Raw genomic sequence first — 57,671 nt, forward strand, 5'->3', positions numbered from 1 at the left:
ATGCTTCTGGAGCAGACACAGGGAACCGGCGTGGACGTATACACACACGGCGAAATGCTTCCGGCGCATTACTACCCGGCGTTCAAGAAATATGAGAATTTTGCCGGCAACTACGGAAACGCATGGTGGAAGCAGAAGGAAGAGTTCGAGAGCTTCAATGGTCCGGTTCTTCTGACCACGAACTGCCTGGTTCCGCCGAAGGATTCTTACAAGGATCGTCTGTTCACAACCGGCAATGCCGGCTATCCGGGCTGTGTTCACATCGACTCGGATGAGAACGGACACAAGGATTTTTCCGCAATCATCGAGATGGCTAAGAAACTGCCTTCACCGACGGAGATCGAAACCGGAGAAATCGTAGGAGGCTTCGCGCATAATCAGGTATTTGCGCTTGCGGACAAGGTAGTGGACGCGGTAAAGAGCGGAGCGATCCAGAAGTTTATCGTGATGGCTGGCTGCGACGGCCGCGCGAAGACCAGAAGTTACTACACGGATTTCGCGAAGGCGCTGCCGAAGGATACGGTGATTCTGACAGCGGGCTGCGCGAAGTACAGATACAACAAGCTTGATCTCGGAGAGATCAACGGGATCCCGAGGGTACTGGATGCTGGACAGTGCAACGATTCGTACTCCCTGGTTCAGATTGCGCTCAAGCTGAAAGAGGTGTTCGGATACGACAATCTGAATCAGCTTCCGATTGTCTACAACATCGCATGGTATGAGCAGAAGGCGGTAATCGTACTGCTTGCTCTTCTTTACCTGGATGTAAAGCACATTCATCTGGGACCGACGCTCCCCGCGTTCCTTTCTCCGAATGTCGCAAACGTGCTGGTGAAGTATTTCGGCATTTCCGGAATCGGCACCGTTCAGCAGGATATTGACTCCATGCTTGGAGGCTCTGATCAGCTGATCCGTGCGGATATGATTGTCGGCGATATTGTGCAGGCATATCCTTCTCTGGTGCCGGTAATGCTCAGCTGCGGTCTTCACTGCATCGGCTGCGGTGTCTCTGAAATGGAGACACTTGAAGAGGCATGCATGACCCACGGACTGGATGTGTATGATATGCTGGATATTCTGAATGACGAGCTTGCGCACGAAAAGAATAACAAGTGATTTTCTGACGCAGATATGAGAGACCGCCACACCGGCTGTATTGCAGTTGGTGTGGCGGTCTTTTATTTACGCGAACAGTGAGCCGCAGCCGAATGCGAAGTATTCGTGTTCGGCGAGCGTCGCGATAGCGAGATAAAACTCGCGCAGCGTGTTTTATCTCGATGGGGACGGTGCTTTATATTTCAGTGTTGTCAGAGCGTTGATCTTCAGAGACAACAGAAGAATTGATCGCGGCGGAAGCGGCTGCCGCTTCCCGTCCGCCCCGGCCGGTTTCGTTCGTGATGCAGGGGTCCTTCGGAACAGCGGGCTTAGGCTTCGGGTTCCGGTTGATGGGTGTCGTATCACCGATTCCCAGTGCCTCCCCGGCTACGCCGAGGGAGGAAATGACATTCGCAATGTCAGAAGGCATGTAGATCTTGGTGGCTCTGCCGTCGGAGACGTCTTTGAGGGCTTCGATTCCCTTCAGCTTCAGGACACTCTCACTGATGCCTGCCCTGTTCAGATCACTGATACCTGCAGCCTCCGCCTCATAGACGAGCTTGATGGATTTGGCGCGTCCCTCGGCCAGAGCGATCTGAGCGTCACGTTCCGCTTCAGCGGCCAGAATCTTCGCCTTCTTGTCGCCCTCTGCCCGGCTTACAACGGCTTCCTGATGCGCCTGTGCCTCCAGAACCGTCTGACGGCGCTCGCGTTCTGCCCTCATCTGCTTCGTCATGACCTCTTCGATCTCCTTCGGGGGCTGGATATTCTTGATTTCCACGCGGGTGACCTTGATGCCCCAGGGATCGGTCGCCTCGTCGAGAATCGCCTGCATTCTTCCGTTGATTGTCTCGCGGGAGGTGAGCGTCTGATCCAGTTCCATGTCGCCAATGATGTTTCGCAGCGTCGTTGCGGAGAGGTTCTGCAGACCGGAGATCGGATTTTCAATTCCGTAGGTGTAGAGCTTCGGATCAAATACATAACAGAAGACAACCGAGTCGATCATCATGGTGACGTTGTCCTTGGTAATGACTGGCTGCGGCGGAAAGTCCAGTACCTGTTCCTTCAGGGATACTTTTTTGGCGATTTTTTCAACGATAGGCATTTTCAGATGAAGACCCGCATTCCAGATTGTCTTGAACTTTCCGAGGTGTTCAATGACGTATGCCTCTGCCTGCGGAACAATCCGAATGTTCGCCGCGATAAGCCAGATAACGAGAATCGCCAGAATAATCCAGATAACTGCCATATGAAATACTCCTTTCATGGATGACTGCAGGGCTGCTTATATGCAGCGCGGCAGCCGGGTTTATACAATATTGTGGTGCAGGTAAAGCCCGCGCAGGCGGCTGTCGAAGTCTCTGCCCGCGTTCTTACGAAATGGCGGCTTCAGCTGTATCATCAGTATATCATGACATATCCGCCAACGCATTAATTATTTTCGGAAAGTAAGAAAAATATCTAAAAATAGTGAGAATTGTATTCTGCGAACGTAAGGTGTACGACAGCAAATCCTCATCCCCCGCAACCGGATTGTTTTTAGGTGTCTGAAGTTATAAAATAGATAGTAACTCGTTACAAAAACTGAAGAAATGTGAGGACAATATGCGATTTGAGAAGAAAAATACGGAGGTGATTGATGACCCGGTCCGTCACGCGGAATCCGTGTATCAGAAGAAATTTCACGTTGTGCAAAAGGCAGTACCGTGGGAATCGGTTTCTGGTGTATGCGTGACCTCGCAGTTCAGTTCCCTGGGAAAAGGGTATCAGAGACACTGCGGCCCTGTGGCGATTACAAATCTGATTCTGACACTGGATAAATGGTCTCTATGTGGAAAAAATCGGGAAAATACTGAAAGAGTGAAGGGGAGATATACGGATTCCGGGCAGAACTGGCAGAATTGCGGGCAGTCTCTTCTGCCGGAGGATGTGTTCCTTCGGGTGAGCGGAATCGGTGAAAAAACGCTGATCTATCATAACATGGATCTTTTTCATCATTTCGGAGGAACCAGTGATGCTCTGACGGGGCTTTATATCCGGGTCTGCCTGAGAAAGTATCACCTGGTATGCTCTGTCCTGCCGTGTGTCCCATATCGGAAAGGCCTTTTCATGGAGTGGGCGAAGGAGGGGCGGATTCTGTATCTCCAGCTGCGGAATCATCCCTGCTACGGGGATCATCATGTGATCTGCTACGGGGCAGTAGAGGTGGAAAGCGAGGACCGGGAGGAGCACGAGCTCTACCTTGCGATCGCGGACGGATGGGCGCCGCATCTGCGGTACCTTGCCGTGTCCGGACTCGGAATCTGCTTCGTGCATCAGATTATTCCGGAGAAGATCAGACAAAAAATATCCGCGGGCAGAACAGGAGGGTCAATTTGAGTGAGAAGATGAGAGTCGAGCAGAAGAGCTGGACAAAGACAAGTATTGTGCGGGTGTTTTTCTTTGTGATCCTGATTGTGATGCAGTTCGCGTGGATTTTTACAATGATCACCAGTCTGGAGGCCAGGCTGCCCTGGCTTTCCACGACGATTACCTTCGGAGCCATGATTCTGACGCTCACAATTTTTGCGCGGCACATGAACGCGTCGTACCGGATGTTCTGGATGATGGTTGTCATGGCTTTCCCGATGGCGGGGATTGTCTTTTACGCGATCATGGGAAGAAAAAATTCCACCCGGCGCATGCGGCGTGAGTTTGAGGAAATCGATCATGAGCTGTTCCGAAAGCTGAAGCAGAGCCGAAAAACGCTGGAGGCACTGGAAAAAGAGGATCAGAGAGCTGCCGGAGCCTCCAATTATCTGTGGAAGACCTGTGGTTTTCCGGTGTACCAGAACACGCGGGTGAAGTTTTTCCCGGATGCGGCGGAAGCCTTTGAGTCACAGCTTCATGATCTGGAGAATGCGCAGCATCATATTTTCATGGAATATTTCGCGATTGAAGAGCAGGGCGCTTTTGAAAGAGTGTTTCGGATTCTGAAGAAAAAAGCTGCGGAGGGCGTGGAGATCCGTATGATCTACGATGATATCGGAAGCATTGCTTTTCTGAACCGGAAATTTAACCGGAAAATGGAAGAGGCGGGCATCCACTGCATTCGGTTCAACCCTGTGCTCCCGCTGCTCAATATCTTCATCAACAACAGGGATCACAGGAAAATCATGGTGATCGACGGGGAAATTGCCTATACCGGCGGCTACAATATGGCGAATGAATATTTCCATATAACAAAGCCGTATGGCTTCTGGAAGGATACCGGAATTCGTCTGGAAGGCGCTGCTGTGCGCAGTTTTTCTCTGATCTTTCTGGAAATGTGGGATCTGCTCAGTCACACCGACCCGGATTGTGATGTGAAGAAATATCTGCCGGAGATCCCCGGAGGAATCGGGAGCGACGGCTATGTGCAGCCCTATGCGGACAGCCCTCTCGACGATGAGCCGACCGGCGAAGAGGTCTATATGAATATGCTCAGGTCGGCCAAGAACTACGCGTATTTCGTGACACCGTATCTGATTATTACGGACGAAATGCGTCGGGAGATGGTGGGCGCCGCGAAGAGAGGGGTTGACGTGAGAATCATCACCCCGGGGATCCCGGACAAGAAACTGGTCTACCAGGAGACAAGGTCCTACTATTCGGGACTGGTCCGCGGAGGTGTTCGGATTTACGAGTATACGCCGGGCTTCTGTCACGCAAAGATGAGTATCGTCGATGACCGGTCGGCCACGGTCGGGACGATCAACCTGGACTACCGGAGCCTGTATCTTCATTTCGAGGATGGGGTTCTGTTCCACCGCACCAGCATTGTCGGGGAGATCAAGGCGGATTTTGAGAAAATGCTGCTGGAATCCGAAGAGGTGACGGATCGATACCGGAAGGGTGCGCAGACGATTTTGCAGCGGTCTGTGCGCGCGCTTCTCCGGTTCGTCGCGCCGCTTCTCTGAGACGGTAAACAGCGTCACATACTTTATAGGCTGCGGATTGCGTCTTATTCTGCATCAGAGTCTCTTGCGCGCGCTTCGGATGTGACGATTATATGCGAATGGAAAACGCAGTGGAGAGACGTCCTCAGTCTCTTCCGCGCTTGCGGCGGTCCAGTCTGCGTTTTGGAAGTGCTGATAAAGCAACTGGAATCCTTCCCGGTTTTGCAGAATGCCGCTTGCAATTGAAAATACAGTGTTATATAATGAAGCGACTGAAAAGTGTAGCATTTTACTAGGGTTTATTTTACAGGAACCGTGAAAAAGCGAGGAGATGGAGGATTCACACGGTATGCGATGCTATGTGCCGCGTGCCGCGCGAGTGCGTATCACAGAGAAATTCGCGGCCTGTACAGTTTGCGATCAAAGCAGATCGCAGGAATGTTTTACGGACAGTGATATCAGGAGGATGTTATGGCAGATATTTTATTACAGGTGAAGGACCTGTCAGTCAGTGTAGAGGACAAGGATATCCTGAAGGGATTAAACCTTGAGGTGAGAAAGGGAGAGACCCACGTTCTGATGGGACCGAACGGAGCGGGCAAATCCACACTCGGAAATGCGCTGATGGGCAATCCGAATTACATCGTCAAGAGCGGCGATATTATTTTTAACGGCAAGAGCATTCTGGATGAGCCGGTGAATCAGAGAGCAAAGGACGGCTTGTTCATGTCCTTTCAGAACCCTCTGGAGGTTCCCGGAATTTCTCTTTCGAACTTTATCCGCAACGCGTTGGAGAACCGGACAGGCGAGAGAATCCGTCTCTGGGATTTCCGCAAGAAGATTGCGGCGGCAATGGATGTTCTGCAGATGGACCACTCCTACGCGGAGCGTGATCTGAACGTTGGCTTCTCCGGCGGCGAGAAGAAAAAGGCAGAGATTCTTCAGCTGCTCATGCTGAATCCTTCTCTTGCGATCCTTGATGAAACCGATTCCGGTCTGGATGTCGACGCGGTGCGCACCGTATCCAAGGGAGTTGAGGAGTATCAGAAGAACAGAGACGGATCGCTGATCATCATCACACACAGCACTCGTATCCTGGAGTCGCTTCATGTGGATGCCACACATGTCCTCGTAGACGGCACGATCGTTGAGAACGGCGACGCGTCACTCGTAGATGAGATCAATGAGAACGGATTTGAGCGGTTCATTAAGGAAGAAAACGGAGAGGCATAAGGAGATCATATGGCAAAGGAAAAGACATACGTCGAGGATATAGACCGGAGTATGTACGACTTCCGAAATGAGGAAAAAGATGAGTTCCGAATTGAGGAAGGCCTGACTCCGGATATTATCCTTGAGATTTCAAAAGAAAAAAATGATCCGGAATGGATGAGGGATTTCCGTCTGAAATCTCTGGATATCTACAACAAAAAGCAGGTTCCTGACTGGGGACCGTCCATTGAAGGCCTGGATATGGATAACATTGTCACTTATGTGCGTCCGAACTCCAAGCGTATGGCAAAAGACTGGAATGATGTTCCGGATGAGATCAAGGACACATTTGAACGTCTCGGAATTCCGCAGGCGGAGAGAAAATCTCTTGCGGGCGTGGGCGCGCAGTATGATTCCGAGCTTGTATATCACAACGTAAAGGACGAGGTTGCGGCACAGGGTGTCATCTACACGGATATTGAAAGTGCGCTCCGCGGAGAATACGCGGATATGATCCGGAGCCATTTCATGAAGCTGGTACCTCCGACCGATCATAAATTCGCGGCTCTTCACGGCGCCGTGTGGTCGGGCGGATCCTTCGTGTACGTTCCGAAGGGGGTTCATGTGGACATTCCGCTGCAGTCCTACTTCCGTCTGAACGCCAAGGGCGCGGGACAGTTCGAGCACACACTGATCATCGTGGATGATGATGCGTACCTTCATTTCATCGAGGGCTGCTCGGCTCCGAAGTATAATGTGGCGAACCTCCACGCGGGCTGCGTCGAGCTTTACGTAGGAAAAAATTCGACACTTCGCTACTCCACGATCGAGAACTGGTCAAAGAACATGTACAACCTGAACACAAAGCGTGCGCGGGTTGAAGAGGGCGGAAAGGTAGAATGGATTTCCGGTTCCTTCGGCTCACACGTATCCTATCTGTATCCGATGAGCATTCTGGCCGGAAGAGGCGCACGGGCGGAATTCACAGGCGTGACCTTTGCGGGAAAGGGACAGAATCTTGACACCGGATGCAAGATGGTGCACAGCGCACCGGATACTTCCTCCTATGTCAGCACCAGATCCATCTCGAAGGACGGAGGTATCAGCACCTTCCGCAGCTCCGTTGTGGTCAACAGTCAGGCGAAGAACAGTAAGTCATCAGTGTCCTGCCAGTCTCTGATGCTTGATGCCGAGTCCAGATCAGATACGATTCCGGCAATGGATATCCGGACACAGCAGGCAGATATCGGACATGAGGCAAAGATCGGCCGTATCAGCGATGACGCGGTGTTCTATCTGATGAGCAGAGGACTGTCCGAGGAGGATGCCCGCGCGCTGATCGTCAGCGGATTCGCGGACAATGTAGGCAAAGAGCTTCCTCTTGAGTATGCGGTTGAGATGAATAATCTGATCCGTCTCGAGATGAAGGGCAGTATAGGTTAAGGAGGCAGATATGGGAGAAAACGGAAATATAAAAATCAACCGGCTGCCGGCTATTACCTGGTACTGGCTGAATATGAACGAGGCAAGTGTCGGAACAAAATTCTCCGGCGCGGCTGTGGCTGACGCGGAGGTTCCGGAGGGTATACAGACCCGTGAGTCAGAGAAAAATCTGTTTCCGGAGCAGCCGACCGGAGCGGGAAAGGCTTTTACAGAGGCAGTAGAAGCATCCGCGCAGGGCGTACAGGTGTATACCGCACCGGCAGGTACTAAGGCCGGGAAGGCCCTTCGCCTGAGGTATACATATCAGGATGGCGACAGACGGGTGAACGCGGTGAACCTTGTGGCCGAGAAGAACAGTGAGCTTACGGTTGTGATGGATTATACTGCCGCTCCGGACGCTTCCGGTGCCGCGGCGGTTCAGACAAAATTTTCTGTCGGCGAGAATGCAGTTCTCCGCCTGGTGCAGATCGTCCGGGTCGGTCAGAATTTCAGCTTTATCAATGATCTCGGAGGAAAAACAGGAGACAACGCAAGGGTTGAGGTTATTCACCTCGTGCTTTCCGGAAAAGAAGTCTATCAGGGCTACCAGATCGATCTGGCCGGTTACCATAGCAGCCTGAAGACAGATATCGCCTATCAGGTCGCTGGGAACGGTCATCTCGACATGAATTACTTCGCAAATCACATCGCCAGAAAGACCGAGTGCGAGATTAATGTCAACGGTGTTCTGCGCGACAAGGCATCGAAGATCCTGCGTGCCACGATCGATCTCAAGCGGGGCGCTGTAGGCGCGGTCGGAAATGAGAAAGAGGATGTTCTTCTGATGGATGAGGGCGTCAGAAACCAGACGATACCGCTGATCCTGTGTACAGAGGAGGACGTGGTTGGAAATCACGGAGCCACGATCGGAAGACTGGATGAGAGCCTCATGTTCTATCTCGAGTCGAGAGGACTGGACAGGGAAGAGATCTATGAAATGATGGCCAAGGCCAGAATTGACGCCACGGTGCGGATGATCCCGGATGAGAAGACAAAAGAGGACATCAATGAGTTTCTGGGAGGAGGCCTGGAGGATGACGAAGACTGAACGCAGGGAGGAGGATGAGCGGATCCGCAGGGATTTTCCGCTTCTGAATCCCGGTGAGGCATATCTTGATAATGCGGCGACAACCCAGAAACCACAGGCTGTTCTGGATGCGGTTACAGAGTATTATCGGAAATCAAACGCAAATCCGCTCAGAGGACTGTATGCACTGAGCGTAGAGGCAACCAGGGAATACGAGGATGCGCGGGAGGCGGTCCGCTCGTTCATCAACGCGAAGAGTACGGAAGAAATTATTTTTACCAGAAACGCGACGGAGAGTTTGAATTTGATCGGCTATGCGTGGACGGAGGATCATCTGAGCGCTGGAGACGAGATACTGATCACCGTTATGGAACATCACAGTGATATGCTTCCGTGGCAGCAGGCCGCCAGAAGAACCGGTGCGGTTCTGAGATATCTGGAACCTTTAGAGGACGGCACCATCACGGAGGAGATGTTCCGCAAGGCTCTGACGCCAAGGACCAAACTCGTGTGCATGACGCAGATTTCCAATGTGCTCGGCTGCAGAAACGATGTGAAGACATTTGCGTCTATCGCTCACGAGCAGGGAGCGGTGTTTGTATGTGACGGCGCCCAGAGCGTGCCCCACATTCCGGTGGACGTGCAGGACCTGGATGTCGATTTCCTGGCCTTCTCCGGTCACAAGATGCTTGCGCCGATGGGAATCGGCGTGCTGTACGGCAGGAAGGAGATTCTGGAGAAGATGCAGCCCTTCCTGTTCGGAGGAGAGATGATCGAGTACGTCACCCGCGAGGGCGCGACCTACGCGGAGCTGCCGCACAAGTTCGAGGCAGGAACCGTAAACGCCGGAGGCGCTGTCGGCCTTCACGCGGCGATCGATTACTACAACAGGATCGGGTTTGACCGCATCATGGAGCGAGAGGAATACCTGACCCGATACACCATGGAACGGATGAGAGAAAATCCGTATATTACAATTCTCGGGTCGGAGGATCCGAAGAACCATCACGGCATCATCACCTTCAAGGTCGAGGGAGTTCATCCTCATGACATTGCGGCAATTCTGGACAGTCTTCATGTGGATGTCCGGGCAGGCCACCACTGCGCGCAGCCGCTTCTGAAGTTCCTTGGCATCCCGTCCACCACGAGAGCCAGCTTCTGCTTCTACAATACGGAGGAAGAGGCAGACAGACTGATCGATGCTTTGAATTCGGTGAGGAAGGAAATGGGCTATGCAGAATAATACATTTTATAATGAGATTCTGACCGATCATAATCTTCACCCGGCGCACAAGCATGAGCTTGAGGACGCGGATTATGAGCTGGAGGGGGTGAACCCGAGCTGTGGGGATGATATCGTCCTGAAGCTGAAGATTAAAGACGGAAAAATTACAGACGGGGCGTATGTCGGAGATGGCTGTGCCATCTCACAGGCTTCCGCGGATATGATGCTGGATCTGATCATCGGAAAAACCATCGATGAGGCAAGACATCTCTCTGACATTTTCCTTCGAATGATCAAGGGAAAAATCACAGATGAGGAAAGAGACGAGCTCGAGGAGGCTGGCGTTCTTCAGGATATTTCACACATGCCTGCCCGTGTAAAGTGTGCCGTCCTCGGATGGCATACGATGGATGAGATCTTCGATGATCCGGAGAAGGCGAAGAAGAACTTTACGGCGATTAAGGGACCGTCTGATTCCTCCAACATCTGTCATATGTAACCGGTACAGAAAATGGATAAAAATGTCATTGTCTCATTAAAGGGTTTTCAATATGTCCGGTCAGACGATGAGAACAAACCGGTGGAGATTATGATGCCCGGAGTGTACTACCACAAGAACGGTCAGCATTATGTCGTGTTTGACGAGGTTGAGGAAGGGTTATCCGGAAAGACGCACAGTGTCCTGAAATTTACAGAGGACAGGCTTCTTGTCCGCAGAAGCGGGACGATAGAGGTGGAGATGCTCTTTGAGAAGGAGAAGAGAACATGTGCGTCCTATCATACACCTTTCGGGATGATGAATCTGCAGATCGCCGCAACATCGTTCCGGTTGGAGGAAAATGAAAACCGCATCGATTACCGGGTGGGCTACGCGCTTACCGTGGAAGACGATGTAACCGCTGACTGCGAGGTTGAGATTCGCATTGAGTCAAGAAACGGCGGGGAGTTTCATCTGACGGGCGATTAAGGAAAACGGGAAAAATACTTCGCGGCAGGATCGGGCTCTGAGTTTACACGGTTTGTATGATAAAAGTTTGGATATCATTATATGACAAAAGTTTGGATATCAACGAGATAAAACACGCTGCGCGAGTTTTATCTCGCTATCGCGACGCTCGCCGCACACGAATACTTCGCATTCGGCTGCGGCTCACTGTTCGCGTAAATAAAGGGAAAGAGGCCGGAATCTCAGGATTCCGACCTCTTTTCCTATTGGCCGCTGAATGCGGATCAAATTGAGGAGACACAAAAGGATTACTCCTCGCCGCGTCCCTTGCGGAGCAGCTGTTCCATTTTGCTTTCTTTCTTTTTCTTGCCGGCATTATCAAGCTTGCCGCGAATTGCGCGGACATCTGTTATGTACAGGCCGGAAATCGTAGCCTTGACCTCCTTCTTCAAGGGAATGACGTCAAATACGTTCTTGTCGCAGATGAAAGAAGAAACCATAGCCCCTCTTCCGGTATTGACTCTGGCTTTTACGACAGGAAATTTACGGCCGCGAAGCATTTTCGGGGTCTGCTGCAGGACAATATCCGGAAAACCGGCGTCCTTCAGTTTTACTTTCTTCTTGTCAATAACCAGCATTGTGACATTTTGCTTTTGCGCATCGATCTGCTCCTGCTGTTCCGCCTGCTTCTTCTCGGCGCGTTTGCCCAGAAAATACAGGATGGCAATCACAGCGGCGGCGATCGCAATCACGATGATCAGCACTACCCACCAGCTCATGTCCTCATACCTCCTACCTTTATGTTGAAAATATCTATCCTATTCTAGCATTCCTGCGGGCAAAAGGCAATCGGAACCATTCACGGTGCGTCCGAAATCTTTGTCGGATCTGTATGACATATCCGCCGGATTGATATTCGGAAAGAAGTGTGGAGACGGCGGATCTTGCGCGCTTTCAGCTGTGCGTGTAAACAGCCAGTTGTATTCCGGAAGGCAAGGCGAAGACAGCAGACAAAGAGCACTGTCATCAGCGCGTGAGGAGGTGTTCCGGGGCGCGGATATTGCGAAGAGAGCGTATTTGCGTTATGATTATTGACACGGTCGGCCAGTCCGGCAAGGTATGATCAGGTTGATTTACGAGATGTATTCGCAGGAAGAGAGATGCCTGCAGGGGGTATCCGTTGACTGATAACAAGAACAGGCGGAGAAATTCAAGCGGAGACAGCAGAAAAGCTGACGGAAAGCATTCCGGTATGCAGGAACTGAGAACAGGTGATGAGCAGAAACCGGAACAGGATGAGGAGCGGCTTGCAAGAGAGAGAGCACGAACGAGAAGAAGGCGGCAGGAGATGGCGCGCAGGCGCCGAAAACGCCGCAGAATCATCCGAATGGTTCGGATTTTTCTGTGTATCGTGGCAGCTGTACTGGGCTTTGCCGGCGTGATGGCTGTTGTCGGAAAATACAGGCGGGACAAGGCTAAGACAGAATCGGATGCTGCCGCGGCGAAAGCGACGGCCCAGACAATGGATACCTATCCGGGATCCGAGGTGCTGAATCTTACGTTTCCGGTTCTGACGCTGGATGAGGCTGCGGCTTCCGGGACATCGCAGTCCGGATCGGCGGATCAGGACGAAGCATCAGATCAGAACCGTGCAGCGGATCAGGATGACAGCTCGGATCCGGGCGGGACGTCAGAAGACAATGACACATCGGATCTGAACGGCACAGCAGATCAGGTGGACGGAACAGAGAATGTGGATTCTGCGGATAATAGCACCGCAGAGAGTTCGTTGTCCGGAACCGACGGAGGTTCTGTTCTGACGGTGACGGAGTTCCAGAAGATCCTTCAGGATTTATATCGCCGAAACTATGTCCTGGTAGATCCTGAAAGCATTGCCGACAGCGGAGACGGCACGATGAAGGAAGGAAAGGTATCGGTTCCCATCGGGAAAAAACCACTGACCATCACGGAAACAGGTGCCGGTTATACGCCAGGTTATGACGGACATGCAGACAGCCTGACGCAGAAGGAGGATGGAAGTCTGACAAATACCTATACCGATTCGGAAGGGAAGGTTCAGACGGGAGATGTCGATGTCATCACCTGCCTTGACGCTTTTATCAGGGAACATCCTGATTTTGCCAGTCAGGATGCCCGCGGTGTCATCGCTGTGACCGGGCAGAACGGGATGTTCGGATATGCTCTTGAGGTGAGCGGAAATCAGGCAGGAAAGCTGAGCGCGGACGCGGTCCGTGAGGTGCAGGAAAACGAAGCGCGTTATTCCGGATCCGATACGGGAGATACCGGAACAGGCAGCACGGGAAGTGCAGACGCTGGAACAGAAGGTACAGGAACAGAAAGTATGGAATCAGGCGCTTTCTCAGGAACGGACGGCTCCGGGACAAATCTGATTCAGCCGGGAAACGTCGGAGATGATTCGGAGGAATCATCGGGGACAGAAAGCGTCTCTGCGGACAGTACAGAGAATGCGGACGATCCGGGAAGTGCAGGAGATGTGACTTCTGAAATCACAGAAACGCAGGTAGAGCAGAATAAAGAAACGCTTACCTCTCTGATCAAAGCACTCAGGAATGAAGGATGGCGGATGGCAAGCGGTACATATGCGGACATCAGCTACGCCGGTGATTATGAACTGATAAAGGCGGATGCGGACAACTGGGAGGAGAAGATCGGAAGTCTTCTCGGGAATACGGATATTCTGGTTCTTCCTCATGGGGGAGATATCGGAAGCTGGAGCGGTTATTCAGACGGTGATTCGCGGTACGAATACCTGAAGAGCCTGGGTTTCCGGTATTTTATGACAGAAAATGATCAGGAGCTGACATGGATTCAGACGGGGGAGGATTATGTACGAATCGGGATGCATACGATTTATACTGCCGATGTCTACCAGACTGTTATGAGTCTGCAATAGGGGCAGTGCCCGTTGCATGAGCGGTTTTCCGGCAGCAGGACAAGAGTCTGCCGTGAATATGAAACAGATAAACGTGCCCTGGATGCAGGGAATCACAGGTCGGATACTTCGCCAGTGGAAGACAACATCGGCTACAGACAAAGGATAATACTCTGCGGGCGCAGTTTTACAGGATGTATCATTATGAAAAGAAAAATATTAATAACGGCGATGTGCCTCATGGTAACGTTGTCTACCGCGGGATGCGGAGCATCTGGCGGAAAAAACACTGTACAGGAAACGTCACAGGAAACATCACAGGAAACATCATCGGACACGTCGGTGATCTCGTCTGGGTCTGACGGAGCAGAGGCGGCTTTATCCGTGTCTTCCTCCTCGGAAAGCCTTACGGATCAGATTCTCGCCGCTCCGGTCAGGGACGGGGATTTCAAGATCGCAGACGCGATTACGCTGGGCAATTATAAGAAGCTGGACCTCACGAAGGAGATTCAGACCGTGACAGATCATGATATCACTTCCTATATTGAATCACAGATGACACCGGAGGAGGTGACAGACAAGAACGCGGCAGCGGCATTGGGAGATACTGTAGATATTGCCTATGAGGGGAAAATTGACGGGAAGGCTTTCGATGGCGGATCCAGTGACAGCTATGACCTTACCCTCGGATCCGGAAGCTTTATTGAGGGATTTGAAGACGGCGTGGTAGGAATGAAGAAAGGAGAAACGAAGGATCTGAAGCTTCGTTTTCCAGATAATTATTATTCCTCCGATCTTGCCGGAAAGGATGTCGTTTTTACTGTCACAGTAAATGCAATCAAAAGAACACCGGAGCTGACCGATGACTGGGTAAAGAACTATACCAATAATTCGATCTCTGATGTTGCGGATTACAGGGAGTCTGTCAGGAAATCTCTGACACAGCAGGAAGAGGAAAAAGCAGAGTCCGAGCTTCAGGGAGAGGCGTGGAATCAGGTGCAGCAGGCCAGTGTCTATCATTTCCTGCCAAAGGAATATGTAAAGAACGGGGAAGAATCCTTCGAAGCCAATATCAAGTCAGAAGCGGAGAAATACGGTCTCTCGCTGGATGAATATATAGAGCAGTCCGGGATCGACCAGGATACTTACAGCAAACAGAAAGAACAGAATGGAAGGTATGCGGCCGCGAGTAAACTGCTGCTGGGTGCTCTGGTGAAGGCGGAGAAGCTTTCGGAGAACAGTCCGGCCTACCAGAAGGAACTGCAGAAGGCGGCGGATCTCTACGGCGTTTCTTCTGATGATCTGATCAGCAAAAACGGGAAGGATAACGTTTATAACTATGTTATGACAAATGTTGTGCTGGACCGGATTATCGGCTATGCTCGTGTAAAGGAAAAGAAGGTATCATCAGCTGAAAATACAGATCAGGATTTGACAGGTGATTACAATGGATAAGGATAGAAACATGAAGCCGGAGGAATTCCGGAAGAAGCTGCAGAGGATTCTTCAGAATGCCAACGATCTCGGGGGACATATAGAAAAAAATGATGTAAGTAAGTTTTTTGAGGAGGACGGTCTTTCTGCGGAACAGATGAACCTGGTGTATGATTTCCTGTTGTCAAAGAAAATCATTGTGGAAGGTATTGACAGGAAATTGCCATTGGAAGCGACAGGGGGATCAAATGAAGCGGCGGAGCCGGAGGCTTCCGATGATGAAAATGACGGCTATCTCTGGACGGACGAGGATCAGGCATGGCTGGAGGATTATGCCGAAGAGCTGAGCGGGATTCGCGCGGAAGAGGACGGGGAATGGGAGCGCCTGGCGGAGGAATGCAAGAACGGAAGCACGGCGGCAAAGCGAAGGATCTCGGAGCTCCTTCTTCCGGAGGTTGTCGAGACGGCAAAGCAGATGTATGAGCCCGGTGTGCACCTCTCAGATATGATACAGGAAGGCAGCCTGAGTCTGGTTCTGTATCTGGACGGGCTGGATCCCTCTGAGCTGACGGATCGTGAGAATGTGAGGCGAAAGCTTATGACAGAGGTCCGCGAGGGAATTCTGGCGATGCTGGAGGAGCAGCGGGACATCCATACACGGGATGAACGGATGGTGGAAAGAGTCGAGGATTTGAAGAGGAGTATCACGGCTCTGAAGGAACAGCTCGGCAGAAAGGTCTATGTCGATGAGCTGGCGGAGTATATGAATATTTCAGAAGATGAAGTGGAGGACATCCTCCGCCTGGCGGGAGAAAATATTCCGGAAGACGGGGGCGAACAGGGAGGTCCGGTCTCCGGTGCGGTTTCCGGAGAAGACGCGGGCGGAGCACTGTTTTCCGCGGAAACAGACAAAACCATGAAAAACGGCGCTTCTTACCGGACTTCCGGGGTTCCTGACCGGAAGGGAAGAAAGACTTTTTATAATCCGGCCGGTCGCATCCGGCGGAGATGAGAATTAAAAATCCAGGGTGAGATTTTTACAAGAGTATGGTTTGCCAATTGAAAAAATACAGCCGTAAGAGTATATAATGAGAGAAGTCACTGCCGGAGCAGACATATGTCGGGGAGACATGCCTGCTCCGGCATATTTTTTTAAAACTTCTAATTTCCTATTGACAAACAGGACATTAATCCCTATAATCCTATATATCAGCTAGGAAATACGAGATATAGGAGGTAACAAAAATATGAATCACCAGTTGAACAACCTTCCGGCTGTGAACGGAGACATGCGATGTTGTTGCCTCCGGTCGACAGAATAATACAGCAGAAGAGAACAGAGAAGTGAACGGCAGACAAAGCCGGTGAGACAACGGTTAAGCGATGCAGGGTTTCCGGTAATGACGGATGAGCAGAACTTATCACAGAAGGAACACAAACGGAACAATCATGAGATCCTCGGCAGAGGAAGAAAAGGAGATTTGAAATGGCTAATATTTACAAGAACGCAACAGAACTGATCGGCAAGACACCGCTGGTAGAGCTTACAAGCTTTGAGAAGGAGTACAACCTCGACGCGAGACTGCTGGTAAAGCTTGAGTACTTCAACCCGGCGGGAAGCGTCAAGGACAGAATCGCAAAATATATGATTGAGGATGCCGAGAAGTCCGGAAAGCTTCAGCCGGGCGGGACCATCGTAGAGCCGACCTCCGGAAACACCGGAATCGGTCTTGCGTCCGTAGCTGCTTCAAAGGGCTATAAGGTTATTCTGACAATGCCGGAGACCATGAGCGTTGAGCGACGCAATATCCTGAAAGCATACGGCGCACAGCTTGTTCTTACAGACGGAAGCAAGGGCATGACCGGTGCAATCGCAAAGGCAAAAGAGATTGTGGAAGCAACACCGGGAGCGGTTCTTACCGGACAGTTCGACAACCCGGCAAACCCGAAGGCTCATTATGAGACGACCGGCCCGGAGATCTGGAACGATACCGACGGAGAGGTGGATTACTTCCTGGCAGGCATCGGAACAGGCGGAACCCTTACCGGAACAGGCAAATATCTGAAGGAGCAGAAGCCCGACGTTAAAGTGATCGCCATCGAGCCGACAACATCTCCGGTTCTTACGGAGGGCCATGGCGGACCGCATAAGATTCAGGGTATCGGCGCGGGATTTGTTCCGAGTATTCTGGATCAGAAGGTTTATGACGAAGTTATCACCGTTGATAACGAGGTTCCTTTCCAGACCGCAAAGGAACTGGCACATAAGGAGGGAATTCTGGTTGGAATTTCTTCCGGTGCGGCACTCTGGGCAGCTCTTCAGGTGGCAAAACGTCCGGAAGCCAAGGGCAAGACAATCGTAGCGCTTCTCCCGGACAGCGGTGACAGATATTATTCAACCGCACTGTTTGAGAACTAATTAAGAAATATTACGCAGACGAGAAAAGCACGACAGCCGGCTGCAGGAGTGCAGAGATAGAATGTGTGACAGCCGGCTGCAGGAGTGCAGAGATGAAATGTGCGACAGCCGGCGTCACGAGTGCAGAGATGGAATGTGTGACAGCCGGCGGTGCAGAATTTGAGACACGGAGATTTTACCGATCAATCTGAATGACAGGAGAAAAAATATGAGCGAATTAGCAGATAGAAAGCTTCACTTCGAGACACTTGCCCTTCATGTAGGACAGGAGCAGGCAGATCCTTACACGGATTCCAGAGCAGTTCCGATTTATCAGACATCGTCCTTTGTATTCCGCAACAGTGATCATGCAGAGGCAAGATTTGCGCTGAAGGACGCCGGCAATATCTACGGAAGACTGACAAACCCGACAGAGGATATTTTTGAGAGGCGTATTGCAGCTCTTGAGGGCGGAGTTGCGGCACTTGCCGTTGCATCCGGCGCAGCTGCCGTGACATACGCATTCCAGGCAGTCGCAAAGGCGGGCGATCACATTGTCTCCGCGAAGAACATTTACGGCGGCACCTACAACTTCCTTGCACACACCTTTGTTGATTACGGTGTTACCACTACATTTGTAGATCCCTTTGATCTGAAGGCTGCGGAAGCGGCAATCAAAGAGAACACCAAGGCGCTCTACATCGAGACGCTTGGAAATCCGAACGGTGAAGTAGTGGATATTGAGGCATGGGCAAATATTGCTCATAAGCATGGTCTTCCGCTGATCATTGATAATACTTTTGCAACACCTTATCTGATTCGTCCGATCGAGTATGGCGCTGATATCGTTGTTCATTCCGCGACAAAGTTCATCGGAGGACATGGAACCACCATCGGCGGCGTTATCATCGACGCGGGAAAATTTGACTATAATTCTCCGAAGTGGCCGTGGCTGTCCACTCCGAACCAGTCCTATCATGGTCTCACCTTTGCCAAGGATACGGCTCCGGCGACAATTGCGACTTATATCCGCGCAATTATCCTTCGTGATGAGGGAGCTACGCTTTCACCGTTCCACGCATGGATTTTCCTGCAGGGCCTTGAGACACTGAGCCTTCGTGTGGAGCGTCAGGTTGAGAATACAAAGAAGGTTATTGAGTATCTGCAGACAAAACCGGAAGTTGAATCCATCAGCCATCCGGCTGCATCCAAGGATCCCGCACAGCAGGCACTTTACAAGAAGTATCTTCCGAACGGCGGCGGCTCGATTTTCACCTTCGATTTGAAGGGCGATGAGAGACATGCCAAGGATTTCATCGATCATCTGAAGCTGTTTAGTCTTCTCGCGAACGTAGCAGATGTAAAATCTCTAGTTATTCATCCGGCATCCACCACTCATTCTGAAGATAACGACGAAGAGCTTGCAGATCAGGGCATCAAGAAGAATACGATCCGCCTGTCCATCGGTACAGAGCATATCGATGATATCATTGCAGATCTTGAAGAGGCATTTCAGGCTGTAAAGCAGTAAGGAAAAAGCAAACGCAGAAGAAAGAATGTCAGCCGGAGCTGTTGCGGCTGACATTTTTACTACTCGAATAGGAAGTGAGGCGCGGCTGCTTACACGAAGAGCAGACGGGCGGTGCGGGCGGCGATGGCAGAAGATGTGAACGGCTGCTGCTGTGTGGACGACGAGCAGACAGTTGAGTCGGGGCTGTGCACCGCTGAATCAGACGATGGACTGTCAGGTGTGCCTGGTATGATGGAGGGAATAAAATGAAAATATCTACAAAGGGAAGATACGCTCTGCGCATGATGCTGGATATTGCACAGCATGATACGGGAGAACCGGTGAGAATCAAGGATATTTCCGCCAGACAGGATATCTCGCTGAAATATCTGGAACAGATCGTATCTGTATTGGTGCGCGCGAACTATCTGCGCAGCATCCGCGGCCCGCAGGGCGGCTACCGGCTGACAAAGAGACCGGAGGAATATGTGGTCGGTGATATTCTCCGCCTGACGGAGGGAAGTCTCTCACCGGTGGAGTGTCTGTCGACAGATCGTAATGACTGTCCGCGCGCAGACAGCTGTGTGACACTGCGGATCTGGAAAGAACTGGATGAAGCGATCAGGAGTGTCGTGGACAAGTATACCCTTGAGGACCTCCTGAACTGGAGCGAACAGACGGTGAATAATTTCGTGATCTGAGAAGAGCAGCTGTGTTGTCTGCGCGTGTTACGGAATAAGATTACGGAAAAAATCGCATTCATGAGACTGACATGACGTGTCAGGTGGCCGAAGGCGCATCCGGAGTGCTGTGCTCTGCCGAAGCTGCCGCGCGGGCGGGAATGTCTCCGACTCCGCTGAGAACCGCGGACGGACGATAACCGTACATCCGGAGCGTGTCCGGGGTGGAAATGCCGGAAAGAACCAGAACGGTGGACATACCGCTCTCCAGGCCGGAGATGATATCGGTATCCATGCGGTCGCCGATCATGACGGCATCGGCGGAATGGCAGTTCAGCATGCGCAGACCGGTGCGCATCATCAGGGGATTCGGCTTGCCGCAGAAATACGCCTTGACACCCGTAGCAATTTCAATCGGTGAAATAAGTGCGCCGCAGGCAGGAGCAATTCCATTCTCAATGGGACCGCTGACGTCGGCGCATGCCCCGATCAGCTTGGCGCCGCCGAGAACCAGGTTGCAGGCCTTGGTCAGAGAATCAAGGGAATAATTGCGTCCTTCACCGACGACCACATAATCGGGATCCACATCATTCATCACGATGCCGGCGTCGTACAGAGCGTTCAGAAGACCGGCTTCGCCGATCACATAGGCGGAGCAGCCGGGCGCCTGATCCTGAAGAAAAGCTGCAGTCGCCTGCGCGCTGGTATAGAAGTGCTCCTCGCCGACTTCAAGACCCATGCGGGCCATTTTTTGCTGCAGACCCTTCGGTGTCAGATTGGAGTTGTTGGTCAGAAAGAGAAATTTCTTGTCATTGTCCTTCAGCCAGTTGAGAAATTCCGGTACGCCCGGCAGGATCTCGTTTCCGTGATAGATCACGCCGTCCATATCGGAGATAAAACCATGTATATTGTTGAAATCAATCATTTTTCATATTCCTCCCGTTCGAAATATTACGTAGATGGGCTTTGCTGCAGCGCAGAACAGGTGAACCGTAAATGTAACCCGGGATCATCGCCGTTCCGTCGGCCATTGAAACAGCGCAGAACAGGCGAAGCCGCAGCTGGAGTTCTCCGTATCTCTCTATCTTAATCCTGCGGCAGGGATCTGTCCATGAGGAGTACGTCCGTTTTTACATACAGTTTATTGAAGTGGAAAAGGTTGAAGCGGAGGTTGAAGCGGAAAATTTCAAAAAGTGATTGACAGCCGGAAAACTGTGTTATATAATCTTACACGTTGACACGGAACAGCAGATTAGTTCTGATTCGTCCAAACTGTAGTGATGCAGGTGTAGTTCAATGGTAGAACACCAGCCTTCCAAGCTGGATACGTGGGTTCGATTCCCATCACCTGCTTGAACAGAGGAATATCATTCATTTCTGTTCTTAATTGAATATGCGCGAGTGGCTCAGGGGTGGAGTACAACCTTGCCAAGGTTGGGGTCGCGGGTTCGAATCCCGTCTCGCGCTGATCGAACAATACCGGAAACCAGATGAAATGGGGCTTCCGGTATTTTTTTACGCGAACAGTTAGCCGCAGCCGAATGCGAAGTATTCGTGTGCGGCGAGCGTCGCGATAGCGAGATAAAACTCGCGCAGCGTGTTTTATCTCGTTGTCTCCGTATTTTCGAGATTTGTGTGCCATTTGCTTTCACTTTTTTTGTATTTGTATTAAGATAGAGACGTAACGTTTGGCGTTCGGATTTGTGTTACACGGAGAAAGGAGATCTATATGGCAGTATTAGACGGATGTGAAGGAGCTAAGAAGACACCTGTATTACAGGAGGTCAAGTGCCCGGTATGCGGCGAGACCGTAGAGGTTTTCACGAAGGAGAGTATTCTCGCGGCGGACTCCAAGTGTGAGAAATGCGGGTATGTGTTTAAGGCCGGAGAGCATATCTGATGACCGGTCCGATCTCTGAAATTATGTCGGGGCTCACGGAAGTCCTGGCAGTTGGCAGCCTGATCCTGGGGATTCTTCAATGTTTCTTCGGCTTCAGGCTGCTTCGGTTCTGGATCTCAGTGACGGGATTTCTGCTCGGCTTGTATCTGGGCAGAACCATCTCCTCAGATTTTATCTCCGAACCACAGTATGCGCCATGGCTGATCGGCGCTGTCTGCGGATTCCTGTTATGCTTTTTTGCGTACAGGATCTATCTGTCCGGAGTATTCATTTTCTGTGGCATTCTGGCAGCATCTGTGATCGGTATGATTCCGTTTCCCGAGGGACACGCCTGGAAAGTGGTGCTGTATATTCTGATGGCTGCCGGATTTGTGCTTGCGGGTGTGCTGGCAGTGAAATTCTCACGGCCGGCCGTGATCTTTATTACTGCCGGGGCGGGAGCAGCCGTATCTGTACATGCGCTTGCGCTGATGAAAACGAACATTTCAGGAAACCCGGATCTCCAGAAGCTGGTCATTGCGGTCCTGTTTGCGGCCGGTGCGGCGGTGCAGTTTCTGACAAGCAGAAGGAACGCCTGAAGTCTGAGCACGCCGGTACTCTCTGCCCTTTGCCGTGCCGGAAGCGGTGGCAAGGGTTGGAATGAAGGGATATTTTCTGCTTGCACATGAAAATTTATCGTGTATACTTTATTTTTGCAGAATAATTCTGGATTTCTGCAAAAATATGATGCGAGGCAATATTATATGGATCAGATTGACTATAAGATCTTAAAGGCGCTGCAGGAGAATGCAAGGGAGACCGCGTCCAACATCTCCAAGCAGATTCATCTGTCTGTTTCTGCCGTGATCGAACGTATCCACAAGCTGGAGGAGAGCCATGTGATCGATAAATATACGATCATTGTCGATGAGAAACAGGTCGGAAATCTGATGACGGCTCTCATGGAAGTCGCTCTTGAAAAACCAATGTATTATGACGGCTTTGCGGAAGCAATCCAGGAGATGGACAGCGTTGTCTCCTGCTACTATGTGACAGGAAGTATGGATCTGCTTCTCAAGATCGCGTGCAACTCACCGGAGGAGCTTGACCAGATCCACCGAAAGATCATGGAGCTTCCGGGAATCAAGGACACAAGGACGCATGTGGTCCTGAAAAATGTGAAAAATGTATACTCGGCGATCCGCAAGCCGAAAAGCCCTGAGAAAAAGTAGAAAAGAAGCAAGAGAAAAAACGGCATGCAATAAGGAACAACAAAAAGAAGTAAATAAAGCAGGGAAAAAAAGTAAAAGAGAAGTAAAAAAGAAGCAAGCGAAATAACAAGAGAAATGCAGGGTAATTGCGGAAAGAGATTAAAGTAACCGAAAGAAGGAACAGTCATGGATAAGTATCTGAGAACGTATGCGGAGGTTTCTCTCCCGGCTATTCATCACAATGTTGAGGAAGCCAGGAAACGGATTCTGCCGGGGACGAAGATCCTGGCGGTGGTTAAGGCCGATGCTTACGGACACGGTGCCGTGCGGGTCGCAGAGTCGCTTGAGGATATTGCGGACTTTTTTGCTGTCGCGACACTTGAGGAAGGTGTGGAGCTGCGGGAGCATAATATTGTACGTCCGGTACTGATTCTGGGATATACTTCACCGGAACAGTACAGTGAGATGATTGCGTGGGATATACGCCCGAGCATATACAATTATGAAGACGCCCGGAAGCTGAATGAGGCTGCGGTCCGCGAGGGAAAAAAGGCACGGATTCATATCGCGCTGGACACGGGAATGACACGGATCGGATTTCTGGTCACAGAGGAGGCCGCTGATGAGATACTGAGGATATCCGAGCTCCCGAACGTGGAGATCGAAGGTCTATTTACGCATCTGTCCTGTGCGGATATGACAGATAAAACATACTGTGAGGAACAGTTCGGGAAGTATGACGCAATGCTCTCAATGCTTGCAGAGAGAGGGGTCAGCATTCCGATCCGGCACGTCTGCAACAGCGCCGCGATTATGGAGTACGAGCCGGACGATCCGCACCGTTTTGAGATGGTGCGTTCAGGAATTATCACGTATGGAATCTATCCGTCGGAGGAAGTAAGAAAGGAGAGACTCGATCTGATTCCTGCGCTTGCGTGGAGGGCGCATGTCATTCATGTGAAGGATGTCGGACCTGGTATGGGAGTCAGTTATGGAGCAACTTATGTTACCAGCCGTCCGGTAACCAGAATTGCGACTGTCTCAGTGGGATACGCCGACGGATACCCGAGAGCACTTTCCTCTAAGGGCAGAGTCCTGATTCACGGAAAGTCCGCACCGATTCTCGGGCGCGTGTGTATGGATCAGATGATGGTCGATGTGACAGATATTCCGAATGTCAGGGTGGAGGACATTGTCACACTGGTCGGACATGACGGAGATGGTTATATCCCGATAGAGGAGATCGCGGATCCCGCGGCCAGCTTCAATTATGAGATGCTCTGTCATATATCACCAAGAGTTTATCGCGTTTATACTGAAAAATTGTGCATTTAAGCACAAATATTTAGGGAGCGGGTTGGAAAACACAAGCAGAACTTTGTGCAGAAAACTCGCAAGAAAAAGATGCAAAATTCTGTGAATTCAGATAAAGTATAGATGGAACATGAAAAAGGATGTTCTGAGTGAAACGGCTTCAATATTTCATCAACTATTTAGAGGAGGAGATTGCTGGATGTTTGGTCAGGAATATGATGCTTTATCGAATGGCGCAGTCGCGAAAAGAAATCTGCTTCAGAAGAACCCGCTGGGTTATCTGCTGCTGAGCGCACTCGCGGGAATGTTCATCGGATTTGGAAATCTGCTCACCAATGTGGAGGGAGGACTTCTGAACGGAGCTCCTTATACGAAGATTGTCATGGGCGCATCCTTCGGAGTAGCCCTGAGTCTGGTAGTTATGGCTGGCTCTGAGCTCTTTACCGGAAATAATCTGGTGATGATGAGCGGTGTGCTGAAGAAGAAAATAGGAATCGGCGATGCCTGCAAGGTGTGGGTTGTCTGCTGGATCGGCAATCTTCTGGGCGCGATTGTACTGGCTCTTTTGTTCCATTTTTCCGGAATGAATACGGAAGCGGTTTCTACATTTCTTGCCACAGGTGCGGCGGCGAAGATGAGCGCTCCGTTTGTGCAGCTGCTGATGCGTGGTATCCTCTGCAATATTCTTGTCTGCCTCGCAACCTGGTGCGGCGTGAAATTAAAGAATGAAGCAGCAAAGCTGATTATGGTCTGGTGGTGCCTGTTCGCGTTTGTTACCTGCGGATTCGAGCACAGCATCGCGAATATGACACAGCTCACGGTAGCGCTTTTGGATCCGGCGGGACAGGCGGTCACCATCGGAGGATATTTCTATAATCTGATCACGGTCACCATCGGCAATATGATCGGCGGAATCATTTTCGTCGCGATTCCGTACTTCATTGCACAGATCAGGGACCAGGCTGCGTAAGAGAACTCGGAGCATGGCGGTTCACTGCATATGGTTAATCCCCGGCGGGGCATAAGCCTGCCGGGATTTTTTACAGATCCCCGGATGGGCATAAGCCTGCCGGGGATTTTTCAGGTTTTTCTTGACACCGATTTCCTGCCTATGATACCATAGCCGTGCGCAAGTGATTTTATCGTGGTAAAGTTAGAACGTGTTGATACGACACGGTTATGATAGCCGCGGATCAGGAAAGGGAGAATTACATATGAAAAAGAAAATCATCAGCGGTGTACTGGCTGCTTCTATGGTACTGGCTATGGCAGGATGCGGAAGCACGGCTTCGGATACAGGGGCATCCGCGGCATCTTCTTCGCAGGCAGTGACAGCTGCTTCATCCACCGCATCCGGATCATCGTCCGGGAGTGATGTGGATTATATCAAGAAAAAAGGAAGCCTTATTGTCGGAATTACCGATTTCGCGCCGATGGATTATAAGGAAGACGGATCAGATGAGTGGATTGGCTTTGACGCGGACCTTGCCCGTGAAGTCGGAAAGGATCTTGGCGTGGAGGTGAAGTTCGTCGAGATTGACTGGGACAACAAGATCCTGGAGCTTGACAACAAGAGCATCGATGTGGTCTGGAATGGCATGACGCTTACCGATGAGGTTACAAAGTCAATGGCCTGCACGAACGCATACCTGAACAATGCACAGGTTGTGGTTGTTCCGGAGGATAAGGCAGATAAGTACCAGACGGTTGATTCCCTGAAGGATCTTTCCTTTGCGGTTGAGGCCGGTTCTGCGGGTGAGGAAGCGGCAAAGGAGAACAAACTGAATTATACTTCCATGTCATCGCAGGCAGATACTCTGATGGAGGTATCCGCGGGAACCTCTGATGCCAGCATTATTGATCTGCTGATGGCGGGTGCGATGATCGGAAAGGGAACCAGCTATGAGAAGCTGACCCATACGGTTGAACTTACAACCGAGGAGTATGGTGTCGGGTGCCGCAAGGGCTCTGATCTTGCTGACTATATTAACCAAGAATTTGTGAAGCTCTACCAGGACGGCACAATGAAGACAATCGCCGAGAAATACGGCGTACAGGATGCTCTTGTGGAGCAGAAATGATCCGGAACAGATCCGGTTCCATATAAGTGATGACTGCCCCGCTGACAGCGGGGCATAAAGGTTTATCGGACTGTCACATGAACAGGGGCGTCTGCCGCCGGTATTGACCGGCGGAGCGGCGCCGGTTTGTGTGACAGTTTTGAGTGTATAAAAGAATTCGAGGGCATATTTATGTTTGCTGAAGTTACATTATCCCTGCTCGAGGGCTTCCTCATGACGCTGAAGCTGTTCGCGCTGACACTGGTTTTTTCGCTTCCGCTCGGACTGTTCATTAGTTTCGGATCCATGAGCAAGGTAAAAGTGATCAACATACCAATTAATTTTCTGATCTGGATCGTCCGCGGAACTCCGCTTCTGCTGCAGCTTCTGATTATATATTATGGCCCCGGAATTATTATGCAGAAAAACATCTGGGGAGCCGGAGACGGGGGAAGATTTATCGCGGCGCTCGTTGCCTTTGTCATCAACTATGCCTGCTATTTTTCCGTGATTTACCGGGGCGGGATTCAGGCAATTCCGGTCGGTCAGTATGAGGCCGGTGAAGTGCTCGGAATGACCAGGGGACAGATTTTCCGAAAGATTGTACTTCTGCAGGTTGTGAAGCGGATTGTTCCGCCGATATCCAATGAGATCATCACACTGGTCAAGGATACTTCTCTGGCGAGGGTTATCGCAGTCTATGAAGTAATCTGGGCAGGACAGGCATACATTAAAAGCGCGGGAATCATCTGGCCGCTGTTTTATACCGGAGCGTTCTATCTGATCTTCAGCGCGCTGCTGACATGGCTGTTCCATTATATTGAGAAAAGACTCAGCTATTTCCGCTGACAGGCCAGCAATACAGTAGTTTCCGCAGGCAGAGTGCGAATATAGTTGCTTTCTGTTTGCCGGCCGGGAATGGAGCGGTGACCGGCGATGTGTGCAGGAGTCTGATGAGCATGCAGGCGTATAAGGACAAATATCAGTAAAGGAGTAGGAGAAGATGGCTCTACTGGAGGTTAGCAATATACAGAAAAGCTTCGGGGACACCGAGGTTCTCCGGGACATCAGTTTTTCGATGGAGAAGGGGCAGGCGCTGTCAATCATCGGTTCTTCCGGAAGCGGTAAAACCACATTGCTGCGCTGCCTGAATTTCCTTGAAAAACCGGACAGAGGCAGGATACAGATCCGTGATGAGATTCTGTTTGACGGAGAGAACAGAAAAAAGGCATCGGAAGAGGAAATCCGGAAGAAAAGGCTTCATTTCGGCCTGGTGTTTCAGTCCTTCAATCTGTTTCCGCAGTACACAGCACTGGAGAATATCATGCTTGCGCCCAAGCTGGATGCGCAGGCGCATCACAGGACTGACAACGGAGAGATTGAGGCGAGGGCGAGGGAACTTCTGGAACAGATGGGACTGTCCAACCGAAGCGACAACTATCCGCATCAGCTTTCCGGAGGACAGCAGCAGAGGGTGGCGATTGCGAGAGCACTTGCTCTTCAACCGGATATTCTCTGCTTCGATGAGCCGACGTCGGCGCTTGATCCGGAGCTCACCGGAGAGGTGCTCCGGGTAATCCGCGAGCTGGCAGATAACCATACGACGATGATCATTGTGACACATGAGATGAAATTCGCCCATGATGTGGCGGATCAGGTGATTTTCATGGACAACGGCATTATCCTGGAAAAGGGAACACCGGAAGATGTGTTTGAGCATCCCGCGCACGAGAGAACAAAGCAGTTCCTTGCCGGATACAGCAGTCCGCAGTAACAGCACCAGAACGGATCCGGAGGATGCCGCACGGTACGGGATCTGTGCATGCATCTGTGCAGGCACGCATATTTCAGGGTCTGGCAGGTTGCTTTTAAATTATGAATGCTTTATAATTATAGCGCAATTGTGCCCGGAATTTCCGGCGCCGGTTGCGCTGTTGCTTTTAAAGAGAAATGTCGTAAAGGGAACTGTCCCTGACGGCAGTGATGAAAGCACCAGAAATAAAGGAATCACTTACAGTCACGCGGAAGTGACAGGAAGGAAGCAGAATCTTATGAGCACAACAGACCGTTACAGCAGCCCGCTTTCCGAGCGTTATGCAAGCAAAGAGATGCAGTACATTTTTTCCCAGGATTTCAAGTTCTCGACCTGGAGAAGACTGTGGATTGCTCTGGCAGAGACAGAGAAAGAGCTCGGACTTCCGATTACCCAGGAGCAGATCGATGAGATGAAGGAGCATGTCACGGACATCAATTATGATGTGGCGAGAGCGCGCGAGAAGGAAGTGCGTCACGATGTAATGTCTCATGTATATGCCTACGGTGTTCAGTGCCCGAAAGCGAAGGGAATCATTCACCTTGGCGCAACCTCCTGTTACGTCGGTGACAATACAGATATCATCATTATGAGTGAGGCGCTGAAGCTGATCCGCAGAAAGCTTGTCAACGTAATCAATGAGCTTGCGAAGTTTGCGGACAAGGAGAAAAATCAGCCGTGCCTCGCATTTACACATTTTCAGCCGGCACAGCCGACCACGCTCGGCAAGCGCGCCACTCTGTGGCTCAATGAGTTTGTGATGGATCTGGAGGATCTGGAATACGTACAGGGAACGCTGAAGCTTCTGGGTTCCAAGGGAACTACAGGTACGCAGGCAAGCTTCCTGGAGCTGTTCAACGGTGACCAGGAGAAGTGTGACAGGCTGGACCCGATGATTGCGGAGAAGATGGGCTTCACTTCCTGCTATCCGGTATCCGGACAGACCTACTCGAGAAAGGTCGATACCAGGGTGTGCAATGTTCTGGCGGGCATCGCGGCAAGCGCGCACAAGTTCTCCAATGACATTCGTCTTCTGCAGCACCTGAAAGAGGTTGAGGAGCCATTCGAGAAGAGCCAGATCGGATCATCCGCCATGGCCTATAAGAGAAATCCGATGAGAGATGAGAGAATCGCGTCTCTGTCGAGATATGTTATGATTGATGCGCTGAACCCGGCAATGACGTCTGCGGAACAGTGGTTTGAGAGAACGCTGGATGATTCTGCCAATAAGAGAATCTCCATTGCCGAGGGATTTCTGGCGACGGACGGTATCCTGGATCTGATGATGAATGTGGTGGACGGACTCGTCGTTTACCCGAAGGTTATCGAGAAGCATCTGATGGCCGAGCTTCCGTTTATGGCGACGGAAAACATCATGATGGATGCGACGAAGGCCGGCGGAGATCGTCAGGAGCTTCATGAGAGGATCCGTGAGCTTTCCATGGAGGCCGGAAAGACGGTCAAGGTGGAGGGAAAGGATAACGATCTGCTGGAGAGAATCGCGAAGGATCCGACCTTCCATCTGTCCCTTGAGGATCTGCAGAAGTCTATGGACCCGAAGAAGTACGTGGGACGCGCGCCATATCAGGTAGACAAATATCTGAACGAGGTGGTTTATCCGATTCTGAAGGAGAGAAAGGATTTGCTCGGTATGAAGGCGGAGATCAACGTCTGACATAGGGCACAAGTACCGAAGAAACAAAGACAGGACCGCCGCGCATGAGGAACGCGCGCACGGACGATCCGTACTTGAACATATTGTGATGCCCCGGCTTTGGGGCATGGAAATGTATCTGTTTGCGATGCCCTGACCTTGGGGCATGGAAATGTATCTGCTGGATTGTCTGCATATTGCCAATGCAGACGAAGAATAAGGAGGACCTAGAATGGTAAAAGCAGTTGTAGGAGCGAACTGGGGAGACGAAGGAAAAGGCAAGATCACCGATACTCTGGCCAATGAGGCGGATGTGGTCATCCGTTTTCAGGGCGGAGCCAATGCCGGTCACACAATCGTAAATGAGTATGGAAAGTTTGCGCTCCACACGATGCCGTCAGGAGTGTTTCATCAGAATATCATGAATATCATCGGAAACGGCATGGCCTTTGATATCGACAAATTTCTCAGTGAGCTCTCGGACATCACATCAAAGGGAGTGCCGACGCCGCAGCTCATGGTCTCTGATCGTGTTCAGGTTATGATGCCGTATCATGTGAAGTTTGATTCTCTGGAAGAGGCGCGGCTTGCGGGTAAATCCTTCGGATCCACCAAATCCGGAATTGCGCCTTTCTATTCGGATAAGTTTGCCAAGATCGGATGGCAGATCAATGAATTTTACCAGGATGACGACGTTCTGATGGAGAAGATCAACCGGATCGCGGATCAGAAGGATGTTCTTCTGGAGAACCTCTATCATACCGATCCGATTGACCGCAAGGGACTGCTTCAGTGGATTAAGGAGAGACGGGAGAAGGTGAAGCCTTATCTCGGAAATGTCTCCCTCTATCTGGACGGTGCGATCCGGGAAGGGAAGACCATTCTTCTCGAGGGACAGCTCGGAACGATGAAGGATCCGGATCACGGCATTTATCCGATGGTCACCTCCTCTTCCCCGCTTGCCGGATACGGAGCGATCGGAGCTGGAATTCCGCCGTATGAGATCAAACAGATTGTCGTTGTGTCAAAGGCATATTCTTCTGCAGTCGGCGCCGGAGAATTTGTATCGGAGATCTTCGGAGATGAGGCGACAGCTCTGCGGAATCACGGCGGAGACGGCGGTGAATATGGAGCGACCACGGGACGTCCGAGACGTGTGGGATGGTATGACTGCGTCGCGTCAAAATACGGATGCAGGCTGCAGGGCTGCACAGATGTTGCGTTTACCGTGCTGGATGATCTCGGATATCTCGATGAGATTCCGGTATGTGTTGCTTATGAACTCGACGGAAAGGAAATCACGGAATTCCCTGTGACAAAGGACCTGAAGAGATGCAAGCCGGTATACAAGGTATTCAAGGGATGGAAATCCGATATCCGCGGAATCCGCCGCTTTGAGGACCTTCCGCAGGAAGCACAGGATTATGTGAATTTCATCGAGAGCCAGATCGGTTATCCGATCACCATGGTTTCGAATGGACCGGGAAGAGACGATATTATTTACCGCAAGAGCAGCCTGAAGAAATAAATCCGGTTTTTGCCCCGGACAGACACGGAAGGAGCTGACGGAAATGAGAAGGACCGGCAGAAGGTTACGCCTGGCAGTCGGTATCCTTGCGGCGTCCGCGGTATTTTCCCTGGCGGGCTGTTCTCTGCCGAACAGCAACGAAAACACAACCGTTTCCGTGAATGAAACGGGGACTGTCACGGAGAATATCGTGGAGGCAAAAGGAGACGAGGATTATACGGAGAATGATTTAAAGCAGTATATCGAAAATGCGATCGCCGATTACCCTTCGTCGGATGAGAAGGCTGTCCGGATGGAATCCTGCAGTGTGGACGACAGCTCGGTTACGATCAAAATGACATACGCCTCCATGGAGGATTACAGCAGCTTCAATCACGTCGGGGCATTCCTTGGAACGCTTGCGGAGGCGGAAAAGGCCGGCTATTCTATGGATCAGAACTTCCTTGACCGGAATGGAAATCCCGCGGATCCGGACGTTCTGGCATCGAGAGCAAAGGAGTGGAAGGTTGTGATCCTTTCCGAACCGGTCATGGTGAGACTTCCGGACAAGATTCTGTATGCGACGGATAATGTGTCGATCACGGGACGGCTGTCCGCGACGGTCAACACCGTATTGTCTCAGGATGAAGGTGACGAAGACGTGTCGTCAGGAAGCTCCGGCAGCGGAACGGTTTCTTCATCCGGCTCACAGGAAAGCGAGGGAGAGAAGATCTCTTCTGCGTCGAAAAGTCAGGGAGCGGTGTCTTCGTCAGAACAGGACGCAGGGACGAATCTGATCACAGATACAGGAAAATCCGGAGAGAACGAGGACAGGGAAATATCCCGGTTTGTGACCGTTTCCGACCGATATGCATATATCATATATAAGTAGATATACTGTATAAGCTCTTCGAAAACGCAGACAGGATCGTCACGCGCGAAGCGTGTGTAAGAGACTGTATGCGATTTCGAAGGCAACAGGTATGAGCGTGAAGCCGTGTGAAACACGGCGAAAACGCGAATATGTGCGGGCAGTGAGCCACATCCGCTCACACAAAGTGTGAAGCGGTGGGGCGAACGCCGCGACAGACCGACGAAGTCGGTCACCTGTAGGATTGCGGGAGTGCGAAGCACGGAGCAATCCGTAGCTTATACAGTATGTGGCACGACTTATCGTATGAGGTTTACCAGATTAGTATAAGCAGATATTATTCACCAGATCAGAACAGACGCGCATGGCGCGCTGCGCTGCAAGCCGCACGGCAGGACGCAATAATTTTGTGCCCGGGAAGAGCCGGCGGAAAAGAGGAAAAAGGAGATGGATCAGGATGGAAAAGACAATGGACAAGATCATCGCAGTGGCAAAGAACCGCGGATTTATATACCCGGGCTCCGAAATTTACGGAGGTCTCGCTAATACATGGGATTACGGCCCGCTGGGTGTTGAGTTTAAAAATAATGTCAAGAGAGCATGGTGGAAGAAGTTCGTTCAGGACAATAAGCTGAATGTAGGCGTAGACTGCGCAATTCTGATGAATCCGCAGACGTGGGTTGCATCCGGACATCTGGGAAGCTTCTCCGATCCGCTCATGGACTGTAAGGAGTGCCATGAGCGTTTCCGCGCGGACAAGCTGATTGAGGATTTCTGCCAGGAAAAGGGCATTGAGCTGGAGAATAACAGCTGCGACGGCTGGTCCAATGAGAAAATGATGGACTTCATCAAGGGGCATGAAATTCCCTGCCCGAGCTGCGGCAAGCATAATTTCACCGATATCCGTCAGTTCAACCTGATGTTCAAAACATTCCAGGGCGTAACCGAGGACGCGAAGAACACCGTGTATCTGAGACCGGAAACCGCACAGGGCATTTTTGTGAACTTCAAGAATGTACAGAGAACCTCCCGCAAGAAAATTCCTTTCGGCATCGGCCAGATCGGAAAATCCTTCCGTAACGAGATTACGCCTGGCAATTTCACCTTCCGTACCCGTGAGTTTGAACAGATGGAGCTGGAGTTCTTCTGCGAGCCGGACACCGACCTGGAGTGGTTCGATTACTGGAGAAGCTTCTGCCATAAATGGCTCAATGATCTCGGACTGAAGGACGATGAGCTGAGACTTCGTGATCATGCCAAGGAGGAGCTCAGCTTCTACAGCAAGGCGACGACCGATATTGAGTTCCTGTTCCCGTTCGGATGGGGCGAGCTCTGGGGAATTGCCGACCGGACAGACTATGACCTCAGCCGTCACCAGGAGGTTTCCGGTCAGGATCTTACCTATTTTGACGATGTAAAGAAGATCAAATATATTCCGTACGTCATCGAGCCGTCTCTGGGAGCCGACCGTGTCGTTCTGGCCTTCCTGTGCTCGGCATACGATGAAGAGGTTCTGGATGCGGAGAAGAATGATGTCCGCACAGTTATGCATTTCCATCCGGCACTCGCTCCGGTGAAGATCGCGGTTCTTCCGCTGTCCAAGAAGCTGAATGATGCGGCGGAGAAGGTATTTGACAGGCTGGCAGACAAGTACAACTGCGATTACGATGACCGCGGAGCGATCGGAAAGAGATATCGTCGTCAGGATGAGATTGGAACCCCGTACTGCATCACCTACGATTTCGATTCCGAGAATGACCAGGCGGTCACCATCCGTGACCGTGACACCATGGAACAGGTTCGTGTAAAGATCGACGAGCTTGATCAGTGGTTTGCCGGAAAGTTTGACTTCTGAGAAGAGAAGCAAAAGCACAAAGGAGGAGCTGGTTCATGCAGAGAAAAAAGGTTGTAGTGGCGCTCGGCCACAGAGCGCTTGGAAAAACCTTCGCAGATCAAAAGAAGGGCGTTGAGAATGCGGTAAAGTCCATAGCGGATCTGGTACAGGCCGGAGCGGGTGTGGTAATCACCCACAGCAACGGGTCTCAGGTCGGTATGATTCATACGGCGATGAATGAATTCACAAAGGCTCACAGCGACTACGTCGGAGCTCCGATGTCCGTCTGCTCTGCCATGAGCCAGGGATATATCGGATATGATATTCAGAATTCTCTGCGCGCGGAGCTGCTGAGAAGAGGAATCTACAAGCCGGTTGCGACGATCATCACCCAGGTCACCGTAGATCCCTATGATGAGAACCTCTATGAGCCGAGTAAGGTGATCGGAAGGATCCTCACAGAGGAGGAAGCAAAGGCAGAGGAAGAAAAGGGAAATTACGTCACGAAGACGGAGGAGGGATATCGGAGGATCATCGCTTCTCCGAAGCCGCAGGATATCATTGAGCTCGAGACGATTCAGCTTCTGCTGGATGCCGGACAGGTTGTTATTGCCGGCGGCGGTGGCGGCATCCCGGTTCTGGAACAGGGACCGGAGTTGAAAGGGGCAAGCGCTGTTATCGAGAAGGATCTTGTCAGCGAAAAGCTTGCCGAGAAACTCAGGGCCGATGAGCTGCTGATCCTGACCAGTGTCGAGAACGCAAAGATCGGCCATGGAACCGATCATGAACAGCCGATCGGAAGGATTACCGTTTCCCAGGCAGAGGAATATATCCGTGCCGGGGAATTTGAATACGGAACGATGCTGCCGAAGATTCAGGCGGCGGTTGATTTTCTGAAGAGCGGCGGGGAGCGCGCGGTGATCACGTCGATCTCGAAGGCCAGAGACGGCTACGAAGGCCACGCGGGAACGATCATCGTCAAAGATGATGCTGTGACGGAAGAATAACGTCCGCACGATATCTTGTGCCACAAGGTGTATAAGCTGAGAATTGCAATTCAAGGGAAGGAACAGAGCTGCTGCATAATAACGGATGCCGCAGCTCTTCTTTCTTTCCCGGATGCAGGAGAAAGACAATGAATATTTTGAATCTGGAGCATATCAGCATTTCCTTTGTATCACGAGTCCTTCTGGATGATGTCACCGAGGGAATCAGCGACACCGACAAGATCGGAGTGATCGGTGTGAACGGGACAGGAAAATCGACGCTGCTGGCGATCGCGGCAGGCCGTCTGGAGCCGGACTCCGGCAAGGTGGTCAAGGGGAACACCGTCCGGATTTCTTATCTTCCGCAGAACCCGGTTTTCGATAACAGCAGAACACTTCTGGAGAATGTGGCGGAGGCGGTCAGCGGGAAGGCGGATCACTGGGACACAGAGGGTGAGGTGCGCGCGAGACTTGTCGATTTTGGGATTCCTGATCCCGATTGCCGTCCAGAGATCCTGTCCGGGGGACAGAAGAAAAGGGCGGCGCTTGTCGCCGCGATCCTGACGCCGTGTGACCTTCTGATTCTGGATGAGCCCACGAACCATCTCGACCATGAAATGATCGAGTGGCTGCAGAATTATCTGCAGAATTTTCGCGGGGCAATTCTGATGGTTACCCATGACCGCTATTTTCTGGATCAGGTCACAAATCAGATCCTTGAGGTGGACCGGGGAAAGACTTACCGCTATCAGGCGGGATATTCCGGTTATCTGGAGCTGAAACAGGAAAGAATGAACTTTGCCGTTGCGGCGGAGCGAAAGGCGGCCGCCCTGTATCGCAAGGATCTTGCGTGGATCATGCGCGGAGCGAGAGCGAGATCGACCAAACAGAAGGCGCATATTCAGAGGTTCGAGGCGCTCAGAGACCGGGAGAAAATCGTGGAGGAGAGGCAGGTAAAGCTGAATTCCCTTCCGTCCAGGCTCGGAGGCAAGACGATTGAGCTTCGGCACGTCAGCAAAGGCTATGGACAGAAAGAGCTGATCCATGATTTTTCCTACAACTTCGGCAAGACTGACCGGATCGGCATCATCGGTCCGAACGGTTGCGGAAAATCCACGCTTCTGAAGATCATTGACGGAAAGCTTCCTCCGGATTCGGGAGCGGTGGAAATCGGGCAGACCGTTAAGATCGGCTGCTTCAGCCAGGAAAATGAACAGCTTGATCCGAACGAGCGGGTGATCGATTACATTAAGGACACCGCTGAATTTATCCGGACCACGGACGGGCTGGTATCCGCGAGTGGCATGTGCGAGCAGTTTCTGTTCGACAGCGAAATGCAGTACTCTCTGATCGGTAAATTATCCGGAGGAGAGAAGCGGCGTCTCTACCTGCTGAAGGTGCTGATGGAAGCACCGAATGTACTGATCCTTGACGAGCCGACCAATGATCTGGATATACAGACGCTGCGGATCCTCGAGGATTATCTGGACCGTTTTGCCGGCATTCTGATCGTCGTGTCACATGACCGCTATTTTCTGGACCGCGTGGTGACCAGGATCTTTGCTTTTTCCGGGGACGGGAAACTGATCCGCAGTGAGGGCGCATATACCGAATATCTGGAGCATATGGAGACACAGGGGATTCCTTCAGGACCCGCAAAAAACACTGTGAGTGATGCGAAAGACAGGAGCGACGCGCGTGACGGGAAGGCCGACGGGAGCGCCGCTGAGGAACGATCCGGCGCAGAGCTCTATGCGGCACAGAAGGAAGAGCAGAAGAAGGCAAGAAAGCGGACCAGGCTTTCCTACCGTGATCAGCAGGAATATGATCATATTGAGGAAGAAATCGATCAGCTGGAGCAGAAGAGCCGGGAACTCGAGGAGCAGATGGCTGAGTCGGCGACGATGTATACGAAGCTCTCCGACTTGTCAAAGGAGAAGGAAGCGGTCGATGCAAAGCTGGAAGAACGGATGGAGAGATATTTTGAGCTTCAGGAGCTTGTGGACAGCTTTGGAAAATCCGATTCGTGATTCTGTCATTATGTGAGACTGTCATTATCTGACTTTGCCATTATTTGAGTCTCGCCTAATAGGGGTCTGTCTTTATTTGAGACATCTATATTTAGATTTGTCTTCATCTGAGACCGCCTTCATTTGAGTTTGTCTGTATTTACCGGTTATAGTTATTGATGTATACTGAGAATACAGTCAACGGATCATTTTTCAGATAAAACATACAGATTGTGGGAAACAGGAGGGAATGAGCATGGCTATATTCAAGGGCGCGGGTGTTGCGATGGCGACACCGATGAAGGAGGATGGATCGATTAACTTTGACGCAATGGAGAAGATGATTGAGTATCAGATCCGGAATCATACGGATGCGATCATCGCGGTAGGCACATCCGGAGAGGCATCAACGCTGGACGATGACGAACATCTGGAGGCGATCAGGTTCTGCGTCGAAATCACGAAGGGACGGGTTCCGGTGATCGCCGGGACAGGTTCAAACAACACCGCTCACGCGATCATGATGTCGAGGGAGGCGGAGAAGCGTGGAGCGGACGGCCTTCTGCTTGTCACTCCGTATTACAATAAGGCGACGCAGGATGGCCTGATTGCGAGTTATACGGCAATTGCGGAAGCTGTCAATATTCCGTGCATCATGTACAACGTGCCATCAAGAACCGGTACGAATATTCAGCCGGAAACCGCGGCGTATATCGGGAAGCATGTGAAGAACATTGTGGCCCTGAAGGATGCCTGCGGGAACATCAGTCAGACGGCGAGAACACTCGAACTTTGTGACGGTGTGCTGGATCTGTACTCAGGCAACGACGATCAGATCGTTCCGATCATGTCACTGGGCGGTTCCGGCGTAATCTCGGTTCTGTCGAACGTGGCGCCGCAGTTCACCCATGATATGTGCCAGAAGTGTCTGGACGGAGATTTTTCGGGAGCAGCAAAGATGCAGCTTGGTTCTCTTGCGCTGATCCGTGCGCTGTTTTGTGAGGTGAACCCGATCCCGGTAAAGGCAGCCCTGAACATGATGGGCTTCGATGCCGGAAAACCGAGACTTCCGCTCACAGAGATGACAGAGGAGCATCAGGCTTCACTGAGGGCCGCGATGAAGGATTTCGGAATCCTCTGAGCGCTGTGATCGGACGCGGCAGCAGAGGCAGAGCCGGATAAGGTAAACTCAGGCAGAAAAGATTCGGAAAGAAGAAGGACAGGAACAATTACAGATGAAGACAAAGGTATATATTGACGGACAGAGCGGAACAACGGGACTTCAGATCTACGACAGAATCGGAGCGAGGGATGATCTTGAGCTTCTGAGAATAGATGAAGACAAGAGACATGATATGGATGAGAGAAAGAAATTCCTGAATGCGGCGGACATTGTGTTCCTGTGTCTGCCGGATGCGGGCGCGGTCGAAGCAGTTTCTCTGATTGAAAACCCGGAGGTTCGTGTGATTGATGCTTCTACAGCACATCGGGTTGCGGAAGGCTGGACATATGGTTTCCCGGAGCTCTCAAAGGAACAGAGGGAGGCGATCCGGACCAGCAGGAGAGTGGCGAATCCGGGGTGTCATGCCACCGGGCTGATCGCAACGACGGCTCCGCTTGTAAGGATGGGAATACTGCCTGCGGACTATCCGGTCACCTGCTATTCCCTGACCGGATATTCCGGCGGGGGCAAAAAAATGATTGCAGAATATGAGGCGGAGAACCGCAGCAGGCTTTTGGATTCGCCCGGAATCTATGGCCTGAATCTGAGGCATAAGCATGTGCCGGAGATGCAGAAGATGACCGGCCTTCTCTATCCGCCGGTGTTCATGCCGGTGGTTGACGATTATTACAAGGGGATGGCAGGGACGATTATGCTTCAGAACCGTCTTCTTCCCGGAAAACCGTCTGCGGAGGAGATCTGCGAACGACTGCAGGAGTACTACCGGGATGAGCATTTCGTATCTGTTGTACCGTTTGGCCAGAATGACAGCAAGCTCTACGCCAATAAGCTGGCGGGAACCAATCGCCTGGAAATTGTCGTATGCGGACACGAGGAACAGACTTCAGTGACTGCGCTTTTCGATAATCTCGGAAAGGGAGCTTCCGGAGCTGCCGTTCAGAATATGAACATCATGCTGGGGCTTGACGAAGCCACGGGACTTGAGGACTGAGAAGAAAACGTTCCGAATTGACGCAGCAGGATGAACACAGTCCGGTAGAGCAGAAATGCGCAGCACCTGAGAAGAAAACGTCACGGATCGACAAAGCGGCGGAAGTGCGCATTTATTCGCTGCGGTATTTCAGATACTGGAGAAATTTCTTCATGGCGGCGGATGCGGTGCGGCTGTCCTTGAGAGCGATGCCGATTGTCCGGAAAGCGGGTGGATCCAGCGGTTTTATGACGACATCGTATGGGATCCGTTTCAGGATCAGTCCCGGAAGGATTGCGATCCCGAGGCCTTGTTCAATCATAGCCATGATTGCATAATCGTCCCAGGTGGTGAAGCGGATCTCCGGGTGGAGATCATAGCGCTTCAGAATATCCGTGATCTCGGACTTCCCGCCCTTCTCCAGAAGCATGAAGGGTTCTTTTTCCAGCTCTTTTACCGGAAAGGCATCCAGTCCGGCGAGCGGATGACCCTTTGGAAGGACAGCCATCAGGGGGTCTTTCGCCAGCTCCAGGGTGTCGAATTCCGGACGGGTGGGGAGGATGAGGAATCCACAGTCGACCCGGCGCTCATCGATCCATTTTTCCGTTTCCGAATAATCACCGAGGAGCATCTCATATTCAATGTTTGGATAATCTACCTGAAACTGTCGGATGATCCGGGGAAGCCACTGTGTTGCGACGCTGGAAAAGGTACCGATCCTTATCAGCCCCGTCTGTATTCCGTTCAGATCATCCACCTCCTCCTGAAGGCGGTAATATTCCCGGCAGAGACTCTGCGCAAAGGGAAGAAGCCGTGTGCCGTCGGAGGTCAGGCTCACACCGCTGCGGTCGCGCTCAAGAAGCGTGATTTTCCAGTCTTTTTCAAGATCCGAAATCATCCGGCTGATGCCGGACTGTGAATAACCGAGAGATTCCGCGGCTTTTGAAAAGCTGCCGAGCTCAACGGTTTTTACAAAAGAGAGATATTTCTGAAGATTTGCGTCAATCATATATCTGAAAACCTCATGCAGTTGTCAATAAGTATTATTTTTGATTATAGTTTGAAGCGATTCAGCGTGCAATCAATAATTTCATATGTCGCGTTTTATGCGCGACGGACAGGAGTCTGAAAAATGGGAAATTGGAATCAGGAGGAACTGAAGAAGGCACTTCAGCTGTATGCGGTGACAGACCGGCACTGGCTGAACGGACGCCGTCTGGCGGATGATGTTGAGCGTGCGCTGAGAGGCGGCGCAACCTTTGTACAGCTTCGGGAGAAGGATGACATGAAGCTTGAGCACGATGCTTTCCTGAGGGAGGCAGCAGAGATCAAGGCGCTTTGCAGGAGCTATAAGGTGCCTTTTGTCATTGATGATGATGTGGACCTGGCTCTGGAAATCGGAGCGGACGGGGTGCATGTCGGACAGAGTGACATGGAGACGGGTCTGGTGCGGAGCAGACTCGGGAAGGATCGCATTATCGGTGTTTCCACGCAGACTGTGGAGGAAGCACTCCTGGCGGAGAGCCGCGGAGCGGATTATCTCGGGGTCGGCGCGGTATTTCCGACAGGCTCCAAGGCGGATGCTTCAGAAGTGAGTATGGATGCGTTACGGGCAATCTGCAAGGCGGTTTCGATCCCGGTCGTCGCCATCGGCGGGATTACGGAAGAGAATGTCATGGAGCTGGCAGGCAGCGGAATTGTTGGTATTTCGGTCATCTCCGCTATTTTTTCGAAAGAGGATGTGGAAGGCGCGGCGAGAGCACTGAAAAGCCGTACAATCCGGATGCTTGGGCTGTCAGGGGATTAAGATGGCAGAGAGCATTCATATTCTGGAAACAGGGGCTGACTTTGAAGCGAAAAACCGAAAGCTTCTGGAACATCTGAAGGCACAGGGGCTGCAGGCAGATATCCGGGGAGAAATAAACGGAGAGGCGCAAAAAGCGGAAAACAGAGACGGACATAAAGACAGGTACGAAGACAAGCAAAAAGGCAGGCTGAACGACAAGCATAAGAAAGGCGGGCTGGAAGTCAGGCATAAGGACGAATACAGAGCTGAATGCCAGGAGGATAAAAAGGAAAAGCTCAAAGAGGAACACAAGAGGGAGAAGAATGAGCTTTATCTCAGATATGATGAGAAGGGTCTCACATTGACTGACGGGAAAATTCAGATGCGGGGAGATTTTTCGGATATGCTGCCCCGCCTTCGGTATGACAATCTTACGCATGAACTTCTGGTGAAGGCTGCGAAAATGAAGGACATGAACAGGGGGCCGGGCAGACACCCGGTGATTCTGGATGCAACCGCAGGCATGGGAGAGGATTCCCTTCTTCTTGCTGCCGCGGGATTTGAAGTGGAGATGTATGAGCAGAATCCGGTGATTGCAGCACTTCTGGCAGATTGTCTGGAGCGTGCGGGGAAAAATCCGGCGCTGACAGAGATCATATGCAGGATGCACCTGCATGAGGGAGACAGCATAGAGGCTCTGAAGAACCTGAAGGATTTTCCGGATGTGATCTATCTGGATCCGATGTTCCCGGAGAGACAGAAGAGCGCCCTGGTCAAGAAAAAGTTTCAGCTGCTCCATCAACTGGAGATGCCTTGTAAGGATGAAGAGGTACTCCTGAAGGCGGCAGTCGGTGCCCGTCCCTTTAAGGTGGTAGTGAAGAGACCCCTGAAGGGACCAAATCTGGCAGGTATGAAGCCGGGGTATTCACTGACCGGAAAGGCCATTCGATACGATTGTTTCGTTTTTCCGGAAAATGAAGTCCGTAATGCAGAGGGGTAAAATCTGAACAGATGACAGATCGGGGAAATGAGGAGGTATATCGGTGCAGAAGAGCGGACAAATACTCTATTTATTACCGCGTTCATGTTCAGAAGCTTGGATGGCTCGGCTGGACAAAAAATGGAGCTGATGCCGGTTCAACCGGGTGCGCTTACCGGATTGAGGCTTTGCAGATCCGAATGCGGATAAAGGGAAGCTCAGCTCCCGGCAGTATGGCAAATGCATATATTAAAGATCAGGTACTTCTGAATGTTCCCTGTGTTATGCAGAACCCGGAACTGCCGACCGGATGTGAATCCGCGGCGCTCACGAATCTTCTGAAATACCATGGATTTTCCCTTGGCAAAACAACAATCGCAGATCATTATATGCCGTACGGAACAAATATTGCTATTAGAAAGTCTTTATTATTATCTGGAACCGTAGCGCATAGGTTCTGCCACCTTCTTGTTAAAGAAAGCAATCAGGGGTCCCATGAAGAAAGCGGTGACCAGCGTTCCGATTCCGATCACGCCGCCCAGAAGGCCGCCGATCACAACGCAGATCAGGTCCGTCAGAATCCGGATGTATTTGAACTTCCACCCGGTGTGGCGCTCAGAAAGAGTAATGGCAACTGCGTCGTAGGTGGAAACTCCGAGATCGGCGGTAAAGTACATGGCCGAGGCAAAACACATGATAACGACGCCCAGGATCAGTGAGATGATTCTGAGGGCCAGGTTCGGGTTGGGATTCATCTTGTTCAGAAGGAATTCCATAAATTCCGCAAAATAACCGACAAGAAAAAGGTTGATTACGGTTCCTATGCCGATTTTTCTCCGGTTCCAGAAGAAAATGACAACCAGAAGAATGGCATTCAGAATAGCATAATAGGTGCCGAAGTCAAGCGGTACTGCCCGTCGCACGGCATTCCACGTGCCGTGCGCAAAAACCTGAAAAGGATCCACTCCCATATCTGAATAAACAAACATCCCGACGGACAGACCGGCGACACACACGCCGATTACTGCCATCAGAACCCTTCTTGGAAATTCTTTCATAACTACGGCTCCTGCCTCTGTAAATGATTCTCTTTTGAAAAATACCTTTGTTGCTGGTTCTAAGTATAGGATAGGCGAAATGAATCTGCAACAGAATAAAAAAGAAATCCCAACAATAATTGATGATCCGGCTGCTGTTCAAGGAAACCCCTCAGGCGGAATCGCGGGCGACGATGCTGGTCGAAATCTCCGTTTTCACGGTGTGCGGAACCGGATAGCCGATCTGCCGGATCAGCTGCCGGACGGCGGTCTGCCCCATGAACAGCCGGGGAATATCGATCGTGGTCAGCGCGGGCTCCACGATCTGTCCCTCGCGGATGTTGTCAAAACCGATGACCGGAATATCTTCCGGAACACGAAAATGACGCGCCTGCAGTGCCTTTATAACTCCGATGGCAATGAGATCATTGTCGGCAAAATAACTGCCGGCAAGAGCCGCATGGGTGTCAATCAGATCCAGCATATCACGCATCGCCCCTTCAATCGTGGGGGACAATTCATGAATAACGGAATTGCCGACAGACATTCCGTGCTCTCGAACAGCTCTTTTAAATCCTACATCTCTCTCAAAAAAATTTTGAATAGAATAGGAAGACTTCAGGTGGCCTGGCTGGCAGTGGTAGTTGTCAATCAGATAATTCGTCGCAAGGTAAGCTCCCTGCGCATTGTTGATCAGAATACTGCTGCAGTCGATGGTTTCAAAGTAAGAGTCCAGGAGAACCATCGGGATATTCAGATGAAGAAACTTCCGGCAGACTTCTGACGAGATTTCCGTGCCGAGCAGAATAATCCCCGAACAGCCGGAGCCGCGGAGCTCCTCCGCAATCCGCGCAAAGTCATCGGTCTGTTCATACAGCTGAAGGGTACGAAGATGGTAGCCATTATCGCGGCATCCCTGTTCGATTCCATCGGTCAGCTCCGTAAAGATCGGCGAATAATTCAGAATCGCATTATTCGCCCGGTAAATGACGCAGCAGATATCGCCATGACCGGCGGTCTTTGCAGATTGTCTGGAAAAATCATAGCCGGCAGCCTCTGCGGCGCGGACAATCCGCGCTCTTGTCGCGGTGCTGACTCCCGGTTTATTGTTCAAAGCCATTGATACAGCTGCGGGGCTTACACCAAGCTGTCTGGCAAGTTCCTTTGCGGTGACGGACATCCCTAATTCTCCTGTAAATACTGTAAATGATCTGTGAAGCAAAAATTCAGAAAGGCTGGCTGTACACAAACACAAGGCGATTGCAAAGCTGAAATTATCATCGCATAGAAATGCAATCCAAAAACCAGTGGTTTGCAGGTACATGCAGAACCATCCTCCTGATATTGTAATGCATTTCTCTGGATACTGAAAGATCTCCGGAAAATTAAGCCGATAATTTAGTAAAATTCACTTAATAATATGTGTTGATTCAGCTGATGCACGTCTATAATTTTAATTAAGAAATTGCAATATATAGTGGAAATATTGTGAAAGGGAGGATTCCATGGAGACAATTAAAATCGGCTTTGCGCCGACCAGAAGATCGATTTTCAGTGCACCGGACGCGATTAAGTTCGCGAACTTAACCAGACAGAAGCTGAAGGAGCTGAATGTTTCATTTACAGACATCACGGACATTAACGAGGAGGGGCTGCTGTATCAGGAGAGCGACCGGATCCGGATTGCGGAAAAGTTCAAAAAGGAAAAGGTAGACGGCCTGTTTCTGCCGCATGCAAATTTCGGAACCGAATATGAGTGCGCCAGACTGGCAAAGGAATTAAATGTTCCGGTTTTGCTCTGGGGACCGAGAGATGAACGGCCGGAGCCGGACGGAATGCGGCTTCGTGATTCTCAGTGCGGCCTTTTCGCGACGGGGAAGGTACTGCGAAGATTCCGGGTGCCGTTTACCTACATGACAAACTGCAGGCTTGACGACCCGGAGTTCGCACGGGGGATCACTGATTTTCTGAAGGTCTGCAATGTGGTGAAGAAATTCCGGAATCTCCGGATTCTGCAGCTTGGACCGCGTCCCTTTGATTTCTGGTCGACGATGTGCAATGAAGGAGAGCTGCTTGAGAAGTTTAATATCCAGCTGGCGCCGGTTCCGCTGCCTGAGCTGACGGCTGAGCTGAATCGGGTAAAGGCTGAGGAGACGGAGGAGGTTCAGGAGGTCATCCGTTACTGTCAGGAGAATATGAACTGCCAGATCAAGCCGGAATTACTGGAGAATGTCGCTGCGCTGAAGATTGCTATGAAGAACCTTGCAGATCTGTACGGATGCAGCGCCATCGCGATTCAGTGCTGGAATGCGCTTCAGGGGGAGATTGGCATCATGCCCTGCGCGGCCAATTCCCTTCTGAATGAGGAAGGACTTCCGGTCGTCTGTGAGACCGATATTCACGGAGCGATCACACAGGTGATGGCAGAGGCTGCCACCTTAAATGAGAAGAGGGGACTCTTCGCGGACTGGACCGTGAGACATCCGGACAATGAGAACGGAGAGCTTCTTCAGCACTGTGGTCCATGGCCGATTTCTGTGGCAAAGGAAAAACCGTCGATCTGCGTTCCTGTGGCCTTTCCATATAACGGAGCCGTTTCGGCGGAGGCGAAGCACGGCAATCTGACGCTTACCAGATTTGACGGGGACAACGGAGAATACTCTCTGTTGCTCGGTCATGCCAGGGGAATCGACGGCCCGTATACAAAGGGAACCTATCTCTGGGTTGAGGTAGAGAATCTGAAGAGACTCGAGGCAAAGCTGGTCGAAGGACCATACATCCATCACTGCGTCGCCATTCACGAGGATGTAGTGCCGGTCCTTTATGAGGCATGCAAATATCTGGGGATTCAGCCGGATTTTTATGATCCCATTGAAGAAGATGTGAAAGCATATCTGAGAGGAGAATAATCGTGAAAAATCTGAAGTATCTATCCTACAAGCTGAGAGAAGACTGTGTGAACATCATCATGGCGGGCGGAGGCGGACATATCGGAGGCGACATGTCCGTCATGGAGATCCTGACAGATCTGTACTTCCGGCAGATGAACATTTCTCCGGAGAACCAGGATGATCCGGAACGGGATCTTTTTATCCTGAGCAAGGGGCACTCGATGGAAGCGTATTATGCCGTGCTTTGCGAGAAGGGATTTCTGAGTCTGGATGAAGTGACCGCGAAGTTTTCCAAATTCGGTTCTCCGTACATCGGACACCCGAACAACAAGCTCCCGGGAATCGAGATGAATTCGGGTTCACTCGGGCATGGGCTTCCGGTGGCTGTCGGCATGGCTCTTGCGGTGAAGATGGATAGAAAGCCAAATCGTGTATATGTAGTGACCGGAGACGGAGAGCTTGCCGAGGGATCAAACTGGGAAGGCGCGATGTCCGCCGCGATGTATGGACTGGACAATCTCGTGTGGATCGTCGACCGGAACCGGCTCCAGATTTCAGGCGGCACAGAGGATGTCATGGCACTCGAGGATCTGAAGAAGAAGGTGGAATCCTTCGGCTGGAAGGTACTGACGGCAGACGGGAATGATATCGATGCGCTGGACGGGGCGTTTGAGAAAGCAAGGCAGACAAAGGGCTGTCCGACATGTATCATCGCAAATACAATAAAAGGAAAAGGCTCACCAGTCATGGAAAATAAGGCGGGGTGGCATCATCATCTGCCGACGGAGACTGAGTATGCGTCAATCATGAAAGATCTTGAAGAAAGGAAGGAGGCGCTGGCAAATGAATAAAATAGCAAATCGCAAGGTCATCTGTGACGTACTGATGGAAGAAGCAAAAACAGATAAAGACATTGTGGTGCTCTGCAGCGATTCCAGGGGCTCTGCCTCGATGACGCCTTTCTTTGAGGCTTATCCCAGTCAGTCGGTAGAAGCAGGAATTGCGGAGCAGGATCTGGTGGGAATTGCGGCAGGTCTTGCGAAAATGGGGAAAAAGCCTTTTGCAGCATCTCCGGCATCCTTCCTGACGACGAGAAGCTATGAACAGTGCAAGGTAGACTGCGCCTATTCCGATACGAATGTAAAGCTGATCGGTATCTCAGGAGGTATCAGCTACGGGGCACTTGGGATGAGCCATCATTCAGCACAGGATATAGCGGCGATGAGCGCCATCCCGAATATGCGGGTATACCTGCCAAGTGACAGGCATCAGACAGGTAAGTTGGTGAAGGCTCTTCTGCGGGACAACAAGTGTGCCTACATCCGCGTAGGACGTAACCCGGTCGAAGATGTTTACACAGCAGAGAATTGTCCCTTCACGATGGATCGTGCAACCTGGATCCGAAAAGGAAGCGATGTTGCGATCATTGCATGCGGGGAGATGGTCCGCCCGGCTGTAGACGCGGCAGATCTTCTGGAAGCAGAAGGCATTCACGCAACCGTTCTGGATATGTATTGTGTGAAGCCACTGGATAAAAGGGCAATTATTGAAGCGGCACGAAACGCAAAGGTAGTGATTTCTGTTGAAGAACACTCACCCTTCGGCGGCCTCGGTTCCATGGTGGCGCAGGTGGTCGGGGAAAATTGCCCCCGGAAGACGGTTACGATGGCGCTTCCGGATGCCCCTGTGATTACAGGAACCTCCGCACAGGTTTTTGCGTATTACGGGCTTACCGGGGAGGGAATTGCAAAAAAAGCGCGTGAATTGCTGAAGCAATAATCGGAGTGCAGATATGGGCAGATATATTCTCGCAGTCGATCAGAGTACACAGGGTACCAAGGGACTGCTTTTTGATGAATCAGGAGAACTTTCTGCGCGTGCGGACCGGCCGCATGCGCAGATTATCAATGAAAAAGGCTGGGTAGAGCATAATCCGGAGGAAATTTTCCAAAACACCTGTGCGGTTTGCAGGGATGTTATTGAGAAGGCCGGGATTCTGCCGGAAGAAATCGCAGCCTTAGGCATATCAAATCAGAGAGAGACAGCTCTCGCATGGAACAGGAAGACGGGGAAACCCGTCTGCAACGCGATTGTATGGCAGTGTGCACGGGCAGCAGAGATCTGCGCGCGGCATGAGAGGATGGGAGAAGCAGAACAAATCCGTCAGAAGACGGGACTGCCTCTGTCTCCGTATTTTCCCGCCGCGAAGCTTGAGTGGATCATGGAAAACGTTCCGGAGGCATACAGGCTTGCGCGGGAAGATAACCTGGCAGTGGGTACGATTGACAGCTGGCTGGTATATAATCTGACAGGAGGAGCAGAACACAAGACTGATTGCTCGAATGCCTCGAGAACACAGCTGTTTAATCTGGAAACACTGAGCTGGGATGAAGAGCTGCTGGAAATCTTCGGAATTCCGGAAAGTGCCATGCCACAGGTGGTTATGTCGGATTCAATGTTCGGCATGACCGACTTGGATGGAGCTCTGCCAAAGAAAATACCCATCCACGGGGTGCTCGGGGACAGCCATGCGGCGCTGTTCGGACAGAACTGCCGGAAGAAAGGAGAACTGAAGGCAACCTATGGGACCGGAAGCTCCGTAATGATGAATACCGGTGAAACCCGTTACCGAAGTCAGCATGGACTGGTGACTTCTCTTGCATGGGGAATCGGTGGCCAGGTCGAGTATGTGCTGGAGGGAAATCTGAATTATACCGGAGCATCGATCTCCTGGCTGAAGGATCAGATGAAAATGATTTCATCCGCATCAGAAACGGAAGCGCTTGCGTCAGCGGCAAATCCAAGGGATCGTGCTTATTTTGTACCTGCGTTTACAGGTCTTGGAGCCCCTTACTGGGACCCGGAGGCGACCGGACTTCTGACGGGTATTACGCGCACTACCGGGCGCAAAGAAGTGGTAAAGGCATGTCTGGAAAGCATTGCCTACCAGATCACCGATCTGATTGAGATAATGCGCGAAGAGACCGGAGATCCTGTGCGGACGCTCCATGTAGACGGCGGTCCGACAGGAAACCGCTATCTGATGCAGTTTCAGGCGGACCTGGCAGATACCTGCGTGCTGGTTCCCGGCCTGCAGGAATTGTCCGGCATGGGAGCCGCCTACCTGGCGGGAATCTCCTGCGGAGTCTATCCGGAGAAATCGATCTTTGATCACATCCGGACGACATCATATCAGAGAAAGATGGAAGAAAGCGAAAGAGTTCACAGATACAGGGGATGGAAGGCGGCGATCGACAAGGCGCTGAGCCATGATTTCTGACAGAATCTATGGAGATGTAATTACGAATATGATATTTCCATGTGATATCATCCGGTTTATGATTATTGTATTATTATCCGCTACAGTCCAGTCTTTTGAGCTGTATTTCAGCTGTGTCTTATCTGCATACCAGCGCATTGCGGTCCGGTCCATCCATGCTGATATAAGGTCGAGATAGAGGAGGAACTTATGAAAATCACACATATGAAGGTAAACCATCTGGTGAACCCGATCGGATACGAGCTCGATCATCCGACGGTGTCATTTGTGACCGAGGATACTTCCGGAAAGAAACAGAAGAATGCGCGCGTGCTGCTTGCAGCAGACCCGGATTTCAGGAACATTCTGCATGATAGTGGTTATCGGGAGGATCTTAGCAGCTTAGCCTATGAACTTCCGGTTTCCCTGGAACCGGAGAACCGCTATTACTGGAAGACGTTTGTGAACGCTGACAACGGGGATTCTGCAGAAAGCGAAACTGCCTGGTTCGAAACTGCGATGAGTGGACCGTGGAAGGCAGAGTGGATCACCCCGGATGCAGATAAAAGCCTTCAGGTATGTGTTTTTCGAGATGTTGAAATTACAAAACCTCTCGCGAAAGCTCGTCTTTATCTGACGGGGCTCGGTCTCTATGAAGTATATATCAATGAGGAAAAACTGGGAGAAGAATGTCTGATGCCTGGTTTCTGTGATTATGATGCCTGGATTCCCTATCAGACGATGATCCCGGATCTCCGGCAGGGACATAACCGGATTGAAATCATGCTTGGCGACGGGTGGTATAAAGGCTGGTATGGTCTTAGAAAGAATCATGAAGTGTATGGCGACCGTCTTGCGTGCATCGCTGAGCTGAAGCTTTTTTATGAAGACGGTTCAGAAGATATCATCTGTACAGATGATAACTGGAAAGCACACAGGAGTCCGGTAATTGAAAGTGGAATCTATCCCGGTGAAGTATATGAGCCCGGGATCGATCGCAGTGAGGTACTGAATACCAGAAAAATTGACCTTGATAAATCAAAACTCAGGCCCCGTCTCGATCCAAGGATAATCATTCAGAAAAAGATCCGTCCTGTCGCATTAATTCATACCCCCGCCGGGGAAACGGTGCTGGACATGGGACAAAATATGGTTGGATGGCTCGGCTTCCACTGTGCCGCCCCGGCGGGAACGCGGATTCGGTTCCAGTTTGGAGAGATTTTACAGGAAGGTAATTTTTATCGCGACAATCTGCGTACAGCGCTGGCTGAATTTACTTATGTATCCGATGGCACGGAGCGTACGGTGCGGCAGCATTTTACATTTTATGGATTCCGTTATGTAAAGATTACAGGCTGGCCGGGTGAGCCGGATCCGGATGATTTTCGCGGACTCGTGATTTATTCCGAGATGGAGGAACTCAGCCAGATCAAAACATCAAATCCTCTGGTCAACAAGCTCTTTGAAAATACAAGATGGGGTATGCGGGGAAATTTCCTGGATGTTCCCACCGATTGCCCGCAGCGGGATGAAAGATATGGATGGACCGGTGACGCGCAGATTTTCTCAGGTACAGCATGCTTCAATATGGATACCTATGCATTTTACACAAAATACGGGTATGATCTGGCCTGTGAACAGGAACGACTGAACGGGGCAGTGCCGGATGTTGTTCCTACGGCAGGCTATACCGGTACAATTTCCACTGCCTGGGGAGAAGCTGCAACCATCATTCCCTGGAATGTATATCTTCATTTCGGGGACAAAGGTATTCTGCGAAGACAATTTTCAAGTATGCGCGGGTGGGTCGATTACATGAAGAGTCAGGATGACGCCAACGGCGCCCGACGGCTCTGGCAGAGCGGTTTTCATTATGGAGACTGGCTTGCACTGGACGGAAATGTAGAAGGCGGAGTCTTTGGAGGGACGGATCCGTTTCTGATCTCCTCTGCGTATTATTACTACTCGACAAGAATTGTTGCGAAAACAGCTGAAATCCTGGGATATGAGGAGGACGCAGGGAAGTATTCGACATTGGCCAATGAAATCCGGGACGCATTCATCCGGGAATATTTTTCACCGACAGGACGGCTCTGCGTGGATACAATGACGGCATATGTAGTTGTCCTCTATATGGGACTGACGCCGGAACATGCGGTTGATAAAGTGCGTGCGGGGCTTCTGAATAAACTTGCCCGCAATCGTTATCATCTGGAAACCGGTTTTGTCGGGACACCATATCTCATGCGTGTGCTGTCAGAAAATGGCATGAATAATTATGCGTATCACCTGCTTTTGGAAGAGGGATTTCCCGGATGGCTGTATGAGGTTCTGATGGGGGCTACCACGATCTGGGAGCGTTGGAATTCCGTGCTGCCGGATGGCAGGATCAGCGGAACGGAAATGAATTCCCTGAATCATTATTCCTATGGCTCAGTGGTGGAGTGGATGTTCCGGAATATGATCGGTATCAATCCGGATGAAAAATACGCTGGTTATAGAAGGTTCAAGCTTGCTCCGAAGCCGGATTATTCGATACCGCAGGCAGAAGGATTCCTGCGTTCCGCCTCGGGGCTCATCCGCAGTGGGTACCAGTTGCGGCAGGGGAAACTTACCATTGAGGCAGAGGTTCCGTTTAATACAGAGGCAGAAATACATCTTCCGGATGCTTGTGTTGATGAGATCCAGAATATTGCTTCAGACATGGATGGTATTATCGGCATCAGACAGGAGGATAGTGATGTGATGCTTATCGTTCTCGCCGGGACGTACTCGTTTACTTACCAGCCGACAAAACCATATCGTAAGATCTACAGTCTGGATTCACTGATGAGTGATTTGAATGAGAATCCGAAGACAAAGGCGATTCTCGATGAATACTTCTATTCTGAATATAAGGTCATTCCGTTTGAAAAAGAGCTGTTTACGTTGCGTCAGATGCTGAACGGGCCTTTCACCTACCTGCCCTATGATAAGCAGGAGAAAATAGACCGGTTGCTGCGTGAGGTGGAATAGACGGAAAATAGAATGATCCGAAGCACAGAACGACCCGTTTCATGGACGGGTCGTTCTGTAGCTTCAGATGATGTTCATATATTCAGTTGTTTTGCAGTTCCCTGTGAGCTTCCCTCTCCCTTAACTTTTTCATGACGCTCGGATATCTTCTCCCGTCCGTGTGCGGGAGGGCGGAAGCCGCCTGCATCATCTCCACAAAATTATCGACTGCGCCGAACTGCACGTATGACATGAGATCCAGAATGCGGTCGATATCCGTCAGAAGATCCTTGTTCAGGAGAAGCTTTGATGCGCCCTCGAGCGAGGTATTGCCGACAGGGCAGATGCGGTCGCGCTCAACGTCAGGATACATGCCGATGTTAATCGCGGATTCCTTGTGTATATGAGCGCCGAAGGCGCCTGCCATGTAGAACGTGTCAATATCTTCGAGGCGGATGCCTGAAGCGTGCAGCATGTACTCGATCATCGTAGCGGCAGCGGCTTTTGTGTTGATGAACTCCCGGATGTCGCTCTGATAGAAATAAAGACCGGAGGAATAGCAGACAGCAGCTTCCTCCATTCCGGTGTCCGGGTTCTTTTGGATAGAGATGAGGCTGCTCTTCTCGGGCTGCAGCACGCCCTGCAGGTTGATCCAGCCGTTTAGAAACAGCTCGGAGAGAAGATCCACGATGCCGGAGCCGCAGATACCGGCGGGAACTTTATTATCGATGGTTTTCAGATGAAATTCCCCGTTCGCAAGCGACACGCTTTCCACGGCTCCCGGCGCGGCGCGCATACCGGTGTGAACGACGCCACCCTCCAGAGCGGGACCCGCAGCGCCGGCCCCACAGAGCAGGAAGCTGCGGTTTCCGACGGCGAGCTCTCCGTTCGTTCCGACATCGAAGAACAGGGAGATTTTGTCTTCCTTATATATGCCGGTCGCAAGGATGCCGCTGATGATATCTCCGCCGAGATAATTGGCCTTGCCCGGCACACAGTACACATAGCCGGCGATTGGAAGATCCAGATCCGTTCCGCGGAGAAATCCCGGCGCATCGGAGCGGACGGCATAGGGAGTCTGGAAGATACAGAAGGGGTCGAGGCCGATGAGAAAATGAATCATTGTCATATTGCCGGATACCACCATCGTGAGATATTCTGACGGCGCGATCCCGGTTTTGTCGCGAAGCGAGGACAGGAGATCGGTCAGAGTTCTTATCGTCGCTCTGCGGATCTCGTCGAGATGCCCGGGGTTGTCCTTTGCGTAGAAAATACGGGTGAGGATATCCTCGCCGAAGGCGATCTGCCGGTTGTATGCGCTGGTCTCTTCAATGGTTTCGCCGGATTTACAGTTCAGCACGCGCATGTAAACGGAGGTACTACCGAGATCGACCGCGAGTCCGTAATGGCTCTTCTCCGTGTCTCCGGCCTCCAGATACAGAATCTTCCACAGTGCTCCGTTCCATCCGAGAGAAGCCGTGATCTTCCAGCCTGCATTCTCACACAGAGGGTAAAGCTGACGGAGAGCAGCGGCAGAGAACGATGCGGAAATACCCTCCTCGTTCAGAGCATCCAGAATGCGTGCCTGGGAGGAACGGCAGTCTTCCTCAGAGGGCGGATTCATTTTCAGAAAAATCTTTCGGCTCAGACCAGATATCGGTTTCATAGATAATATCCTTTCGTTTGCTGCAGGCGGAAATCCGCTGCTTTTCGGCTGTGGGCAGTTGCTGTCGTCTCCTTTAAGCATAGGAGCAAGTTTGACCTATTATAACGCGGAGAATGATTTTATGCAAAAAGATACACAAGGGGAAGTCAAAAAACCTTACATAACGGGGAATCAAAAAACATTTGCGTAACGGGAAAACAAAAAATTTACATAACGAGAGATCAAAAAAGCTTTACACGACGGGGAAGAATATGCTATGATGAGCAGGTTAATTTAAGAATACGGTTTAATTGGAAACGCACACTCTCTTCAGTGATAACGAACAACACGTCATATATCGGAAGGAGTGTCTTTTTTATGCCCGAAAACAAGTTCGAAAATTTCATTTTTACTGTGATCATGGCTTTTATTATGGTCTACGCGATGATCTGCTACAACATTTCGCTGAATATCGGCGGGATGAGAGACGCGGTGTTCGGAATGGCCTTCGGGGAGCTCAGGATTATGTGGCCGGTGGCAATTGTGCTGGAAATGTTTGTGATGGAAAAGCCTGTGATGTATCTGACAGGCAGAGTCATCTCGGATAATATGCCGCCCTTTTTCATTCTGCTGATCCGCTGTTCTCTGACCGTCTGCCTTATGTGCCCGGCGATGAGCCTGGTCGCGACGATTCTGTTCAAGGATTTTCATGAGGCCGGATTCATCGGTGTATGGCTGCAGACAGCCGCAATGAACTTCCCCATGGCGCTCGCGTGGCAGATCTTTTTCGGCGGTCCCCTGGGAAGACTTATCTTCCGGAAGCTGTTCCGGAAGAAATCCTGAAAAACAGGAAAGCTGGAACATGCCGCGAAGCAGTTCATTATCATTTCCGGAAATACACCGGCTGTACGCCAAGACAGTATCAGATCCGTTTCCGTGAGATGGAAATGAATGACAATTTCTGACAGCAATCGTATAGCCTGAATATAAAATGACAGGAAGCTCGGGTGGTAAAGCCCGGGCTTCCTGTCGTTCTTAGGAAGGAGAAAACTGATCTTTTCGATCAGAAATATGAAAAAGAAACGTCTGTGCTGGTCGTTTCTACATTTTTGATACTACTCTGAATTTGTGATAAAGATTTGCTCAGTCTATGAACATTCTGTGGCCCCGAAAGAAGCATCCCGCCTGCCGGGGAGGCGCAGACGAAAGAAGACTGGTCAGAGAGAGACCCGTTCCATTCCGTCAATTCCCGTATTGTTTACATGTGCTGACTTTAAAAATACACATTCAGCATTTATAATGAAGCTATTGCAGGAGGAGAAGCCGGAGAGAAGAACTTTTTTCCGGATATCCGGCTATCAATAAACGGGGAGGGAAAATGCATGGAAAAATTGAGACAGGCAGACCGCGACATCCTGCTCTGGATTCAGAACAATTTCAGAAACAGATATGCAACGGTTTTCTGGAAGATTATGACCGCACTGGGCAACTTCGGAATATTCTGGTTCGCGGTCTGTGCGGTCATGTGGTTTATGCCGCAGTACAAAAGGACAGCTGAGACAGCACTGGCATCTCTTGCGGCCTCTGCCGTCATAATCAGCCTGGTTTTGAAGCCGATCTTTCACAGGGTTCGTCCGTATGACACGCATGAGGTCCTGATTCCGCTGATTCCTCATCCGAAGGATCTTTCATTTCCATCCGGCCATACCGCTGCCTCCTTTTCGTGCGCAGTCGTATTTATGCTGCGAGTTCCGGCACCCGCAGGAATCCTCTTCCTTGTGATTGCCGCGCTCATCGCGTTCTCCAGAATCTATCTTGGCGTGCATTACCCGACCGATGTCGCGGCGGGCGCCGGAGTCGGTATTCTCTGCGCGGTATGCTGTGCGTGGCTGATACCCGTATAAATAAGATATGCGGCTATTAGGAGCAATACCACGGCCAGGAGCAATACCGTTTCGGGTATGACGTGGAGCTGACGTATGTGAAGCGGGACACGGAATAAAGGAGAAAATTTATGGATATTACAGTAAATTTACGATACACAGGCATAGACGGCAGTGCACTCGCATTTGCCCGTGAAATGATGGAGAGCGGCACGGTGGAGAAGATCCGTGCCGAGGAAGGAAACCTGCGCTACGAGTATTACCAGTCGCTTGACGATCCGGAGACAGTCCTGCTGATTGACAGCTGGCGCGACCAGAAAGCAATCGACGCGCACCATGTTTCACCGATGATGCAGACCATCGCAAAGCTTCGTGAGAAGTACGATCTGCATATGACCGTGGAGAGGTATGTCAGTGCGGAAACACCGGAGTCAGAGGACAAGTTCATACGAAAATAAGAGGTGGTTTGGATGCTGATTGATTTTAATGAGCTGCAGGAAATGACAATTCCGGGAATGAATAACGGTACAGGAACTATGACTGCACGGATGTATAACGACGACAGTTACCGCATCATTCCGACGACACTTCATCCGGGCGGCAGCATCGGCGAGCATACGCAGGATTCAGGCGACGATATGAATTACATTCTGTCCGGACAGGGGAAGCTTCCCGTGGATCACATCACGGTTGCGCCCAAGAACCACGTGGATCTGGCCAGAAAGGGAATGACGCAGTATCTGGATCAGCTGGGCTATCAGATACCGGTGGAGCTGTCACGACTGAAGCTAAGGTATTGATAATATTGCCTTCCGCAATAAGCATAGTGTTTTACCGTTACTTCCGCGTGAACCGGAGACGTGTTACAGAGGGCTTTATCCTGAACTGATTTTATTCCGGATAAACAGGTTCGTACGGGTTTTGAATCGCTTTTAGAGGCGGAAATCAGCTCAGCTCCGGACATGACCGGAAGTTTTCCGGCGGCTGAACAGCATGCCGCCCAGCAGGCACAGCAGGACGCCGACAATGATGAAGGCGGATCCGGCGGCGAAGGAAAGACCGACGGTTTCGTGGAAGAAGATCACCCCCATGATGGTGGAGGTCAGGGGCTGAATCGGGTAGAGTGCCGAACAGTTGCTTGCCGGAAGGACAGCGAGTCCCTGATTCCAAAGAATATAAGCGATGCCAGTGCACATGATACCGAGATATAATAAGCCCGCAATCACACCTCCGTTGATGTGAATCGTCGAATGAGTCACAGCGTGTTCGATCAGTGCGAAGATGAATTCACAAACTGCCGCCACTCCAATGGCATTTCTGGTGATGACGAGCGGATTGTATTTCGCAAGACCCTGACGGGTAAGAACGGAGACGAGAGACCACAGAAGAACAGAGGCAATCGACATCAGTATGCCTGGGAGATTGATGTTTCCGCCGGTTCCCAGGATCAGATAGACGCCGAATACCGCCAGAAGGATTCCGATGATCTTGCTTCCGGTGAGCTTCTCATGAAGAATCGGTACTGCCATAAGAGATATGGTGACCGGGCACATAGAATTGATCAGCGAAGCCATTGATGAGCCCGCGTACTTGGTGCCCATCAGCTGGATGCCGACGCCGATTGCATAGCCGAACACGCCCATCAGAATGACGTATTTCCACCCTTGCCCGTCAATCTTGGTACTTCGTCCCTGTTCATCCGTCCCGTCGGCATTCCATTTCCGGCTTCCGGTCTTCACGATGATACTCAGGGCAGCAAAGGCAATCGCAAAACGGCAGAACATGACGGCAAAGGTCGGCATATATTGCAGAACGACCGAACTAACCACGTAAAGGCTCCCCCACAATACAAACACAAAGATAAGACCCAGATAGGCGACAGTATTTTTTTTCACAATAATTCCTCCTCATGATTTCACAGACCTATATATTAGCACAATGAAAACAGAATGGAGCGTCTTTCTTTATGTTTTGTTTTCCTTTACTTGTGGATGGAGATACTAATGGGCGGTATTTGATGGAGATATGGAGAGACAGATATGAAGCTGGCGATAATCGGAACCGGA

General features: G+C 51.1%; 52 protein-coding genes, 2 tRNA genes and 1 pseudogene (2 of these 55 cut by a window edge). 47 read left to right on the top strand and 8 right to left on the bottom strand.

Annotation, left to right across the window (positions count from 1 at the left end):
- Window positions 1-1,116 carry the 3' portion of a hydroxylamine reductase gene (gene hcp / locus ACTQ3A_RS05720; protein WP_441098878.1) on the top strand. 747 nt of this gene lie to the left of the window's left edge, so only the last 1,116 of its 1,863 coding nucleotides appear in the window; the start codon falls outside the window, past its left edge; the stop codon is at window positions 1,114-1,116.
- Between the two features lie 175 nt (window positions 1,117-1,291).
- Here the strand turns inward: hcp and ACTQ3A_RS05725 are convergent, their stop codons facing one another.
- On the bottom strand, window positions 1,292-2,344 hold the full coding sequence (locus ACTQ3A_RS05725; protein WP_441098877.1) for an SPFH domain-containing protein: 1,053 nt from the start codon (window positions 2,342-2,344) through the stop codon (window positions 1,292-1,294).
- 356 nt (window positions 2,345-2,700) lie between these two features.
- Between ACTQ3A_RS05725 and ACTQ3A_RS05730 the strand changes: the two genes are divergently transcribed.
- From ACTQ3A_RS05730 to ACTQ3A_RS05765, 8 genes are all read left to right on the top strand, one after another.
- Window positions 2,701-3,474, top strand: a complete 774-nt coding sequence (locus ACTQ3A_RS05730; protein WP_441098876.1) for a hypothetical protein — start codon at window positions 2,701-2,703, stop codon at window positions 3,472-3,474.
- Window positions 3,471-5,033: a cardiolipin synthase gene (cls, locus tag ACTQ3A_RS05735; RefSeq protein WP_441098875.1), complete on the top strand. Its 1,563-nt coding sequence runs from the start codon at window positions 3,471-3,473 to the stop codon at window positions 5,031-5,033. Before ACTQ3A_RS05730 ends, cls begins: the two co-directional genes overlap by 4 nt.
- A gap of 450 nt (window positions 5,034-5,483) precedes the next feature.
- The gene (gene sufC / locus ACTQ3A_RS05740) at window positions 5,484-6,245 is read left to right on the top strand and encodes a Fe-S cluster assembly ATPase SufC (RefSeq protein WP_441098874.1); all 762 of its coding nucleotides are present in this window, start codon (window positions 5,484-5,486) and stop codon (window positions 6,243-6,245) included.
- 9 nt (window positions 6,246-6,254) lie between these two features.
- Window positions 6,255-7,667, top strand: a complete 1,413-nt coding sequence (gene sufB, locus ACTQ3A_RS05745; RefSeq protein ID WP_441098873.1) for a Fe-S cluster assembly protein SufB — start codon at window positions 6,255-6,257, stop codon at window positions 7,665-7,667.
- Between the two features lie 10 nt (window positions 7,668-7,677).
- Window positions 7,678-8,754 carry a SufB/SufD family protein gene (locus ACTQ3A_RS05750; RefSeq protein ID WP_441098872.1) on the top strand — a complete coding sequence of 359 codons (1,077 nt, stop codon included), beginning with the start codon at window positions 7,678-7,680 and terminating at the stop codon, window positions 8,752-8,754.
- The gene (locus ACTQ3A_RS05755) at window positions 8,741-9,976 is read left to right on the top strand and encodes an aminotransferase class V-fold PLP-dependent enzyme (protein WP_441098871.1); all 1,236 of its coding nucleotides are present in this window, start codon (window positions 8,741-8,743) and stop codon (window positions 9,974-9,976) included. The genes ACTQ3A_RS05750 and ACTQ3A_RS05755 overlap by 14 nt, the downstream gene beginning before the upstream one ends.
- Window positions 9,966-10,457 (top strand): Fe-S cluster assembly sulfur transfer protein SufU, encoded by a 492-nt coding sequence (gene sufU, locus ACTQ3A_RS05760; RefSeq protein ID WP_441098870.1) that lies wholly within the window; start codon window positions 9,966-9,968, stop codon window positions 10,455-10,457. The genes ACTQ3A_RS05755 and sufU overlap by 11 nt, the downstream gene beginning before the upstream one ends.
- Before the next feature lie 12 nt (window positions 10,458-10,469).
- Complete coding sequence (locus ACTQ3A_RS05765; protein WP_441098869.1) at window positions 10,470-10,925, top strand: DUF1934 domain-containing protein; 456 nt, start codon at window positions 10,470-10,472, stop codon at window positions 10,923-10,925.
- A 287-nt stretch (window positions 10,926-11,212) separates the two neighbouring features.
- Here ACTQ3A_RS05765 and ACTQ3A_RS05770 read toward each other — a convergent pair whose 3' ends face one another.
- A complete protein-coding gene (locus ACTQ3A_RS05770; protein WP_441098868.1) occupies window positions 11,213-11,683 on the bottom strand; it encodes a hypothetical protein in 471 nt (156 codons plus the stop codon).
- 401 nt (window positions 11,684-12,084) lie between these two features.
- Between ACTQ3A_RS05770 and ACTQ3A_RS05775 the strand changes: the two genes are divergently transcribed.
- The 7 genes from ACTQ3A_RS05775 (at window position 12,085) to ACTQ3A_RS05805 (ending at window position 19,861) form a co-directional block, all read left to right on the top strand.
- A complete protein-coding gene (locus tag ACTQ3A_RS05775; RefSeq protein ID WP_441098867.1) occupies window positions 12,085-13,839 on the top strand; it encodes a hypothetical protein in 1,755 nt (584 codons plus the stop codon).
- A 183-nt stretch (window positions 13,840-14,022) separates the two neighbouring features.
- On the top strand, window positions 14,023-15,273 hold the full coding sequence (gene tig / locus ACTQ3A_RS05780; protein WP_441098866.1) for a trigger factor: 1,251 nt from the start codon (window positions 14,023-14,025) through the stop codon (window positions 15,271-15,273).
- A complete protein-coding gene (locus ACTQ3A_RS05785) occupies window positions 15,266-16,264 on the top strand; it encodes a sigma-70 domain-containing protein (protein ID WP_441098865.1) in 999 nt (332 codons plus the stop codon). Before tig ends, ACTQ3A_RS05785 begins: the two co-directional genes overlap by 8 nt.
- A gap of 474 nt (window positions 16,265-16,738) precedes the next feature.
- Complete coding sequence (cysK, locus tag ACTQ3A_RS05790) at window positions 16,739-17,671, top strand: cysteine synthase A (protein WP_441098864.1); 933 nt, start codon at window positions 16,739-16,741, stop codon at window positions 17,669-17,671.
- A 208-nt stretch (window positions 17,672-17,879) separates the two neighbouring features.
- Window positions 17,880-19,181, top strand: coding sequence for an O-acetylhomoserine aminocarboxypropyltransferase/cysteine synthase family protein (locus ACTQ3A_RS05795; protein WP_441098863.1), 1,302 nt, complete (start codon window positions 17,880-17,882; stop codon window positions 19,179-19,181).
- A 123-nt stretch (window positions 19,182-19,304) separates the two neighbouring features.
- Window positions 19,305-19,430: a hypothetical protein gene (locus ACTQ3A_RS05800; protein WP_441098862.1), complete on the top strand. Its 126-nt coding sequence runs from the start codon at window positions 19,305-19,307 to the stop codon at window positions 19,428-19,430.
- Window positions 19,427-19,861: an RrF2 family transcriptional regulator gene (locus ACTQ3A_RS05805; RefSeq protein WP_441098861.1), complete on the top strand. Its 435-nt coding sequence runs from the start codon at window positions 19,427-19,429 to the stop codon at window positions 19,859-19,861. The genes ACTQ3A_RS05800 and ACTQ3A_RS05805 overlap by 4 nt, the downstream gene beginning before the upstream one ends.
- Window positions 19,862-19,940: 79 nt before the next feature.
- On the opposite strand, the gene ACTQ3A_RS05810 is transcribed toward ACTQ3A_RS05805, so the two are convergent.
- Window positions 19,941-20,765, bottom strand: coding sequence for an HAD-IIA family hydrolase (locus tag ACTQ3A_RS05810; RefSeq protein ID WP_441098860.1), 825 nt, complete (start codon window positions 20,763-20,765; stop codon window positions 19,941-19,943).
- Between the two features lie 357 nt (window positions 20,766-21,122).
- On the opposite strand from ACTQ3A_RS05810, the gene ACTQ3A_RS05815 reads away from it, so the two are divergent.
- From ACTQ3A_RS05815 to argC, 18 genes are all read left to right on the top strand, one after another.
- Window positions 21,123-21,193: transfer RNA gene (locus ACTQ3A_RS05815), tRNA-Gly, on the top strand.
- Window positions 21,194-21,235: 42 nt separating this feature from the next.
- Window positions 21,236-21,307, top strand: a tRNA-Gly gene (locus tag ACTQ3A_RS05820).
- A gap of 262 nt (window positions 21,308-21,569) precedes the next feature.
- Window positions 21,570-21,740, top strand: coding sequence for a hypothetical protein (locus ACTQ3A_RS05825; protein WP_441098859.1), 171 nt, complete (start codon window positions 21,570-21,572; stop codon window positions 21,738-21,740).
- Window positions 21,740-22,318: a hypothetical protein gene (locus ACTQ3A_RS05830; protein ID WP_441098858.1), complete on the top strand. Its 579-nt coding sequence runs from the start codon at window positions 21,740-21,742 to the stop codon at window positions 22,316-22,318. Before ACTQ3A_RS05825 ends, ACTQ3A_RS05830 begins: the two co-directional genes overlap by 1 nt.
- A gap of 165 nt (window positions 22,319-22,483) precedes the next feature.
- Window positions 22,484-22,951 carry an Lrp/AsnC family transcriptional regulator gene (locus ACTQ3A_RS05835; protein ID WP_441098857.1) on the top strand — a complete coding sequence of 156 codons (468 nt, stop codon included), beginning with the start codon at window positions 22,484-22,486 and terminating at the stop codon, window positions 22,949-22,951.
- 165 nt (window positions 22,952-23,116) lie between these two features.
- Window positions 23,117-24,265 carry an alanine racemase gene (gene alr / locus ACTQ3A_RS05840; RefSeq protein WP_441098856.1) on the top strand — a complete coding sequence of 383 codons (1,149 nt, stop codon included), beginning with the start codon at window positions 23,117-23,119 and terminating at the stop codon, window positions 24,263-24,265.
- 178 nt (window positions 24,266-24,443) lie between these two features.
- Window positions 24,444-25,214 carry a formate/nitrite transporter family protein gene (locus ACTQ3A_RS05845; protein WP_441098855.1) on the top strand — a complete coding sequence of 257 codons (771 nt, stop codon included), beginning with the start codon at window positions 24,444-24,446 and terminating at the stop codon, window positions 25,212-25,214.
- Between the two features lie 244 nt (window positions 25,215-25,458).
- Window positions 25,459-26,325, top strand: coding sequence for a transporter substrate-binding domain-containing protein (locus ACTQ3A_RS05850; RefSeq protein ID WP_441098854.1), 867 nt, complete (start codon window positions 25,459-25,461; stop codon window positions 26,323-26,325).
- A 171-nt stretch (window positions 26,326-26,496) separates the two neighbouring features.
- On the top strand, window positions 26,497-27,153 hold the full coding sequence (locus ACTQ3A_RS05855) for an amino acid ABC transporter permease (protein WP_441098853.1): 657 nt from the start codon (window positions 26,497-26,499) through the stop codon (window positions 27,151-27,153).
- A gap of 154 nt (window positions 27,154-27,307) precedes the next feature.
- Window positions 27,308-28,078 (top strand): amino acid ABC transporter ATP-binding protein, encoded by a 771-nt coding sequence (locus ACTQ3A_RS05860; protein ID WP_441494316.1) that lies wholly within the window; start codon window positions 27,308-27,310, stop codon window positions 28,076-28,078.
- Window positions 28,079-28,355: 277 nt separating this feature from the next.
- Entirely contained in the window at window positions 28,356-29,792 is a 1,437-nt protein-coding gene (gene purB / locus ACTQ3A_RS05865) for an adenylosuccinate lyase (protein WP_441098851.1), read from the top strand.
- Window positions 29,793-30,003: 211 nt separating this feature from the next.
- Window positions 30,004-31,299, top strand: a complete 1,296-nt coding sequence (locus ACTQ3A_RS05870) for an adenylosuccinate synthase (RefSeq protein WP_441098850.1) — start codon at window positions 30,004-30,006, stop codon at window positions 31,297-31,299.
- 43 nt (window positions 31,300-31,342) lie between these two features.
- Window positions 31,343-32,170, top strand: a complete 828-nt coding sequence (locus ACTQ3A_RS05875) for a hypothetical protein (RefSeq protein WP_441494315.1) — start codon at window positions 31,343-31,345, stop codon at window positions 32,168-32,170.
- Between the two features lie 436 nt (window positions 32,171-32,606).
- Window positions 32,607-34,004, top strand: coding sequence for a glycine--tRNA ligase (locus ACTQ3A_RS05880; RefSeq protein ID WP_441494314.1), 1,398 nt, complete (start codon window positions 32,607-32,609; stop codon window positions 34,002-34,004).
- 35 nt (window positions 34,005-34,039) lie between these two features.
- Window positions 34,040-34,990 carry a carbamate kinase gene (gene arcC, locus ACTQ3A_RS05885; protein ID WP_441098847.1) on the top strand — a complete coding sequence of 317 codons (951 nt, stop codon included), beginning with the start codon at window positions 34,040-34,042 and terminating at the stop codon, window positions 34,988-34,990.
- A gap of 128 nt (window positions 34,991-35,118) precedes the next feature.
- Complete coding sequence (locus ACTQ3A_RS05890) at window positions 35,119-36,999, top strand: ABC-F family ATP-binding cassette domain-containing protein (RefSeq protein ID WP_441494313.1); 1,881 nt, start codon at window positions 35,119-35,121, stop codon at window positions 36,997-36,999.
- 235 nt (window positions 37,000-37,234) lie between these two features.
- Window positions 37,235-38,119 carry a 4-hydroxy-tetrahydrodipicolinate synthase gene (gene dapA, locus ACTQ3A_RS05895; protein ID WP_441474059.1) on the top strand — a complete coding sequence of 295 codons (885 nt, stop codon included), beginning with the start codon at window positions 37,235-37,237 and terminating at the stop codon, window positions 38,117-38,119.
- A 94-nt stretch (window positions 38,120-38,213) separates the two neighbouring features.
- Window positions 38,214-39,152: an N-acetyl-gamma-glutamyl-phosphate reductase gene (argC, locus tag ACTQ3A_RS05900; protein WP_441098844.1), complete on the top strand. Its 939-nt coding sequence runs from the start codon at window positions 38,214-38,216 to the stop codon at window positions 39,150-39,152.
- Window positions 39,153-39,264: 112 nt separating this feature from the next.
- On the opposite strand, the gene ACTQ3A_RS05905 is transcribed toward argC, so the two are convergent.
- Entirely contained in the window at window positions 39,265-40,140 is an 876-nt protein-coding gene (locus ACTQ3A_RS05905) for a LysR family transcriptional regulator (RefSeq protein WP_441474057.1), read from the bottom strand.
- Window positions 40,141-40,263: 123 nt separating this feature from the next.
- Between ACTQ3A_RS05905 and thiE the strand changes: the two genes are divergently transcribed.
- The 3 genes and pseudogenes from thiE to ACTQ3A_RS05920 all read left to right on the top strand — a co-directional run.
- Window positions 40,264-40,938, top strand: a complete 675-nt coding sequence (gene thiE, locus ACTQ3A_RS05910; protein WP_441494312.1) for a thiamine phosphate synthase — start codon at window positions 40,264-40,266, stop codon at window positions 40,936-40,938.
- A gap of 1 nt (window position 40,939) precedes the next feature.
- Entirely contained in the window at window positions 40,940-41,917 is a 978-nt protein-coding gene (locus ACTQ3A_RS05915; protein ID WP_441494311.1) for a class I SAM-dependent methyltransferase, read from the top strand.
- Between the two features lie 11 nt (window positions 41,918-41,928).
- Window positions 41,929-42,285 (top strand): annotated as a pseudogene (locus ACTQ3A_RS05920) (C39 family peptidase); the annotation flags it as partial.
- Window positions 42,286-42,327: 42 nt separating this feature from the next.
- On the opposite strand, the gene ACTQ3A_RS05925 reads toward ACTQ3A_RS05920, so the two are convergent.
- Together ACTQ3A_RS05925 and ACTQ3A_RS05930 are read right to left on the bottom strand one after the other, a co-directional pair.
- Window positions 42,328-42,954, bottom strand: a complete 627-nt coding sequence (locus ACTQ3A_RS05925) for a YczE/YyaS/YitT family protein (protein WP_441494322.1) — start codon at window positions 42,952-42,954, stop codon at window positions 42,328-42,330.
- Window positions 42,955-43,105: 151 nt separating this feature from the next.
- Complete coding sequence (locus ACTQ3A_RS05930) at window positions 43,106-44,113, bottom strand: LacI family DNA-binding transcriptional regulator (RefSeq protein WP_441494310.1); 1,008 nt, start codon at window positions 44,111-44,113, stop codon at window positions 43,106-43,108.
- Window positions 44,114-44,438: 325 nt separating this feature from the next.
- Between ACTQ3A_RS05930 and ACTQ3A_RS05935 the strand changes: the two genes are divergently transcribed.
- The 5 genes from ACTQ3A_RS05935 to ACTQ3A_RS05955 all read left to right on the top strand — a co-directional run bounded on the left by ACTQ3A_RS05935 (window position 44,439) and on the right by ACTQ3A_RS05955 (window position 52,098).
- A complete protein-coding gene (locus ACTQ3A_RS05935) occupies window positions 44,439-45,842 on the top strand; it encodes an L-fucose/L-arabinose isomerase family protein (RefSeq protein ID WP_441098839.1) in 1,404 nt (467 codons plus the stop codon).
- A gap of 2 nt (window positions 45,843-45,844) precedes the next feature.
- Window positions 45,845-46,675: a transketolase gene (locus tag ACTQ3A_RS05940; RefSeq protein WP_441098838.1), complete on the top strand. Its 831-nt coding sequence runs from the start codon at window positions 45,845-45,847 to the stop codon at window positions 46,673-46,675.
- Window positions 46,668-47,603 (top strand): transketolase family protein, encoded by a 936-nt coding sequence (locus ACTQ3A_RS05945; RefSeq protein WP_441494309.1) that lies wholly within the window; start codon window positions 46,668-46,670, stop codon window positions 47,601-47,603. Before ACTQ3A_RS05940 ends, ACTQ3A_RS05945 begins: the two co-directional genes overlap by 8 nt.
- A 13-nt stretch (window positions 47,604-47,616) precedes the next feature.
- On the top strand, window positions 47,617-49,104 hold the full coding sequence (glpK, locus tag ACTQ3A_RS05950; protein ID WP_441474048.1) for a glycerol kinase GlpK: 1,488 nt from the start codon (window positions 47,617-47,619) through the stop codon (window positions 49,102-49,104).
- A gap of 189 nt (window positions 49,105-49,293) precedes the next feature.
- Window positions 49,294-52,098, top strand: a complete 2,805-nt coding sequence (locus tag ACTQ3A_RS05955; protein ID WP_441494308.1) for a family 78 glycoside hydrolase catalytic domain — start codon at window positions 49,294-49,296, stop codon at window positions 52,096-52,098.
- An 82-nt stretch (window positions 52,099-52,180) separates the two neighbouring features.
- Here ACTQ3A_RS05955 and ACTQ3A_RS05960 read toward each other — a convergent pair whose 3' ends face one another.
- On the bottom strand, window positions 52,181-53,743 hold the full coding sequence (locus tag ACTQ3A_RS05960; RefSeq protein ID WP_441494307.1) for an ASKHA domain-containing protein: 1,563 nt from the start codon (window positions 53,741-53,743) through the stop codon (window positions 52,181-52,183).
- 357 nt (window positions 53,744-54,100) lie between these two features.
- Here ACTQ3A_RS05960 and ACTQ3A_RS05965 point away from each other — a divergent pair, with 357 nt between their 5' ends.
- The 4 genes from ACTQ3A_RS05965 (at window position 54,101) to ACTQ3A_RS05980 (ending at window position 56,405) form a co-directional block, all read left to right on the top strand.
- Complete coding sequence (locus ACTQ3A_RS05965; RefSeq protein WP_441098833.1) at window positions 54,101-54,565, top strand: DUF2798 domain-containing protein; 465 nt, start codon at window positions 54,101-54,103, stop codon at window positions 54,563-54,565.
- Between the two features lie 539 nt (window positions 54,566-55,104).
- Window positions 55,105-55,626 (top strand): phosphatase PAP2 family protein, encoded by a 522-nt coding sequence (locus ACTQ3A_RS05970; RefSeq protein ID WP_441494306.1) that lies wholly within the window; start codon window positions 55,105-55,107, stop codon window positions 55,624-55,626.
- A gap of 110 nt (window positions 55,627-55,736) precedes the next feature.
- Window positions 55,737-56,063, top strand: a complete 327-nt coding sequence (locus tag ACTQ3A_RS05975) for a putative quinol monooxygenase (protein ID WP_441494305.1) — start codon at window positions 55,737-55,739, stop codon at window positions 56,061-56,063.
- A 12-nt stretch (window positions 56,064-56,075) separates the two neighbouring features.
- Window positions 56,076-56,405: a hypothetical protein gene (locus tag ACTQ3A_RS05980; protein ID WP_441494304.1), complete on the top strand. Its 330-nt coding sequence runs from the start codon at window positions 56,076-56,078 to the stop codon at window positions 56,403-56,405.
- 150 nt (window positions 56,406-56,555) lie between these two features.
- Here ACTQ3A_RS05980 and ACTQ3A_RS05985 read toward each other — a convergent pair whose 3' ends face one another.
- Window positions 56,556-57,500, bottom strand: coding sequence for a DMT family transporter (locus ACTQ3A_RS05985; RefSeq protein ID WP_441494303.1), 945 nt, complete (start codon window positions 57,498-57,500; stop codon window positions 56,556-56,558).
- 144 nt (window positions 57,501-57,644) lie between these two features.
- Between ACTQ3A_RS05985 and ACTQ3A_RS05990 the strand changes: the two genes are divergently transcribed.
- Window positions 57,645-57,671 carry the 5' portion of a Gfo/Idh/MocA family protein gene (locus ACTQ3A_RS05990; RefSeq protein ID WP_441494302.1) on the top strand. Its footprint extends 1,002 nt past the window's final position, so 27 of the gene's 1,029 nt are visible here — the first part of the coding sequence; its start codon is at window positions 57,645-57,647; its stop codon lies off the right edge, out of view.

The sequence above is a fragment of the Bilifractor sp. LCP21S3_F8 genome (genome assembly GCF_052117805.1).
GTDB lineage: Bacteria > Bacillota > Clostridia > Lachnospirales > Lachnospiraceae > Bilifractor.

What these genes read in the sequence shown, in the direction of transcription:
- ACTQ3A_RS05725 (WP_441098877.1), bottom strand. Translation starts at nt 2,344, where the DNA reads ATGGCAGTTATCTGGATTATTCTGGCGATTCTCGTTATCTGGCTTATC.
- ACTQ3A_RS05730 (WP_441098876.1), top strand. Translation starts at nt 2,701, where the DNA reads ATGCGATTTGAGAAGAAAAATACGGAGGTGATTGATGACCCGGTCCGT.
- sufC (WP_441098874.1), top strand. Translation starts at nt 5,484, where the DNA reads ATGGCAGATATTTTATTACAGGTGAAGGACCTGTCAGTCAGTGTAGAG.
- sufB (WP_441098873.1), top strand. Translation starts at nt 6,255, where the DNA reads ATGGCAAAGGAAAAGACATACGTCGAGGATATAGACCGGAGTATGTAC.
- ACTQ3A_RS05750 (WP_441098872.1), top strand. Translation starts at nt 7,678, where the DNA reads ATGGGAGAAAACGGAAATATAAAAATCAACCGGCTGCCGGCTATTACC.
- ACTQ3A_RS05755 (WP_441098871.1), top strand. Translation starts at nt 8,741, where the DNA reads ATGACGAAGACTGAACGCAGGGAGGAGGATGAGCGGATCCGCAGGGAT.
- sufU (WP_441098870.1), top strand. Translation starts at nt 9,966, where the DNA reads ATGCAGAATAATACATTTTATAATGAGATTCTGACCGATCATAATCTT.
- ACTQ3A_RS05765 (WP_441098869.1), top strand. Translation starts at nt 10,470, where the DNA reads ATGGATAAAAATGTCATTGTCTCATTAAAGGGTTTTCAATATGTCCGG.
- ACTQ3A_RS05770 (WP_441098868.1), bottom strand. Translation starts at nt 11,683, where the DNA reads ATGAGCTGGTGGGTAGTGCTGATCATCGTGATTGCGATCGCCGCCGCT.
- tig (WP_441098866.1), top strand. Translation starts at nt 14,023, where the DNA reads ATGAAAAGAAAAATATTAATAACGGCGATGTGCCTCATGGTAACGTTG.
- ACTQ3A_RS05785 (WP_441098865.1), top strand. Translation starts at nt 15,266, where the DNA reads ATGGATAAGGATAGAAACATGAAGCCGGAGGAATTCCGGAAGAAGCTG.
- cysK (WP_441098864.1), top strand. Translation starts at nt 16,739, where the DNA reads ATGGCTAATATTTACAAGAACGCAACAGAACTGATCGGCAAGACACCG.
- ACTQ3A_RS05795 (WP_441098863.1), top strand. Translation starts at nt 17,880, where the DNA reads ATGAGCGAATTAGCAGATAGAAAGCTTCACTTCGAGACACTTGCCCTT.
- ACTQ3A_RS05800 (WP_441098862.1), top strand. Translation starts at nt 19,305, where the DNA reads ATGGCAGAAGATGTGAACGGCTGCTGCTGTGTGGACGACGAGCAGACA.
- ACTQ3A_RS05805 (WP_441098861.1), top strand. Translation starts at nt 19,427, where the DNA reads ATGAAAATATCTACAAAGGGAAGATACGCTCTGCGCATGATGCTGGAT.
- ACTQ3A_RS05810 (WP_441098860.1), bottom strand. Translation starts at nt 20,765, where the DNA reads ATGATTGATTTCAACAATATACATGGTTTTATCTCCGATATGGACGGC.
- ACTQ3A_RS05825 (WP_441098859.1), top strand. Translation starts at nt 21,570, where the DNA reads ATGGCAGTATTAGACGGATGTGAAGGAGCTAAGAAGACACCTGTATTA.
- ACTQ3A_RS05830 (WP_441098858.1), top strand. Translation starts at nt 21,740, where the DNA reads ATGACCGGTCCGATCTCTGAAATTATGTCGGGGCTCACGGAAGTCCTG.
- ACTQ3A_RS05835 (WP_441098857.1), top strand. Translation starts at nt 22,484, where the DNA reads ATGGATCAGATTGACTATAAGATCTTAAAGGCGCTGCAGGAGAATGCA.
- alr (WP_441098856.1), top strand. Translation starts at nt 23,117, where the DNA reads ATGGATAAGTATCTGAGAACGTATGCGGAGGTTTCTCTCCCGGCTATT.
- ACTQ3A_RS05845 (WP_441098855.1), top strand. Translation starts at nt 24,444, where the DNA reads ATGTTTGGTCAGGAATATGATGCTTTATCGAATGGCGCAGTCGCGAAA.
- ACTQ3A_RS05850 (WP_441098854.1), top strand. Translation starts at nt 25,459, where the DNA reads ATGAAAAAGAAAATCATCAGCGGTGTACTGGCTGCTTCTATGGTACTG.
- ACTQ3A_RS05855 (WP_441098853.1), top strand. Translation starts at nt 26,497, where the DNA reads ATGTTTGCTGAAGTTACATTATCCCTGCTCGAGGGCTTCCTCATGACG.
- ACTQ3A_RS05860 (WP_441494316.1), top strand. Translation starts at nt 27,308, where the DNA reads ATGGCTCTACTGGAGGTTAGCAATATACAGAAAAGCTTCGGGGACACC.
- purB (WP_441098851.1), top strand. Translation starts at nt 28,356, where the DNA reads ATGAGCACAACAGACCGTTACAGCAGCCCGCTTTCCGAGCGTTATGCA.
- ACTQ3A_RS05870 (WP_441098850.1), top strand. Translation starts at nt 30,004, where the DNA reads ATGGTAAAAGCAGTTGTAGGAGCGAACTGGGGAGACGAAGGAAAAGGC.
- ACTQ3A_RS05875 (WP_441494315.1), top strand. Translation starts at nt 31,343, where the DNA reads ATGAGAAGGACCGGCAGAAGGTTACGCCTGGCAGTCGGTATCCTTGCG.
- ACTQ3A_RS05880 (WP_441494314.1), top strand. Translation starts at nt 32,607, where the DNA reads ATGGAAAAGACAATGGACAAGATCATCGCAGTGGCAAAGAACCGCGGA.
- arcC (WP_441098847.1), top strand. Translation starts at nt 34,040, where the DNA reads ATGCAGAGAAAAAAGGTTGTAGTGGCGCTCGGCCACAGAGCGCTTGGA.
- ACTQ3A_RS05890 (WP_441494313.1), top strand. Translation starts at nt 35,119, where the DNA reads ATGAATATTTTGAATCTGGAGCATATCAGCATTTCCTTTGTATCACGA.
- dapA (WP_441474059.1), top strand. Translation starts at nt 37,235, where the DNA reads ATGGCTATATTCAAGGGCGCGGGTGTTGCGATGGCGACACCGATGAAG.
- argC (WP_441098844.1), top strand. Translation starts at nt 38,214, where the DNA reads ATGAAGACAAAGGTATATATTGACGGACAGAGCGGAACAACGGGACTT.
- ACTQ3A_RS05905 (WP_441474057.1), bottom strand. Translation starts at nt 40,140, where the DNA reads ATGATTGACGCAAATCTTCAGAAATATCTCTCTTTTGTAAAAACCGTT.
- thiE (WP_441494312.1), top strand. Translation starts at nt 40,264, where the DNA reads ATGGGAAATTGGAATCAGGAGGAACTGAAGAAGGCACTTCAGCTGTAT.
- ACTQ3A_RS05915 (WP_441494311.1), top strand. Translation starts at nt 40,940, where the DNA reads ATGGCAGAGAGCATTCATATTCTGGAAACAGGGGCTGACTTTGAAGCG.
- ACTQ3A_RS05925 (WP_441494322.1), bottom strand. Translation starts at nt 42,954, where the DNA reads ATGAAAGAATTTCCAAGAAGGGTTCTGATGGCAGTAATCGGCGTGTGT.
- ACTQ3A_RS05930 (WP_441494310.1), bottom strand. Translation starts at nt 44,113, where the DNA reads ATGTCCGTCACCGCAAAGGAACTTGCCAGACAGCTTGGTGTAAGCCCC.
- ACTQ3A_RS05935 (WP_441098839.1), top strand. Translation starts at nt 44,439, where the DNA reads ATGGAGACAATTAAAATCGGCTTTGCGCCGACCAGAAGATCGATTTTC.
- ACTQ3A_RS05945 (WP_441494309.1), top strand. Translation starts at nt 46,668, where the DNA reads ATGAATAAAATAGCAAATCGCAAGGTCATCTGTGACGTACTGATGGAA.
- glpK (WP_441474048.1), top strand. Translation starts at nt 47,617, where the DNA reads ATGGGCAGATATATTCTCGCAGTCGATCAGAGTACACAGGGTACCAAG.
- ACTQ3A_RS05955 (WP_441494308.1), top strand. Translation starts at nt 49,294, where the DNA reads ATGAAAATCACACATATGAAGGTAAACCATCTGGTGAACCCGATCGGA.
- ACTQ3A_RS05960 (WP_441494307.1), bottom strand. Translation starts at nt 53,743, where the DNA reads ATGAAACCGATATCTGGTCTGAGCCGAAAGATTTTTCTGAAAATGAAT.
- ACTQ3A_RS05965 (WP_441098833.1), top strand. Translation starts at nt 54,101, where the DNA reads ATGCCCGAAAACAAGTTCGAAAATTTCATTTTTACTGTGATCATGGCT.
- ACTQ3A_RS05970 (WP_441494306.1), top strand. Translation starts at nt 55,105, where the DNA reads ATGGAAAAATTGAGACAGGCAGACCGCGACATCCTGCTCTGGATTCAG.
- ACTQ3A_RS05975 (WP_441494305.1), top strand. Translation starts at nt 55,737, where the DNA reads ATGGATATTACAGTAAATTTACGATACACAGGCATAGACGGCAGTGCA.
- ACTQ3A_RS05980 (WP_441494304.1), top strand. Translation starts at nt 56,076, where the DNA reads ATGCTGATTGATTTTAATGAGCTGCAGGAAATGACAATTCCGGGAATG.